General features: G+C 65.7%; 53 protein-coding genes (1 of these 53 running past the window's edge). 29 read left to right on the top strand and 24 right to left on the bottom strand.

The window, feature by feature from the left end; genetic code table 11:
• The 3 genes in view from ACOXXX_RS19460 to ACOXXX_RS19450 are tightly spaced (each overlapping or abutting the next) and all read left to right on the top strand, a layout consistent with a single transcriptional unit that may run on beyond the window.
• Positions 1-269: the 3' portion of a response regulator transcription factor gene (locus ACOXXX_RS19460; RefSeq protein WP_422828289.1), read on the top strand. It extends 100 nt beyond the left edge of the window; only the last 269 of its 369 coding nucleotides appear in the window; the start codon falls outside the window, past its left edge; its stop codon occupies positions 267-269.
• Complete coding sequence (locus ACOXXX_RS19455) at positions 266-550, top strand: hypothetical protein (protein WP_422828288.1); 285 nt, start codon at positions 266-268, stop codon at positions 548-550. The genes ACOXXX_RS19460 and ACOXXX_RS19455 overlap by 4 nt, the downstream gene beginning before the upstream one ends.
• Positions 547-3,231 (top strand): ATP-binding protein, encoded by a 2,685-nt coding sequence (locus ACOXXX_RS19450; protein ID WP_422828287.1) that lies wholly within the window; start codon positions 547-549, stop codon positions 3,229-3,231. The genes ACOXXX_RS19455 and ACOXXX_RS19450 overlap by 4 nt, the downstream gene beginning before the upstream one ends.
• Positions 3,232-3,248: 17 nt before the next feature.
• Here the strand turns inward: ACOXXX_RS19450 and ACOXXX_RS19445 are convergent, their stop codons facing one another.
• Positions 3,249-3,983 (bottom strand): glutamine amidotransferase, encoded by a 735-nt coding sequence (locus ACOXXX_RS19445; protein WP_422828286.1) that lies wholly within the window; start codon positions 3,981-3,983, stop codon positions 3,249-3,251.
• 44 nt (positions 3,984-4,027) lie between these two features.
• Positions 4,028-5,800, bottom strand: coding sequence for an SLC13 family permease (locus tag ACOXXX_RS19440; RefSeq protein WP_422828285.1), 1,773 nt, complete (start codon positions 5,798-5,800; stop codon positions 4,028-4,030).
• Positions 5,801-5,908: 108 nt separating this feature from the next.
• On the opposite strand from ACOXXX_RS19440, the gene ACOXXX_RS19435 reads away from it, so the two are divergent.
• The 5 genes from ACOXXX_RS19435 (at position 5,909) to ACOXXX_RS19415 (ending at position 11,051) form a co-directional block, all read left to right on the top strand.
• Complete coding sequence (locus ACOXXX_RS19435) at positions 5,909-6,649, top strand: YebC/PmpR family DNA-binding transcriptional regulator (protein WP_422828284.1); 741 nt, start codon at positions 5,909-5,911, stop codon at positions 6,647-6,649.
• 414 nt (positions 6,650-7,063) lie between these two features.
• Positions 7,064-9,115 carry a hypothetical protein gene (locus ACOXXX_RS19430; RefSeq protein WP_422828283.1) on the top strand — a complete coding sequence of 684 codons (2,052 nt, stop codon included), beginning with the start codon at positions 7,064-7,066 and terminating at the stop codon, positions 9,113-9,115.
• An 83-nt stretch (positions 9,116-9,198) separates the two neighbouring features.
• Entirely contained in the window at positions 9,199-9,801 is a 603-nt protein-coding gene (locus ACOXXX_RS19425) for a LysE/ArgO family amino acid transporter (protein WP_422828282.1), read from the top strand.
• A 40-nt stretch (positions 9,802-9,841) separates the two neighbouring features.
• A complete protein-coding gene (locus ACOXXX_RS19420) occupies positions 9,842-10,744 on the top strand; it encodes a DMT family transporter (protein ID WP_422828281.1) in 903 nt (300 codons plus the stop codon).
• Positions 10,745-10,853: 109 nt separating this feature from the next.
• Positions 10,854-11,051, top strand: a complete 198-nt coding sequence (locus tag ACOXXX_RS19415) for a hypothetical protein (protein ID WP_422828280.1) — start codon at positions 10,854-10,856, stop codon at positions 11,049-11,051.
• Positions 11,052-11,099: 48 nt separating this feature from the next.
• Here ACOXXX_RS19415 and ACOXXX_RS19410 read toward each other — a convergent pair whose 3' ends face one another.
• The gene (locus tag ACOXXX_RS19410) at positions 11,100-11,876 is read right to left on the bottom strand and encodes a methyltransferase domain-containing protein (RefSeq protein ID WP_422828279.1); all 777 of its coding nucleotides are present in this window, start codon (positions 11,874-11,876) and stop codon (positions 11,100-11,102) included.
• Positions 11,877-11,999: 123 nt separating this feature from the next.
• Here ACOXXX_RS19410 and betI point away from each other — a divergent pair, with 123 nt between their 5' ends.
• From betI to ACOXXX_RS19380, 6 genes are all read left to right on the top strand, one after another.
• Entirely contained in the window at positions 12,000-12,575 is a 576-nt protein-coding gene (gene betI / locus ACOXXX_RS19405; RefSeq protein ID WP_422828278.1) for a choline-binding transcriptional repressor BetI, read from the top strand.
• Positions 12,572-14,077, top strand: a complete 1,506-nt coding sequence (gene betC / locus ACOXXX_RS19400) for a choline-sulfatase (RefSeq protein WP_422828277.1) — start codon at positions 12,572-12,574, stop codon at positions 14,075-14,077. Before betI ends, betC begins: the two co-directional genes overlap by 4 nt.
• A gap of 118 nt (positions 14,078-14,195) precedes the next feature.
• Positions 14,196-15,380, top strand: coding sequence for a BCCT family transporter (locus ACOXXX_RS19395; RefSeq protein WP_422828276.1), 1,185 nt, complete (start codon positions 14,196-14,198; stop codon positions 15,378-15,380).
• Between the two features lie 72 nt (positions 15,381-15,452).
• On the top strand, positions 15,453-16,910 hold the full coding sequence (gene betB / locus ACOXXX_RS19390; protein ID WP_422828275.1) for a betaine-aldehyde dehydrogenase: 1,458 nt from the start codon (positions 15,453-15,455) through the stop codon (positions 16,908-16,910).
• A gap of 198 nt (positions 16,911-17,108) precedes the next feature.
• Positions 17,109-18,749, top strand: coding sequence for a choline dehydrogenase (gene betA, locus ACOXXX_RS19385; RefSeq protein WP_422828274.1), 1,641 nt, complete (start codon positions 17,109-17,111; stop codon positions 18,747-18,749).
• A gap of 54 nt (positions 18,750-18,803) precedes the next feature.
• Positions 18,804-19,460 (top strand): thermonuclease family protein, encoded by a 657-nt coding sequence (locus ACOXXX_RS19380; RefSeq protein ID WP_422828273.1) that lies wholly within the window; start codon positions 18,804-18,806, stop codon positions 19,458-19,460.
• Here ACOXXX_RS19380 and ACOXXX_RS19375 read toward each other — a convergent pair.
• Positions 19,457-19,987, bottom strand: a complete 531-nt coding sequence (locus ACOXXX_RS19375) for a glutathione peroxidase (protein WP_422828272.1) — start codon at positions 19,985-19,987, stop codon at positions 19,457-19,459. The two genes, ACOXXX_RS19380 and ACOXXX_RS19375, sit on opposite strands and share 4 nt — an antisense overlap.
• 112 nt (positions 19,988-20,099) lie before the next feature.
• Here ACOXXX_RS19375 and ACOXXX_RS19370 point away from each other — a divergent pair, with 112 nt between their 5' ends.
• On the top strand, positions 20,100-20,369 hold the full coding sequence (locus ACOXXX_RS19370) for a DksA/TraR family C4-type zinc finger protein (RefSeq protein WP_422828271.1): 270 nt from the start codon (positions 20,100-20,102) through the stop codon (positions 20,367-20,369).
• A 304-nt stretch (positions 20,370-20,673) separates the two neighbouring features.
• Here ACOXXX_RS19370 and ACOXXX_RS19365 read toward each other — a convergent pair whose 3' ends face one another.
• The 5 genes from ACOXXX_RS19365 to ACOXXX_RS19345 form a co-directional block, all read right to left on the bottom strand.
• A complete protein-coding gene (locus ACOXXX_RS19365) occupies positions 20,674-22,488 on the bottom strand; it encodes a M3 family oligoendopeptidase (protein ID WP_422828270.1) in 1,815 nt (604 codons plus the stop codon).
• 125 nt (positions 22,489-22,613) lie between these two features.
• Positions 22,614-24,206, bottom strand: coding sequence for an ATP-dependent DNA ligase (locus ACOXXX_RS19360; RefSeq protein WP_422828269.1), 1,593 nt, complete (start codon positions 24,204-24,206; stop codon positions 22,614-22,616).
• A complete protein-coding gene (locus tag ACOXXX_RS19355; protein WP_422828268.1) occupies positions 24,203-25,213 on the bottom strand; it encodes a ligase-associated DNA damage response exonuclease in 1,011 nt (336 codons plus the stop codon). The genes ACOXXX_RS19360 and ACOXXX_RS19355 overlap by 4 nt, the downstream gene beginning before the upstream one ends.
• A gap of 30 nt (positions 25,214-25,243) precedes the next feature.
• The gene (locus tag ACOXXX_RS19350; RefSeq protein WP_422828267.1) at positions 25,244-26,209 is read right to left on the bottom strand and encodes an alpha/beta fold hydrolase; all 966 of its coding nucleotides are present in this window, start codon (positions 26,207-26,209) and stop codon (positions 25,244-25,246) included.
• Positions 26,209-26,499: an SCP2 sterol-binding domain-containing protein gene (locus ACOXXX_RS19345; protein WP_422828265.1), complete on the bottom strand. Its 291-nt coding sequence runs from the start codon at positions 26,497-26,499 to the stop codon at positions 26,209-26,211. The genes ACOXXX_RS19350 and ACOXXX_RS19345 overlap by 1 nt, the downstream gene beginning before the upstream one ends.
• An 86-nt stretch (positions 26,500-26,585) precedes the next feature.
• Here ACOXXX_RS19345 and ACOXXX_RS19340 point away from each other — a divergent pair, with 86 nt between their 5' ends.
• From ACOXXX_RS19340 to ACOXXX_RS19320, 5 genes are all read left to right on the top strand, one after another.
• A complete protein-coding gene (locus ACOXXX_RS19340) occupies positions 26,586-27,140 on the top strand; it encodes a tetratricopeptide repeat protein (RefSeq protein ID WP_422828264.1) in 555 nt (184 codons plus the stop codon).
• Positions 27,141-27,164: 24 nt separating this feature from the next.
• A complete protein-coding gene (locus ACOXXX_RS19335) occupies positions 27,165-30,128 on the top strand; it encodes a helicase-related protein (protein ID WP_422828263.1) in 2,964 nt (987 codons plus the stop codon).
• Positions 30,129-30,518 carry an RNA-binding S4 domain-containing protein gene (locus tag ACOXXX_RS19330; protein ID WP_422828262.1) on the top strand — a complete coding sequence of 130 codons (390 nt, stop codon included), beginning with the start codon at positions 30,129-30,131 and terminating at the stop codon, positions 30,516-30,518.
• 52 nt (positions 30,519-30,570) lie between these two features.
• Entirely contained in the window at positions 30,571-30,909 is a 339-nt protein-coding gene (gene fdxA / locus ACOXXX_RS19325; RefSeq protein WP_422828261.1) for a ferredoxin FdxA, read from the top strand.
• Between the two features lie 281 nt (positions 30,910-31,190).
• Complete coding sequence (locus tag ACOXXX_RS19320) at positions 31,191-31,700, top strand: CarD family transcriptional regulator (RefSeq protein ID WP_422828260.1); 510 nt, start codon at positions 31,191-31,193, stop codon at positions 31,698-31,700.
• A gap of 73 nt (positions 31,701-31,773) precedes the next feature.
• Here ACOXXX_RS19320 and ACOXXX_RS19315 read toward each other — a convergent pair whose 3' ends face one another.
• On the bottom strand, positions 31,774-33,651 hold the full coding sequence (locus tag ACOXXX_RS19315) for a monovalent cation:proton antiporter-2 (CPA2) family protein (RefSeq protein WP_422828259.1): 1,878 nt from the start codon (positions 33,649-33,651) through the stop codon (positions 31,774-31,776).
• Between the two features lie 122 nt (positions 33,652-33,773).
• Entirely contained in the window at positions 33,774-34,247 is a 474-nt protein-coding gene (locus ACOXXX_RS19310) for an Lrp/AsnC family transcriptional regulator (protein ID WP_422828258.1), read from the bottom strand.
• Between the two features lie 115 nt (positions 34,248-34,362).
• On the opposite strand from ACOXXX_RS19310, the gene hppD reads away from it, so the two are divergent.
• Positions 34,363-35,460, top strand: coding sequence for a 4-hydroxyphenylpyruvate dioxygenase (gene hppD, locus ACOXXX_RS19305; protein ID WP_422828257.1), 1,098 nt, complete (start codon positions 34,363-34,365; stop codon positions 35,458-35,460).
• A gap of 109 nt (positions 35,461-35,569) precedes the next feature.
• Here the strand turns inward: hppD and ACOXXX_RS19300 are convergent, their stop codons facing one another.
• On the bottom strand, positions 35,570-36,856 hold the full coding sequence (locus ACOXXX_RS19300) for a hypothetical protein (protein ID WP_422828256.1): 1,287 nt from the start codon (positions 36,854-36,856) through the stop codon (positions 35,570-35,572).
• A gap of 275 nt (positions 36,857-37,131) precedes the next feature.
• Here ACOXXX_RS19300 and ACOXXX_RS19295 point away from each other — a divergent pair, with 275 nt between their 5' ends.
• The 3 genes from ACOXXX_RS19295 to ACOXXX_RS19285 all read left to right on the top strand — a co-directional run bounded on the left by ACOXXX_RS19295 (position 37,132) and on the right by ACOXXX_RS19285 (position 39,141).
• The gene (locus ACOXXX_RS19295; RefSeq protein ID WP_422828255.1) at positions 37,132-37,887 is read left to right on the top strand and encodes a hypothetical protein; all 756 of its coding nucleotides are present in this window, start codon (positions 37,132-37,134) and stop codon (positions 37,885-37,887) included.
• Positions 37,884-38,312: a hypothetical protein gene (locus ACOXXX_RS19290; RefSeq protein ID WP_422828254.1), complete on the top strand. Its 429-nt coding sequence runs from the start codon at positions 37,884-37,886 to the stop codon at positions 38,310-38,312. The genes ACOXXX_RS19295 and ACOXXX_RS19290 overlap by 4 nt, the downstream gene beginning before the upstream one ends.
• Before the next feature lie 127 nt (positions 38,313-38,439).
• Positions 38,440-39,141, top strand: coding sequence for an SIMPL domain-containing protein (locus ACOXXX_RS19285; protein ID WP_422828253.1), 702 nt, complete (start codon positions 38,440-38,442; stop codon positions 39,139-39,141).
• Between the two features lie 5 nt (positions 39,142-39,146).
• Here ACOXXX_RS19285 and ACOXXX_RS19280 read toward each other — a convergent pair whose 3' ends face one another.
• Positions 39,147-39,767, bottom strand: coding sequence for a hypothetical protein (locus ACOXXX_RS19280; RefSeq protein ID WP_422828252.1), 621 nt, complete (start codon positions 39,765-39,767; stop codon positions 39,147-39,149).
• Positions 39,768-39,771: 4 nt separating this feature from the next.
• Complete coding sequence (locus ACOXXX_RS19275; protein WP_422828251.1) at positions 39,772-41,064, bottom strand: O-acetylhomoserine aminocarboxypropyltransferase/cysteine synthase family protein; 1,293 nt, start codon at positions 41,062-41,064, stop codon at positions 39,772-39,774.
• A 183-nt stretch (positions 41,065-41,247) separates the two neighbouring features.
• Between ACOXXX_RS19275 and ACOXXX_RS19270 the strand changes: the two genes are divergently transcribed.
• A complete protein-coding gene (locus ACOXXX_RS19270; RefSeq protein WP_422828250.1) occupies positions 41,248-41,820 on the top strand; it encodes a hypothetical protein in 573 nt (190 codons plus the stop codon).
• Positions 41,821-41,884: 64 nt separating this feature from the next.
• On the opposite strand, the gene ACOXXX_RS19265 is transcribed toward ACOXXX_RS19270, so the two are convergent.
• From ACOXXX_RS19265 to ACOXXX_RS19255, 3 genes are all read right to left on the bottom strand, one after another.
• Positions 41,885-42,403, bottom strand: coding sequence for a hypothetical protein (locus tag ACOXXX_RS19265; protein WP_422828249.1), 519 nt, complete (start codon positions 42,401-42,403; stop codon positions 41,885-41,887).
• Positions 42,404-42,428: 25 nt separating this feature from the next.
• Positions 42,429-43,148 carry a lysozyme inhibitor LprI family protein gene (locus ACOXXX_RS19260; RefSeq protein WP_422828248.1) on the bottom strand — a complete coding sequence of 240 codons (720 nt, stop codon included), beginning with the start codon at positions 43,146-43,148 and terminating at the stop codon, positions 42,429-42,431.
• Between the two features lie 86 nt (positions 43,149-43,234).
• The gene (locus ACOXXX_RS19255) at positions 43,235-44,395 is read right to left on the bottom strand and encodes an exo-alpha-sialidase (protein WP_422828247.1); all 1,161 of its coding nucleotides are present in this window, start codon (positions 44,393-44,395) and stop codon (positions 43,235-43,237) included.
• A 174-nt stretch (positions 44,396-44,569) separates the two neighbouring features.
• Between ACOXXX_RS19255 and ACOXXX_RS19250 the strand changes: the two genes are divergently transcribed.
• Complete coding sequence (locus ACOXXX_RS19250; protein ID WP_422828246.1) at positions 44,570-45,298, top strand: hypothetical protein; 729 nt, start codon at positions 44,570-44,572, stop codon at positions 45,296-45,298.
• On the opposite strand, the gene ACOXXX_RS19245 is transcribed toward ACOXXX_RS19250, so the two are convergent.
• On the bottom strand, positions 45,270-46,274 hold the full coding sequence (locus tag ACOXXX_RS19245; RefSeq protein WP_422828245.1) for a hypothetical protein: 1,005 nt from the start codon (positions 46,272-46,274) through the stop codon (positions 45,270-45,272). The genes ACOXXX_RS19250 and ACOXXX_RS19245 overlap by 29 nt on opposite strands.
• Positions 46,275-46,391: 117 nt before the next feature.
• Between ACOXXX_RS19245 and ACOXXX_RS19240 the strand changes: the two genes are divergently transcribed.
• Together ACOXXX_RS19240 and ACOXXX_RS19235 are read left to right on the top strand one after the other, a co-directional pair.
• Complete coding sequence (locus tag ACOXXX_RS19240) at positions 46,392-46,871, top strand: hypothetical protein (RefSeq protein WP_422828244.1); 480 nt, start codon at positions 46,392-46,394, stop codon at positions 46,869-46,871.
• A 149-nt stretch (positions 46,872-47,020) separates the two neighbouring features.
• Positions 47,021-47,599: a dihydrofolate reductase family protein gene (locus tag ACOXXX_RS19235; protein ID WP_422828243.1), complete on the top strand. Its 579-nt coding sequence runs from the start codon at positions 47,021-47,023 to the stop codon at positions 47,597-47,599.
• Here the strand turns inward: ACOXXX_RS19235 and ACOXXX_RS19230 are convergent.
• Together ACOXXX_RS19230 and ACOXXX_RS19225 are read right to left on the bottom strand one after the other, a co-directional pair.
• Complete coding sequence (locus tag ACOXXX_RS19230) at positions 47,572-48,264, bottom strand: metal-dependent hydrolase (protein WP_422828242.1); 693 nt, start codon at positions 48,262-48,264, stop codon at positions 47,572-47,574. The two genes, ACOXXX_RS19235 and ACOXXX_RS19230, sit on opposite strands and share 28 nt — an antisense overlap.
• Before the next feature lie 68 nt (positions 48,265-48,332).
• Positions 48,333-49,706: an FAD-binding oxidoreductase gene (locus ACOXXX_RS19225; protein WP_422828241.1), complete on the bottom strand. Its 1,374-nt coding sequence runs from the start codon at positions 49,704-49,706 to the stop codon at positions 48,333-48,335.
• Positions 49,707-49,824: 118 nt separating this feature from the next.
• Here ACOXXX_RS19225 and ACOXXX_RS19220 point away from each other — a divergent pair, with 118 nt between their 5' ends.
• Positions 49,825-51,507, top strand: coding sequence for a chloride channel protein (locus ACOXXX_RS19220; RefSeq protein ID WP_422828240.1), 1,683 nt, complete (start codon positions 49,825-49,827; stop codon positions 51,505-51,507).
• Positions 51,508-51,583: 76 nt separating this feature from the next.
• On the opposite strand, the gene ACOXXX_RS19215 is transcribed toward ACOXXX_RS19220, so the two are convergent.
• The 4 genes from ACOXXX_RS19215 to acs all read right to left on the bottom strand — a co-directional run.
• Entirely contained in the window at positions 51,584-53,365 is a 1,782-nt protein-coding gene (locus ACOXXX_RS19215) for a sodium:solute symporter family protein (RefSeq protein WP_422828239.1), read from the bottom strand.
• A 2-nt stretch (positions 53,366-53,367) separates the two neighbouring features.
• Positions 53,368-53,655, bottom strand: a complete 288-nt coding sequence (locus ACOXXX_RS19210; protein WP_422828238.1) for a DUF4212 domain-containing protein — start codon at positions 53,653-53,655, stop codon at positions 53,368-53,370.
• 35 nt (positions 53,656-53,690) lie between these two features.
• Positions 53,691-54,377, bottom strand: coding sequence for an adenylate kinase (locus ACOXXX_RS19205; RefSeq protein ID WP_422828237.1), 687 nt, complete (start codon positions 54,375-54,377; stop codon positions 53,691-53,693).
• 5 nt (positions 54,378-54,382) lie between these two features.
• On the bottom strand, positions 54,383-56,288 hold a 1,906-nt coding region (acs, locus tag ACOXXX_RS19200; RefSeq protein WP_422828086.1), incomplete at its 5' end, for an acetate--CoA ligase.

The following is a 56,288-nucleotide window of genomic DNA, read 5'->3' as shown; positions in this document are numbered from 1 at the left end:
ATGGCACAACGGCGGTCGAAACCGTGCATGCCCGCAACCCCGATGTGCTGATCCTTGACGTCATGCTGCCCGGCAAGAGCGGCTATGACATCCTGCGCGAATTGCGCGAAAGCCCCAAGACCAGGGCGCTGCCGGTGCTGATGCTGACCGCGCGCGGCCAGACCAAGGACCGCGAGATGGCGGAACGCGCCGGGGTCAACGCCTTCATGGCCAAGCCGTTCAGCAATTCCGAGATGCTGGAGGCTGTGCGCGCGCTCAGCACGCCATGATGCCGCCGCCCGAAATACCCGGGCGCAAGGCGCTTTTCGTCGAGCGGCGCACCTACCGGCGGCGGCGGCTGATGGACGCCGCACGGCTCTTGCCGCTTCTGCTCATGCTGCTCTGGGCGGTGCCGCTTCTGTGGCCCAAGGGGTCTGAGGCCGGTGTGTCCAGCAGCGGCGCGCTGACCTATCTTTTCGCGGTCTGGCTGGGCATGATCGCGCTGGCCTGCCTGATCTCCCTGGCGCTGGGCGGCCGGGACCGGGACGATCCGCCGGGGCCCGGGGCATGACCACGCTCAACGCGCTGGTCGCGGCGTGTCTGGCCTATGTGTTTTTCCTGTTCGTGGTGGCGTTCGTCGCCGAACGTTCGGCGATGCGCGGGCACGGACGCTGGCTGCGCTCACCGCTGGTCTACACGCTGTCGCTGTCGGTCTACTGCACCGCCTGGACCTTTTACGGCGCAGTTGGCTCGGCGGCGCGCACCGGGTTCGAATACCTGGCGATCTATCTTGGCCCCAGCCTGGTGATGATCGGCTGGTGGTGGATCCTGCGCAAGCTGGTGCGCATCGGCCGGTCGCAGCGGATCACCTCGGTGGCGGACCTCATCTCGTCGCGCTATGGCAAATCCAACCTGCTGGCCATCGGGGTCACGATCCTCGCCGTGGTGGGCACGACGCCCTACATCGCACTGCAGCTGCAATCCGTGACGCTGAGCTTTCAGGTCTTCGGCACGCCCGCGCCGGCGGCGGATGCGGTGCACGACTACACCGCGTTCTGGGTCGCGGTGGGGCTTGCGATCTTCACCGTGATCTTCGGCACCCGCAACCTTGATGCCAATGAACGCCATCACGGTGTCGTCATGGCCATCGCGGTTGAGGCGGTGGTCAAGCTGTTCGCGCTGCTCGCCGTGGGTATCTTCGTGGTCTGGGGCCTCTCGGGCGGAGTGACCGAGACGCTGGCCCGCATCGACGCGTCGGAACTGGGGCACTGGCAGGTGAACGGCGGGCGCTGGGCGGGGATCACGCTTCTGTCGGCGGCGGCATTCCTGTGCCTGCCACGGATGTTCCAGGTGCTGGTCGTCGAATGCGACGATGAAACCAACTTGCGCACCGCCAGCTGGGCGTTTCCGCTGTACCTGATGCTGATCAGCCTTTTCGTGGTGCCGATTGCCGTTGTCGGCCTCGACCTCATGCCGCCGGGATCGAACCCCGACCTTTTCGTGCTGACCATTCCGCTGACACAGGGACAGGAGGGGCTGGCGCTGCTGTCGTTCCTGGGCGGGTTCAGCTCGGCCACGTCGATGGTGATCGTCGCGGCGATTGCCCTGTCGACGATGGTGTCGAACCATATCGTCATGCCGATCTGGCTGCGGCTGACCGGCGGCGGTGCCAGCGTGTCGGGTGACGTGCGTCACGTGGTGCTGCTGTCGCGGCGGCTGTCGATCATCGGCGTGGTGGGGCTGGGCTATATCTATTTCAGCCTGTCGGGCGGGGGCACGGCGCTGGCGACCATCGGGCTGGTGTCCTTTACCGGGGTCGCGCAGGTTCTGCCCGCGATGCTGGGCGGGATCTTCTGGCGCGGGGCCACGCGCAACGGCGCCCTTGCCGGGCTGATTGCGGGCTTTGTCGTCTGGCTTTACACTCTTTTCCTGCCCAGCTTTGGCGCGGGGATGATCCTGCCCGACACGCTGATGCAAAACGGGCTTTGGGGGGTGGGCTGGCTGCGGCCGCAGGCGCTTTTCGGGATCGACGGGCTCGACCCGCTGATGCACACGCTGATCTGGAGCATGTCGTTCAACCTGATCGCGTTCTTCGCGTTTTCGCTGATCAGCTTTCCGTCGCCGCTCGAACGGCTGCAAGGCGCGCAGTTCGTCAATATCTTTCAGCATTCGGTGGGCGCGCGCAGCTGGTCGGGCGGCGTGGCGCAGTCCGAGGATCTGATGGTCATGGCGCAGCGCATCCTGGGCGCGCGCGACGCGCAGGCGCTGTTTTCGCGCGAGGCGCAGCGTCAGGGCCTGCGCGGCGGGCTTCCCGAAACCTCGCCCGACTTTCTGGAAACGCTGGAACGGCAGCTGGCCGGATCGGTCGGCGCGGCCACGGCGCATGCCATGGTCGGCCAGATCGTCGGCGGCATGTCGGTGTCGGTCGAGGATCTGATGGCCGTGGCCGACGAGACCGCGCAGATGATGGAATATTCCGCTCGGCTCGAGGCGCAGTCCGAAGAGCTGAGCCGCACCGCCGGGCAGCTGCGCGAAGCCAATGCCAAGCTCACCCGCCTGTCGGTGCAAAAAGATGCGTTCCTAAGCCAGATCAGCCACGAGCTGCGCACGCCCATGACCTCGATCCGGGCGTTTTCCGAAATCCTGCGCGACGGGGCTGACCTGGGCCCTGAGGAACAGGCGAAATACGCCACGATCATCCAGGACGAGGCGATCCGTCTGACGCGTCTGCTGGACGATCTGCTGGATCTGAGCGTGCTGGAGAACGGTCAGGTCAACCTGAACCTTCGGCAAGGGCTGCTGAGCACGGTTCTGGACCGCGCGGTCGCGGCGGCCGCTGCCAATGACGACGGGGCAAAATTGGTGATCAACCGCGATTCCAAGGCTGAAACGGTGGTGCTGCACACCGATCTCGACCGGCTGAGTCAGGTCTTCATCAACCTCATCACCAACGCGCGCAAATACTGCGATGCCGCCACGCCGGAGCTGACGATCCGCGTGACGCAGCAGGCCGGATCGCTGGCCATCGACTTTGTCGACAACGGATCGGGCGTCTCGGCCGAGGCGCAGGATGTGATTTTCGAGAAATTCGCCCGCGTCAGCGACGGGCAGGCGGGCGGCGCGGGGCTGGGGCTGGCGATCTGCCGCCAGATCGTAAACCGGCTGGGTGGCGGGATCAGCTATGTGACCGGTCAGGGCGGGGCGGCGTTCCGCGTTGTCCTGCCCACCGACATCGCGATGGCGGCGCAATAGGCCCGCATCGCCCGCTGTCAGCCGTAATAGGCGATGAAATTGGCCAGGATCCGCTCCGGCACCTGGACCCGGCTGGCCTGACAGGCGCGGATCAACTCATCGGCTTCGGAAGGATCGAAATACCCGTGCGAACGATAGGTGCGGATGCGCGTGGCAAAGACCTCGGCATCGGCTTCGGGGTGGAACTGCGTGGCATAGACGTTGGCGCCATGGCGGATCATCTGGAACGGGCAGGGGGCCGAGGACAGCAGATGCGTGCAGCCCTGCGGCAGGGCTTGCACCGCTTCCTTGTGGCCGACGAAGGCGTCGAATTCCAGAGGCAGATCCGCCAGCAACGGATCGTCGGCTGCGGCGGCGGTGGCGGTGCAGGTGACCGCCCCCACCGCTTCGCCGTAGCGTGCCTTGCTGACCGCGCCGCCCAGGTGATGCGCCAGGATGCCGATGCCGTAGCAGCAGCCCAGGAACGGCAGGTCATGCGCCGTGATCGTCGGCATGAGCGACAGGATCTGCGCCTCGATCCGCGCCTCGGTCGGGTCCTTGGTGGCCGGATCGTCCGACAGGCACCCCGGCCCGCCGCCGACGATCACCCCGGCAAAATCGCGCGGATCGAGCCCCTCGGGCAGCGGTTCGCGGTCCAGCCGGATGCGCCGGGTCTGTGCCGCGTCCAGCCCGCCCTTGTCCAGGAACGCGGCGTATTCGTCGTCGCTGGCCTCGTCCTCGGGGCGCAGCTGCAGGATCAGAAAGGTGCTCATGCGCGGCATTTACCTCTTGCGGGGCGGCAGGGGAAGGCCGCGCGTCATAGCGGCCAGAACACGATGATCGCCGGAATGGAAGCGGCGATCACGATAAGCTCGAGCGGCAGGCCCATGCGCCAGTAGTCGCCGAAGCGGTAGCCGCCCGGCCCCAGGATCAGCGTGTTGTTCTTGTGCCCGATCGGGGTGAGGAAGGCCGAGGATGCCGCCACCGCCACCGCCATCAGGAACGGGTCCGCCGACACGTCCAGCCGGCTGGCCATCTCGATGCCCACCGGGGCCGCGACAATCGTGGTCGCCGTGTTGTTGAGCACATCCGACAGCGTCATCGTGACCACCATCAGCGCGGTCAGGATCATCCAGGCGGGAAGCCCTTCCGTCAGGCCGATGAGCGCGCCCGCGATCAGCGCCGTGCCGCCTGCCTCGTCCAGCGCCGCGCCCAGCGGGATCATCGATCCCAGCAGCACGACGACCGGCCATTCGATGTGATCGTAGATCTCGGATATCGGCAGGATGCGGCCCAGCACATAGGCGATGACCACCAACCCCAGCGCCACCGGCAGATAAATCAGGCCAAAGCTCGCCGCCGCCACCGCGCCCCCGAAAAGGCCGATGGCCAGCCAGGTCTTGCTGTCGCGCGTCACCGCCAGCCCGCGGTCTGCCAGCGGCAGACAGCCCAGCCAGTCGGCCACCGCCGCCCCGGTGTCCTTCGGGGTGAGCAGCAGCAGGATGTCACCGGTTTCAATGACGGTCCGCCGCATCGCGCCGCGGATCGGCCGGCCTTTGCGCGAAATGCCCAAAAGCACCGTGCGCAGCCGCCAGGTCAGGCCTACCGCCGATACGGTCCGGCCGGCAATGCGCGCACCTTCGGGCACCACGACCTCGGTCAGGGTCATGCCGTCGCTGTCGGCCCTCAGCTCCTCGTCACGCTGGCCTTCGGGGAATTCGAGCCGCAGCGCGCTGCGGAATTCATCCAGCGCCTCTGGCGTCGCCTCGACCACGATGGCGTCGCCTTTCTGCAGCACCGTGTCGAGCGCCTGGCCATAGCGGCGCTTGCCGTCGCGGATCAGCCCCAGGATCGCCACGTCCGCCGCATCCGCCTCGTCCTGCAGGGCGCGCAGGCGCTGGCCCTCAAGCTCGCTGCCTTCGGGCACGGACAGTTCGGCAAGGTAGGGTTCCAGCTCAGCGACCGGGCTCGTGCGCTCGCCCCGGTCGGGGATCAGCCGCCAGCCGACAAGGGCCACAAAGCTCAGCCCGGCAATCGCCGCGATGCCGCCCACGGGCGCAAAGTCGAACATCGAGAACGGCGATCCCAGCGCGTCCTGCCGGATCGACGCGATGATGATGTTGGGCGGTGTCCCGATCAGCGTGACCATGCCGCCCAGGATGGTCGCGAAACTCAGCGGCATCAGCGATTTGCTGGCCACGCGCCCGGCCTTGCGGGCGGTCTGGATGTCCACAGGCATCAGCAGCGCCAGGGCCGCGACGTTGTTCATGAACGCCGACAGCACGCCGCCGACGCTGCCCATGATGGCGATATGCGCGCCCAGCCCGCGGCCGCTGTCGATGAGCGTGCGGGTGATCAGGAACACCGCACCCGACCGCACCAGCCCCGCCGACACCACCAGCACCAGCGCCACGATCACCGTCGCCGGGTGGCCGAAGCCGCTGAACGCCTGCTCGGTCGGCACGACGCCCAGAACCACGCCGGCCAAGAGCGCCGTGAACGCCACCAGATCATAGCGGAACCGCCCCCAGAGCAGCAGCGCGAAGACCGCGGCGAAGAGCGAAAAGAGGATGATCTGGTCGGGGGTCATGGCTGTCCTTCACACACGCGCCGGGACCCGCCTGCACGGGCTTGCCCTTGCACCGGCCTCTGGCCTATAGAGACGGGCGAATTCGGATATTTTCAAGGGGAAATGACCATGGCGGGGCATTCCAAATGGGCCAACATCCAGCACCGCAAGGGGCGTCAGGACGCCGTGCGGGCCAAGCTGTTCTCGAAGCTGTCGAAAGAGATCACGGTGGCCGCCAAGATGGGCGACCCCGATCCTGAGAAGAACCCGCGCCTGCGCCTTGCGGTGAAGGAAGCCAAGTCGAACTCGGTTCCCAAGGACGTGATCGACCGGGCCATCAAGAAGGCGATCGGCGGCGATGCCGAGAATTACGACGAAATCCGCTACGAGGGCTACGGCCCCAACGGCGTCGCGGTGATCGTCGAGGCGATGACCGACAACCGCAACCGGACCGCGTCGACCGTGCGCTCGACCTTCACCAAGAACGGCGGCAATCTGGGCGAGACGGGATCGGTCGCCTTCATGTTCGAACGCAAGGGCGAGGTGACGTATCCGGCAAGCGTGGGCGATGCCGACGACGTGATGATGGCGGCGATCGAGGCGGGGGCCGAGGATGTGGAAAGCTCCGAAGACGGCCACGTGATCTGGTGCGCCGACACGGATTTGAACGAGGTGTCCAGCGCGCTCGAAACGGCGCTGGGCGAATCGGAGTCGACCAAGCTGGTGTGGCGCCCGACCACCACGACCGAGCTTGATCTCGACGGCATGCAGACCCTGATGAAGCTCGTGGAGGCGCTGGAGGACGACGACGACGTGCAGCGCGTCACGACGAATTTCGAGGCCAGCGATGAGGTCATGGCGCAGCTCTGACCCAGAGGCTCTATCCGCACCCTAAGGCCGGTCCCGCGACCGGCCTTTTTCTTTGCCGACGGTGGGTTGCAAACCCACCCTACGCATCGCCGCAAAGATGTGGGCAGGGGCGGGGGGATGTGGTTAGATGGCCACCGGATCACGCTCGGATGAAGGTTGAACGGTTTGGGGTTGATAGACATTTTCACAGTCGAGCAGTGGAGCGTTCTAAGCAGCATCGCGACAATCTTTGGTACAGTCTTCGCTGTTGGTTGTGCCGTGATAGGTTGGCTCTGGTACGCGGGCAGATAGATATTCCGCAAGCCAGAGAAAGAGACACCGCAGCAGGTTGTGGTCGTTGATGATCCGGCCAAACCCACGCGACCGCAGGTCTCCTTCCCCAAGATCGTTCCACCCGGTCGCGAACGGCCCCTGGTGGGGCGCAGCGATGAGATGGCGCGGCTGCGCTCGATTCTGGCGTCTCGGGAAGGGGGCGAGATCACGGCCAGCAAGGGGGCCGTGCTCAAGGGTGAGGGCGGGCGCGGCAAGACCACGTTGGCGCGGGAATATGCCGATACATTCGGCCCCGGCTACGACGGAGGCGCCTGGCTGGATGCGCGCGAGCAGCTGACGTTGCTGAGCGATCTGGCCGCCCTCGGGAATGCCGCCTTCGGGATGCCGGTGCCGGAGCCTGTGACCATGGCGCATGGCAAGGCGGTGATTGCACGGATCAAGGACAGCGGCGCGCGCTGGCTGCTGGTCTATGACAACATCGACGATTTCCAGGACATCAAGGCGCTGATGGCGGATGGTGCCAGGATCGACGTGATCGTGACCACCCGGCTGGCGCTGGGCTGGCCGGGGTTCGGCAAGATCGACCTCGAGGTGCTGGGCTTTGCCGATGCCACGGGCGGCGCGGTTGACCTGCTGTTGCAAGAGGCGCGGATGCCGCGGGCCAGCGATGCAGAGCGTGCGGTCGCGCGGGATGTGGCCGAACAACTGGGCGGGCTGCCGCTGGCGCTGGTCATGGCGGGCACGCTGGTGCGCGAGGACGGGATCAGCCTGGGCGATCTGCGCGACGAGGTGGCGCAGGTTCTGACCCGCGTGCCCGAGGGGCAGGACTATCCCGATTCCGTCGCGGGGGCCGTGATGCTGAGCTATGGCCGCCTGAGTAACGGGGCCAAGGCGCTGGTGGATTGCTGCGCTTGGCTGGCGCCTGTGGGAATTACGCCTGACCTTTTCAGGGATGCAGTGGCCGACTCAAGCTGGGCGGCTTATCGCGTTCAACTGCCCGAGACCTTGCGAGCGCTGGTAGAGGATGCCACAGCGCTGCAGGCGGCGTTTGTGGAGGCGCGGCGGTGGTCGGTGCTGAGCGGCACCGGGGAATTTGAAATGCACCGGCTGACTCAGGCGGTGCTGCGGGCAGAGCAAGAGCGGCGGGGGAAGGGCTTTGCCTCTGCCCAAGGCGCGGCGGCGGTTTTGGCGGCTGTTTATCCGGGCGGCGGTGATAACAGCCCTGGGTTGGTCAAGAACTGGCCGCTCTGCCGGTCGCTGACGCCGCATGCGCAGGCGCTGTGGCAAGCGGCTGAGGCGCCTTGGCAGGGCACCTGGGGCCAGCCGGGCTGGGCGGCGATGGACTATGCGCTGAACCAGACCGCATTGTTCCTGTCCAGCCAGGAGGATCGCCCTGGGGCGGTGACGCTGTATCGTGCCTCGCTGGAATTGAGAACGGCGCGGCTGGGGGAGGAGCATCGGGACATTCCGGTTGGGCTGGGCAACCTGGCGCAGCAGCTTGCAGAAATCGGCGCCTTTGAGGAGGCGCAGGACTTGATCGCGCGGGCGGTGGCGCTGGATGAGGCGCATCGGACGGGTGCGGAACGGGCGGACCTCGCGAGAACCTACATGCAGCAGGCCGACATCAGTCTTAGTGTGATGGACGAGGCCGCAGGTGAACGGCGGGCGGAGGCCGAGGCGGTGGCGGAGGCGGCACTGGACAAGGCAGAGGCGCTGCGCACCGAGCTTTTCGGGTCTGAGAGCGCGGAGATGGCGCATGTCTGGAACCAGCGCGGCTATCTGCGGTGGTTGCAGGGGCGCAAGGATGCGCAGTGGCGCGCTTCTGGCCGCGCGCTGGACATCAGCCGGGCGGTGCCGGGCATGGACGACGGCGTGCTTGCGACCCGCGCGATGAACGTGGGAGCGACGGCGCTGGAGATCGGGCGCTGCGTCGAGGCGGAAGCGCCGTTGCGCGAGGCCTATGATATTTCAGAACGCATTTTCGCTGACAATCGAAGTCATTCTCTCTTGAAGCTCCGCGCACAATGGCTGACTGCCTGCCTCCTCGTGCTGGCGCGCAAGGGCGATGATCCGGATGCACGGCGGCGGGAGGCGCGGGAGATTTGTGCGGCGCGGGGGCTGGATTTTGAAGCCATGGGCAAGCATGCCGAAGATTTTCCGCTCGACCCTTTGCCCGGGTTCGACGACGCCTGAGCGGCGCGGTGGGTTGAAAACCCACCCTGCGGTGGCTTAGAGCGCGGGCGGGGGCACGGGCCCCGGCAGGAACGGAGCGGGACGTGGATCCAGAGGCGCTGTTGGCAGGCTTTGGCCTGGGGTTTTCGCTGATCCTCGCCATCGGGGCGCAGAACGCGTTTGTCCTTCGGCAGGGGCTGGCGCGGAGCCATGTCTTCGCCGTCTGCCTGACCTGCGCCGTGTCCGACGCCATCCTGATCGCCGCCGGGGTCGCGGGGTTCGGGGCGCTGACCCAGGCGGTGCCGGGGCTGGAATGGGGCATGCGGCTTTTCGGGGCGGCGTTCCTTATCTGGTATGGCGCGCGGTCCTTGCTGGCCGCCTGGCGCGGGGGCGAAAGCCTGCGCGCGGGGGCGGGCGCGCAAAGCCTGTCGCGGGCGCTCGCGACCTGCCTCGCGCTCACCTGGCTTAACCCGCATGTCTACCTCGACACGGTGGTGCTGCTGGGGGCGGTGTCGGCGCAATATGCCGACCGGCTGGCCTTTGCCCTGGGCGCGATGACCGCATCCTTCGTGTTCTTCTTTGGCCTGGGCTACGGCGCGCGGCTGCTGGCGCCGGTCTTTGCCCGCCCCGGCGCGTGGCGGGTGCTGGAAACCGGCGTCGGGCTGGTGATGTGGGCCATCGCCGCGTCGCTGCTGCTGGGCGGCTGAGCCGCTTGCAAACCGCGCCGCCCGGGTGTTCAAGGGTCGGATGAGCGCAGCGCAACAGCGGCCCGTCGTGGGCATCCTGTGGATGGTGGTGACGGGGCTGTGCTTTGTCGCAGTCACCGCACTTGTCAAGGTGCTGGACGGCCGGGTGCCCGCGGCCGAAGGCGCGTTCCTGCGCTACCTGCTGGGGCTGGTGTTCCTGCTGCCGGTCGCCCGGACGCTGCTGGCCACGCGGCTGAGCGCGCGGCAATGGCGGCTTTTCGGGCTGCGCGGGCTGGTGCATACGGCGGGCGTGACGCTGTGGTTCTTTGCCATGTCGCGCATCCCCATCGCCGAAGTCACGGCGATGAACTACCTCACGCCGGTCTATGTCACGATCCTTGCGGTCTTCGTGCTGGGCGAAAAGCTCGCCCTGCGGCGCATCCTGGCCATCGTGGCCGCGCTGGCCGGTGCGCTCTTGATCCTGCGGCCGGGCTTTCGCGCGCTCGACCCAGGGCATGTGGCGATGCTGGGCACGGCGCTCCTGTTCTCGGGCTCCTACCTTCTGGCCAAGATCCTGTCGGGCGAGGTCAGCGCCACTGTGGTCGTGGCGCTTTTGTCGGTGACGGTGACGATCGGGCTGGCGCCGCTGGCGGCGCTTGACTGGGTGACGCCCACGATGTTCGAACTGGCCGTCCTGTTCGGCGTCGCCTGCTTTGCCACCGCGGGACACTACACCATGACGCTGGCCTTTGCCGCCGCGCCGGTGTCGGTCACCCAGCCGGTGACGTTTCTGCAACTGGTCTGGTCGGTGCTGCTGGGCGTGGTGTTCTTTGCCGAGCCGGCGGACCCGTGGGTGATCGCGGGCGGCACGGTCATCCTGCTGGCGATCAGCTTTATCACCTGGCGCGAACAGCAGCTGAAGCGTCAGGCGATCACCCCGCCGGTTCCCGCGACAAAGACCTGATTTCGGCCCTTATTGTTGCGCTGACCGAAAAATTCCCTGCGGTCGGCATATTTCCGCCCTACTCGTAAACGCAAATGTCCTTACAGACACTATCTGTATGGAGAGTAAGATGTTTGCCGACAACACATTGACCGAGAATTTCGACGAGATCACCGCCTTCCTGCTGAGCGAGCGCAGCAAGGTGCTGTCCGAAGCGGAATGGAAGTTCCGGATGCGCGGCTACGGCTACAACCTGCGCCGGACCGACGGCGGGGTCGAAATCGCGCGCCTGCCGCAGAACCGGGTTCTGGGCACGCTGGCGGTCTGATCCGCGCGTTGCCGAAGCTGTCGCCCGCCAATCGCTGACCACCGCGTGTCAGATCTTGCGCGCAGCGATCACTACGTGCGTCAGCGAGAAAAAGAACGCGCCTGCCTGGGCCAGCGCCTTCTGTTCGGCGCTCCAGGCCCTGGCCTCGTCCTCGGGCATCAGGCCCTTGTCGAGGGCAAAGCGTTCCATCAGGATGATCATCATCCCGGCGAGACCATCCGGGCGCAGTTCGGTATCGAGGATCGTGTGGGGCGTGACCGCCTCGATCTCGAACCCCAGCGCGCGCAGGATTGGCGGCAAGAGCGCCGGAACGTTGCGGTGCACGAAATGCGCGTCCCAGGCAGCGATCATCCGCGCCATCCGGTCCGGATCGGCACTGTGCCAGGCAAGACTGTCGAAATGCATGTCCCCGACCACCAGCCGCCCGCCGGGGCGCAGCGCGCGATGTGCGGCGGCGCAGGCCTCTTTCAGGTCCTCGATGTATTCGAAAACCTGCACCGACACCGCCTTGTCGGCGCTGCCCGCGTCGACCGGCAGGTCATGGGCGACCCCTTCGCGAATGCTGACCCAAGGCAGGTCAGCGCAGCGTGCGACGGCAAGATCGCGCATCTGGTCGCTGGGGTCGATGCCGATGATACGCCCCGCGTCCCCCACCGCCAGCGCCATTTCCCGGGTCAACAGCCCGTTGCCGCAGCCGATGTCGAGGATCGTGTCGCCCCCCGCCGGGCGCAGCGCGTCAAAGCTGGCGCGGCGTCGCGCGGTCACGTCCGACCCGGCATAGGCGCGCTCAAGCAGGGCGGCGGTTTCGGCGTCGAATTGCAGCATGACTTCACCTTTCCTCGAACAATCCGCGAAAAGGTTAACACAGGAACGCCCCACCAGGATTGGTTTTTTCTTGATTGACTGATCAGTCAATTAACCGCATACTGCTGGGGACAGGAGATGCGGATGCCCAGAGTTGGAATGGAACCGGCCCGTCGCGCGGCCTTGGTCGAAGCTACGATCGGCGAAATCGGGGAGGCGGGGACGCTTGATGTGACCGTGGGCCAGATCGCGCGCCGTGCCGGCATGTCCAGCGCGCTTGCGCATCACTATTTCGGCGGAAAGTCGGACATCTTCCTGGCCGCGATGCGGCATATCCTGACGGAATATTCTGCCGAGGTGCGCGCCGCGCTCAGGCGCACCACGGTGCCCGAGGCACGGTTGCGCGCGCTGATCGCCGCGAATTTCGCACAGAGCTTTTTCGCGCCCGCGACCGTTGCGGCCTGGCTCAATTTCTACGTTCTGGCGCAGCGCGACGACCAGGCGGCGCGGCTCTTGCGGATCTACAAGAGGCGGCTGCGATCGAACCTGATCGCGGCGCTGCGGCTGCATGTGGCCGATCCCGCGCCGGTCGCGGATACGCTGGGCGCGCTGATCGACGGGATGTACCTGCGCGCGGCGCTGGACGGGCGGCCACTTGGCGCCGATGCGGTGGAACAGGTGATGGACTGCGCCGAGGCGCTGATAGGGGGGCGGGAATGAGCGGCAATATCCTGATCATCATGGTGGATCAGCTGAACGGGACCCTGTTCCCCGACGGCCCGGCGGACTGGCTGCATGCGCCCAACCTCAAGCGGCTGGCGGCGCGTTCGACGCGGTTCCGCAACGCCTATACCGCCTCGCCGCTGTGCGCGCCGGGACGGGCGGCGTTCATGTCGGGGCAGTTGCCCAGCACAACGGGCGTCTATGACAATGCCGCCGAATTCACGTCCTCCATCCCAACCTATGCGCATCATCTGCGCCGGGCGGGGTATTACACCTGCCTTTCCGGCAAGATGCATTTCGTCGGCCCCGATCAGCTCCACGGGTTCGAGGACCGGCTGACCACCGACATCTATCCGGCGGATTTCGGCTGGACGCCCGATTACCGCAAACCCGGAGAGCGCATCGACTGGTGGTATCACAACATGGGGTCGGTGACCGGCGCGGGCGTGGCCGAGACCAGCAACCAGATGGAATACGACGACGAGGTCGCGTTCCTGGCGCAGCAGAAGCTTTACGATCTGGCGCGGGGCGGCGACGACCGGCCCTGGTGCCTGACGGTCAGCTTTACCCATCCGCACGATCCTTACGTGGCGCGGCGCAAGTACTGGGATCTCTACGAGGAGTGCGAACATCTGATGCCGCAGGTCGCCGCAATGGATTACGACGACCACGACCCGCATTCCAAGCGCATCTTCGATGCCAACGATTGGCGGTCCTTCGATATCACCGAAGAGCATATCACACGCGCCCGCCGCGCCTATTTCGCCAATATTTCGTATCTCGACGACAAGGTGGGCGAGATCCTTGATGTGCTGGAGCGCACCCGGCAGGAGGCGACGATCCTGTTCGTGAGCGATCACGGCGACATGCTGGGCGAACGCGGCCTGTGGTTCAAGATGTCGTTCTTTGACGGGTCGGCCCGCGTGCCGATCATGATCAGCGCGCCGCAAATGGAACCGGGCCGGGTGGACGCGCCGGTCAGCAACATCGACATATGCCCGACCCTGTGCGACCTTGCTGGCGTCAGCATGGCCGAGGTCATGCCCTGGACCGTCGGCGAAAGCCTTGTGCCGCTTGGGCAGGGCAAGACACGCCAAAGCCCGGTCGCGATGGAATACGCGGCAGAGGCGTCCTATTCGCCGCTGATCTGCCTGCGCGAGGGGCGCTGGAAATACACTAACTGCGCGCTGGACCCCGAACAGCTGTTCGACATGCAGGCCGATCCACAGGAACTGACCGACCTCGCGGGCGACCCGGCCCATGCCGCCACGCTGGAACGGTTCCGCGTCATGGCGGCGGCGCGCTGGGACCTCGAGGCGTTCGATGCGGATGTGCGGCAAAGCCAGGCCCGCCGCTGGGTTGTCTACGAGGCGTTGCGCCAGGGCGGATACTACCCTTGGGACTACCAGCCGCTGCAAAAGGCGTCAGAGCGGTACATGCGCAACCACATGGATCTGAACGTGCTGGAAGAAAGGAAACGGTTCCCGAGAGGAGAGTGACCCGAGCGGGCGTGACGCGCCGTCCGGCAATCCGCGGCGCAAGACCGCGACGCACCGCAAAGACCAAAACCAGCCCCGCGGGGCCGGATGCAAAAACGATAAAAACGGGGAAACAAACATGACATACCTGATTTCATTCGGGATTCTGCTGGCCTTCGGGCTGGTGATCTTTGTGACGATCAAATGGTGGAACCTGCGGCTGATCGGGCCGGACCCGGTGCCGCTGTTCGTTTTTGTGGCGATCCTCTTCACGTCCGGGCTGGATGTGGGGCTGATCATGTTCCCGCTGGCCTTCGACTACCCGCTTTATGCCGATACCGAAACGAACCCGGCCTACGCCTTCACCAACCCGCTGGCTTTGGAATTCGGCTTTTGGGGGTTCCTGATCTGGGCCTTCTATTTCCTGACCGCGTTCTATTTCTGCGCGATCGAACCACGGGTGAAGTTCTTTGAAAAGCCGCTGGTGCGGCTGGTCAACAACATCGTCATCATCACCACCTGCGCCTTTACCGGTTCGCTGTTCCTGATCTATCTGCCGTATTACCTGCCCAGCATCGGCGACGGGGAAACGGTGGTTGCGACCTTCTATGTCATCGTCTTCGCGGTGATCCTCGCGGCCTCCTACAGCTCGACGGACATCAAGTTCGTCAAGGTGCTGTCGGTGGGGTCGACCGTTCTGTTCCTCGCGCTGATCGCGGGGCTCTGGATCTACGCGGGCATGTCCTTGGGGGAATTCGGCACCACAGTGAGCCATATCGGCGGCTATTTCGCCAATATCCACCGCTTCGTGCTGCCGCTGACCGACTACCACGAATTCTATCTTTTCTGGTGGTTCGCCTGGTCGGTGATGATCGGGCAATTCACCTCGCGCTTCGTGGGCGGGATGAAGACCCAGCACATGCTGGCGGCGCTGATGGTCATTCCCTCGATCCCGCTCGGGATCTGGTTCGCGGTGCTGTATTACTACTATGAAAACAGCATCTCGACCGATGGGCTGATCAACTGGGCGATGGTGATCGTCGGCACGACCTTCGTCATCAACTCGCTCGATAGCCTGATCCGGCTGTACACCGACAACCTGAACTTGACGACCGAGCGCTTTGGCAAGTGGCCCTATATCGCGGGCAACACCGCCGTTCTGTTCAGCCTGACGCTGCTGTTCAAGGGGCAGTGGCTGCAGATCGAATGGATCGGCGGTATCGTCATCGCGCTGTACGTGGGTGTGCTGGTCTGGATCGCCATGCGCCACCGCGGCGTCATGCAGGATGTCGAAGGCACGTACAAGAAGCCCGTCCTCGACTGAGAGAGGGCGGCGGCCCCGGCCCAAGGGTCGGGACGCAAAGAATGACCGAAAAGACAAAGCAAGGAGGGCCAGATGGCCTATGACACGCAACCCCAGGGTAGCCATTTCATCGACGGCACCTATGTCGAGGATGCAGAGGGCGACCTGATCGAGGTGGTCTATCCCGCCACCGATGAGGTGATCGCCAAGGTCCATGCCGCAACCCCCGCGGTGATCGAGAAAGCCATCACATCCGCACGGCGTGCGCAGGCCGGTTGGGCCGCGATGTCGGGCCGCGAACGCGGGCGTATCCTGACCCGCGCGGCGGCGATCATGCGCGAGCGCAACCACGACCTGTCGGTTCTGGAAACCTGGGACACGGGCAAGCCCTATCAGGAAACCAGCGTCGCGGATGCCACCAGCGGATCGGATGCGCTCGAGTATTTCGGCGGGCTGGCGGCGTCGCTGACCGGCGAGCATATCCAGCTGGGCGAGGACTGGGTCTATACCCGCCGCGAACCGCTGGGCCTGTGCGTGGGGATCGGGGCGTGGAACTATCCCACGCAGATCGCCTGCTGGAAGGGCGCGCCGGCGCTGGCCTGCGGCAATGCGATGATCTTCAAACCGTCCGAAACCACGCCGCTGTCGGCGCTCAAGGTGGCCGAGATCCTGCACGAGGCGGGGTTGCCCGCCGGTGTCTACAACGTGGTGCAGGGCATGGGGGCCGTGGGGGGCGCGCTGGTGAGCGATGCCCGCGTCGACAAGGTGTCGCTGACCGGATCGGTGCCCACGGGCCGCAAGGTTTACGCGACCGCCGCCGATGGCCTGAAACACGTAACCATGGAATTGGGCGGCAAGTCGCCGCTGGTCATCTTTGACGATGCCGACCTCGAGGACGCGGTGGGCGGTGCGATCATGGCAAATTTCTATTCCTCGGGCCAGGTCTGCAGCAACGGCACGCGGGTCTTCGTGCAGAACGGCATCCGCGAGGCGTTCGTCAACCGCCTGGCCGAGCGGCTGGGCAATGCGGTGATCGGTGATCCGATGGATCCCGAGACGAGCTTTGGCCCGCTGGTGTCGGCCCGGCAGATGGAGATCGTGCAGGGCTACATCGCCAAGGGGGTGGAGGAAGGCGCGCGGCTGGTCTGCGGCGGCGATCGGCTGGACAAACCCGGCTTCTGGCTGACGCCTGCGATCTTTGACGGTGTGACCGACGATATGACCATCGCCCGGGAAGAGATCTTTGGCCCGGTCCTGTCGGTGCTGGATTTCGACGACGAGGACGAGGTGATTGCCCGGGCCAACGACACGCCCTTCGGCCTGTCCGCCGGGGTGTTCACGCAGAACCTCGCGCGCGGCCACCGGGTGATTGCGCAGTTGCAGGCCGGGTCGTGTTTCATCAACTCCTACAACGACGCGCCGGTTGAAGCGCCCTTTGGCGGCATGAAGATGTCCGGCGTGGGCCGGGAGAATTCGAAAGAGGCGATCGCGCATTATTCGCAGGTCAAGAGCGTCTATGTGCGCATGGGCAAGATGGAGGCGCCGTTCTAAGGCGCATCTCCTCCGCCCTGTCGGGCGTCCTCGACACCGGGGACGTGAAGATTTTGCCGAGAAGCGGTTCAGGGAAACGTCTGCCCTGAAAGCGCCTCGGCCAGTTTGAAGAGGCCCACCGCCGGAGCCTCAGGGGCGCTTTCCGCGCCGCCTGCAGTGCTCCTTGATGTTATGGTGATGCGCCGGAAGTGAGGGAAGATGGACGCGGACTATGTGATCGTGGGTGCCGGGTCGGCGGGCTGCGCCATGGCCTACCGGCTGGCCGAGGCGGGCAAGGATGTGCTGGTGATCGAACACGGCGGCTGGGACGGCGGGCCGTTCATCCAGATGCCGGGTGCGCTCAGCTATCCGATGAACATGAAGATGTACGACTGGGGCTACGAGAGCGAGCCCGAGCCACATCTGGGCGGGCGGCGCCTGGCCTGTCCGCGTGGCAAGGTGCTGGGCGGATCGTCTTCGATCAATGGCATGGTCTATGTGCGCGGCCATGCGATGGATTTCGACCATTGGCGCGATCAGGGGGCCGATGGCTGGGGCTATGCGGATGTGCTGCCCTATTTCAAGCGCATGGAGCATTGGCACGGCGGTCGCTCAGACGTGCGCGGCACCGACGGCCCGCTGCACATCAGCCGCGGCAAGCGCGACAACCCGCTGGTTCAGGCCTTTGTGCAGGCCGGGGTGCAGGCGGGCTACGAGGCGACCGACGACTACAACGGCCTCAAGCAGGAAGGCTTCGGCCCGATGGAGGCGACGATCTGGAAGGGCCGCCGCTGGTCCGCCGCCAACGCCTATCTGCGGCCCGCGCAGAAGCTGGGCGCGCGCGTCACCCGCGCGCTGGCCCGCCGCGTGGTGATCAAGGAGGGGCGCGCCACCGGGGTCGAGGTCAGCCGGGGCGGCCGGACCGAGGTGATCGGCGCCCGCGCCGAGGTGATCCTCGCGGCCTCCTCTCTCAACTCGCCGAAACTGCTGATGCTGTCGGGGATCGGACCCGCCGCGCATCTGGCCGAACACGGCATCCCGGTGGTGGCGGACCGCCCCGGCGTCGGGCAGAACCTTCAGGACCACCTGGAGTTGTATATCCAGATGGCCGCGACCCAGCCGGTGAGCCTGTTCAAATACTGGAACCTTTTGGGCAAGGCTTACGTGGGCGCGCGCTGGCTGTTTCGCGGCGACGGGCCGGGGGCGTCGAACCAGTTCGAAAGCTGCGCCTTCATCCGCTCGCAGACCGGGGTGGAATACCCCGACATCCAGTATCATTTCCTGCCGCTCGCGGTGCGCTACGATGGCAAGGTCGCCGCCGAGGGCCACGGCTTTCAGGCCCATGTCGGCCCGATGCGCTCGCCGTCGCGGGGTGAGGTCACGCTGCGTTCGGCCCGGCCCGAGGACGATCCGCGCATCTTCTTCAACTACATGAGCACCGAGGAAGACTGGCAGGATTTTCGCCGCTGCATCCGGCTCACCCGCGAAATCTTTGGGCAGGAGGCTTTTGCGCCCTATCGCGGCCACGAGATCCAGCCGGGTCAGGACGTGCAGTCGGATGAGGCCTTGGACGACTTTATCCGCGAACACGCCGAAAGCGCCTACCATCCCTGCGGCACCTGCAAGATGGGGCGGGCCGACGATCCGATGGCTGTTGTCGATCCGGAGGCGCGGGTGATCGGGGTCGACGGGTTGCGCGTCGCGGACAGTTCGGTCTTTCCGCGCATCACCAATGGCAACCTCAACGGGCCGTCCATCATGGTGGGGGAAAAGGCCGCCGATCACGTTCTGGGCCGGTCGCTGCCGCCCGCGAATGATGCGCCCTGGATACACCCCGACTGGATGACCGCGCAGCGTTAAGCATCGGCGCAGTTGCCGGTTGAAATCACCGCTGCCCGCGGTGATGTTCGCGGCATGTTAAGGATTTGTTTACTTTTTGGTCTGCTCTGTCTGGGCACGGCCGCGGCGGCGGGCCCGGACGGCGTCTTGCGGGTGATCGACGGCGATACGTTTGATGTTGGCGGCACCCGGGTACGGTTGCACGCCATCGACGCGCCCGAGACCGACCAGCTTTGCGGCGGCCAGGGCGCGCCCGCCTGGGAATGCGGTGCCTGGGTCCGGCGCGAGGTGCGCGCGCGGTTCGACGGGCAGTTCGCCACCTGCGAGACGCGCGACATCGACCGCTATGACCGGATCGTGGCGATCTGTCATATCGCCGGGCGCGATATCGGCGAAATGCTGGTGTCGGACGGGCTGGCCTTTGCCTACCGCCAATACGGCTGGGACTATGATCTGCAGGAAAAGGCGGCGGCGGTGGCGGGTCGGGGTCTGCATGCCACCGGTGTCACCTCACCCGCGGCCTTCCGCCGGATCGGCCGCAAGGCGGCGGTGCAGGAGGCGCCCACGGGATGCACCATCAAGGGCAACATCAGCCGCGACGGCAAGCGTATCTACCACATGCCGGGGCAGAACTGGTACGACAAGACGCGCATCGATCCGACGAAGGGCGAACGCTGGTTCTGCTCTGAGGCCGATGCCCGGCAGGCCGGCTGGCGCAAGGCGCGACGCTAGCCGCGGGCGCCCAGCATTTTCTCGATCGGGCCAGTGATGGGCGGCGATTGCGGGCGGGTGGTGGAGCCGAAGGTCGCCTTCACGTTGCCATCGGGGCCGATCAGCACCTTGTTGAAATTCCAGCTTGGCGCAAAACCCGCAGTGTCCGCCACCCACCGATAGAACGGATGCGCCTCCGCTCCGCGCACATGAGTGATGTCGGTCATCGGCAAGGTCAGGCCGAAATTGACCTCGCAGAACTCCTTGACGTCCTCGGCCGACGACAGCTCCTGCCGGAAATCATCCGATGGCACGGCAAGCACGATCAGCCCCTGATCCTTGTACTGGTCATAAAGCGCCTGCAGCCCGTCGTACTGCGGTGTGAATCCGCAGCGCGAGGCGGTGTTGACCACCAGCACCGGCTTGCCAGCCCAATCGGCGCTGTCGATCGTTCCGCCGTCGATGCTGTCGAAGGTGAACCGCTCCAGCGCCTGCGCGGGCAGGGCGGCAAGGCAGGTCAGGGCAAGGGCGAACAGGGTACGGGTCATGGCGCAAATCTCCTTGGCCTGTAAGGTAGCGCGGTGCGCGGGGTTTCAAGGATATCGATGGGGCTGGATCGCGCGGCGCCGCGCGCCTATCTTTGGTGCAGGAGGAAGGCTCATGGCAGGCGGATGGTCCCGCGACGGCGCGGTGAACGAACAGATCGAGGCGTCGATTCAGGACGAACTGGCGCGGCTCAAGGCCCGGCGCACGCCACAGGGCGAAAGCGCCGAGTTCTGCGTCGATTGCGAAGAGCCGATCCCTGAAAAACGCCGCCAGGCCCTTCCGGGGGTAAAGCTCTGCATTGACTGCCAGCAGGAGCGGGACGGCACATTCAAGGCGCGCGGCGGGATCAACCGGCGCGGATCGAAGGATTCGCAGTTGAAGTGAGGGGCCGAGGCGCTTTGGCTATGTTGACCTCGCAAGTGCTGCGAGGGTCGGCTTCTCGGTCCCCCCCACCGGCGTGCCGGGGTCCCCGCGCCCCCCCGGGGGGGGGGGGCGGCGCGCCCACGGCAGCTGCCAAGGGCGGCCTTGATTCCGTGCCGGGTCCAAAGAACGAACGTTAGCTCCGTCCTCACAGGGCAACTCGGTCCCGCTTATCTAATCGCATCCGTACGATAATGGGCCTGAGTTTTCGCCAATCTCAGGCTGTCTGCCCCCCGATGACAAGCCGAAGGGCCAGGCGGCGAGTTTCTCACCCCTCCATAGCCTCCAGCTCGTCGATGAAGCCAGAGATCATCGACAACCCCTTGTCCCAGAACTTGGGGTCCGACGCGTCGAGGCCGAAGGGCGCCAGCAAAGCCTTGTGGTGCTTGGACCCACCCGCCTTCAGCATGTCGAAGTATTTCTCCTGAAAGCCTTCGGGCTGTTCCTGGTAGGCGGCGTAGAGCGCGTTGACCAACCCGTCGCCAAAGGCATAGGCGTAGACGTAGAAGGGCGAATGCACGAAGTGTGGGATATAGGCCCAGAAGGTCTCGTATCCCGGCATGAACTCAAACGCGTCGCCCAGGGATTCCGCCTGCACGGACATCCAGAGCGCGTTGATGTCGTCGGGCGTCAGTTCGCCCCCGCGGCGCGCGGCGTGTAGCTTGCATTCGAAATCGTAGAACGCGATCTGGCGCACGACGGTGTTGATCATATCCTCGACCTTGCCCGCCAGCAGCACCTTGCGCTCGGCATCGGTGGCGGCGTTGTCGAGCATCCGGCGGAAGGTCAGCATTTCACCGAAAACGGACGCAGTTTCGGCCAGCGTCAGGGGTGTCGATGACAGCATCTCGCCTTGCCCCGCCGCCAGCACCTGGTGCACGCCGTGGCCAAGTTCGTGCGCCAGCGTCATCACGTCGCGCGGTTTGCCCAGATAGTTGAGCATCACGTAAGGGTGCACGTCCGTCACCGTCGGGTGCGCGAAGGCCCCCGGCGCCTTGCCGGGCTTCACCGCCGCATCGATCCAGCCGCGGTCAAAGAACGGCTCTGCGATCTCGGCCATGCGGGGGTCGAATTCGGCATAGGCATTCATCACCGTGGCGCGGGCATCGTCCCAGGTCACGGTCTTGGGGTCTTCCAAAGGCAACGGCGCGTTGCGGTCCCAGACCTGCATGACGTCCAGCCCCAGCCACTTGCGCTTGAGGTTGTAATACCGGTGCGACAGCTTGGGGTAGGCGGCAACCACCGCGTCGCGCAGCGCCTCGACCACCTCCGGCTCCACGTCGTTGGAAAGGTGCCGCCCGGTCTGCGCGGTCGGCATGCCGCGCCAGCGGTCCATGATCTCCTTTTCCTTCGTCGCCGTGTTGTGCACACGCGCAAAGGTGCGGATGTTCTGGCCGAAGACGCGCGCCAGTTCCTCGGCGGCGGCCTGGCGTTTCGACCGGTCGGTGTCGGTCAGCAGATTCAGCGTGCCCTCGATCGTCAGCGCCTCGCCGTCGACATCGAACTCCAGGCCGGCGATGGTCTCGTCGAACAGACGTTCCCATGCGTCGCCGACAACACCCAGGTCGTGCAGGAACCGCTCAAGCTCGTCCGACAGCTGATAAGGCTTCATCGCGCGGATGCGGTCGAAGGCGGGCTTGTAGCGCGCCAGATCGTCATTCGCGGCGAAATGACCGTCCAGAACGCTGTCGTCCAGCCGGTTCAGCTCCAGCGTGAAAAACACCAGCGGTGTGGTGTAGGTGGTGATCTTTTCCTGCGTGTCCGACAGGAACTTGGTGCGCGCCGCATCGGTCGTCAGCTGGTAATAGCGCAGACCCGCGAAGGACATGATGCGCCCGGCGATATTCTCGATCTTCTCGTGCCGGTGCACGGCGTCCAGGAACCCGGCGGCATCCAGATCCCCCAGCTTGCCCTCGTAGTCGGCCGCGAACGATGCGCAGGCCTGTTCGAGCCAGTCCAGATCCCGCTTGAGCTCGGGCGCGTCGGGTGCCGCGTAAAGGTCCGACAGGTCCCATTCCGGCAAATCACCCAGGTTCTTTCCCCCGGCAGAGGCGTTGGCGTCGAAAAGCGGGCGGATGGGCATGGAACTCTCCTCAATCTGTTGCACCAGAGGTAGGATGCGGCGCGCGGCGGCTCAACCCCGAAAGCGGTCCGTCCTTCTCTGGTTCGAAAATACCTCGGGGGTCCGGGGGCAGCGCCCCCGGGGCGTCAGCCATAGGCCTCCAGCATCGCCTTGAGATCGTCCAGCGTGTTGGCCTCGGCCAGCGGCTTGTCGTGCCGCCAGCGCGACATGCGCGGAAACCGCAGGGCGACGCCGGATTTGTGCCGCGGAGAGGCATGGATGCCCTCGAACGCGATCTCGAACACATGCTCGGGCGTGACCTGCCGCACCGGGCCAAAGCGTTGCAGGGTGTTCTTGCGCACCCAGCGGGTGATTTCGTTGAATTCCTTGTCCGTCAGGCCGCTGTAGGCCTTGGTGAACGGCACCAGCGAGTCGCCGTCGCGTACCGCAAAGGTGAAGTCGGTAAAGAGGTTGGCGCGCCGCCCGTGGCCCTGCTGGGCATAGATCATCACCGCGTCGATGGTCAGCGGGTCCAGCTTCCATTTCCACCAGTCGCCTTTCTTGCGGCCCGCAAGGTAGGGGCTGGCCAGGTTCTTGAGCATCAGCCCTTCGGCCCGGTGATCGCGGGCGGTGGCGCGGACCTGGGCCAGATCGTCCCAGGTGCCAAAGTCGATGGCCTCCGACACGCGGACCGGCGCGTCGTCAGGCAGAGCGCCGACCCGTTGCCGCAGGGTCGCGCGCCGCTCGGCCAGGGGCCGGTCGCGCAGGTCGGTGCCGCCATCTTCCAGCAGGTCATAGGCCAGCAGGATGACCGGCGCGTCGCGCAGCAGCTTTTTCGGCACGGTCTTGCGCCCGATGCGCGATTGCAGCGTGTTGAAAGGCAGCGGCTGGGTGCCATCCCAGGCGACGATTTCCCCATCGAGCACGGTGCCGTCGGGCAGGAAGTCGCGCAGCCGGGCCAGTTCGGGAAACCGGTCGGTCATCAGCTCTTCGCCCCGGGACCAGACGTGGTGTTCGCCCATGCGCAGGATCAGCTGGCCGCGGATGCCGTCCCATTTCCATTCCGCCTGCCAGTCGGCGGGTGGGCCCAGGTCGGCGGGATCGTCCTCAAGCTGGTAGGCAAGGTAGAACGGATAGGGACGCGACAGATCTGCGGCCTTGTCCTCGGCCTCGATCAGGCTGTGGTAGGTCACATCGTCCGGGGTCCAGCCGCCCATCAGGCGATGCGCCAGGCCTGCCTCGTCCTGCCCAGTGGCGCGGGCCAGCGCGCGGGTCATCAGCTTGCGGCTGACACCGATGCGAAACCCGCCGGTGATCAGCTTGTTGAACAGGAACCGTTCGGTGGCATCCAACTCGTCCCAGGCGGCCAGAATACGGGCTTTCCGGGTGTCGATATCAAGCTGAGAAAGCGCGCGTAACGTCTTGATCCAATGGGTCAGTGGATAATCCGAGGTGCGCGACGCGGGCGGCAGGATCAGCGCGATGGTCTCGGCCAGATCGCCGACGATGGGATAGGATTCCTCAAGCAGCCAAAGCGGCACATCCGCCACCTCGGCGGCCCATTCGCGCAGTTGGGTTGTGGTCACCGCGCGTTTCGGCCTGCGCCCGGAAAACAGCGCGATGGTCCAAAGCTTGTCGTCATCCGGCGCGTGGCTGAAGTAGTCCGCCAAAGCCTTTGTTTTCAGGGTGGTTTTCGTGGTCTGGTCCACGGTCGTGATCAGCTGTGCGAAATCCTTCATGCCGCCGCCTCGGCCTCATCCTCATCCCCGCCGAATTCGGTCGGCAGGACTTTGGCATTCCAGCCGCGATCATTCAGCCAACGCGCAAAGATATCGGTGTATCCATGTGTCACATATATGTTTTCCGCGCCGGTCGCGCGGATCGCCTGATGCAGTTCATCCCAGTCGGCATGGTCTGACATCACAAAGCCACGGTCCGCCGCGCGCCGCCTGCGCACCCCGCGCAGCCGCATCCAGCCCGAGGCAAAACCGGTCGAGGCGGGCCCCAGTTTGCGCGCCCAGGCCGACCCCAACGCGGCAGGCGGCGCGATGACCAGGGCGCCGGGATGGTCCTTGATCCGGGTTTCCGCGGTCACCTGCGTTGTGTCCGGCAGGGTCAGCCCCTGCGCCCGCAGCACGCCGTTCGTGCCCTCGACGGCGCCATGGGTGAGGATCGGGCCGATGCCGGAATCGACCAGCGACAAGAGCCGCTGCGCCTTGCCCAGCGAATAGGCCCCCAGGATCGTGGTCAGACCGGCGGCGGCATTGGTCGTCCACCAGTCATTGATCTCTGCCGCGACATCGCGCTGGTCGGCCCATTTGAAGACCGGCAGGCCGAATGTGCATTCCGAGATGAAGGTGTGGCAGGGCACCGGCTCGAACGGTTCGGATAGCCCGTCGGGGCGCACCTTGTAGTCGCCCGACACCACCCAGACCTCGCCTCCGACCGCGACGCGGATCTGCGCCGATCCGGGAATGTGACCCGCGGGGTGGAACGACACCTCGGCCCCGCCGATCTGTCGGACCTCGCCAAAGTCGATACCGTCCAGCGTGATCGCGCCCAGCCGGTGCCGCATGACCGGCCCTGCGGCATGGGTGGCCAGATAGGCGCCATGCCCGGCGCGGGCGTGATCGGCATGGCCATGGGTGATCAGCGCCCGATCGACGGGGCGCCACGGGTCGATGTAGAAATCGCCCGCGGGGCAGTAGATGCCCCTGTCTGTAAAGCTGAGAACCGGATCGCCCATGCGGCAGACATAGGCCGCGCCGCGGTCCTGTCAGGCGGATCTGGCGGGTTTTCCGGCGCTGGCCGCATCGAAAAGCGCCAGGGTCTGCGCGGTGATGCGGTTGCGCGTCTCCGGCGACTCCATCAGGACCTCGTGTTCGCCGCCTTCCACCCAATGCAGGGTGCTGCCGGGCCAATTGTCCATCCGCTGGCGGATTCGCGCCGTGTCGACGATGCGTTCATTGGTGCCGCAGAACGTGAGGCACGGCAGATCGGGCGAAGGTCGTCGCGCCAGCAGGCGGCATTCGGCCAGCGCCTGATAAAGCCAGCGCAGCGACGGGCCGCCCAGGTGAAACCGCGGCTCGGCCGCCAGGTGCCCGCGCAGATAGTCGAACATGTCCGCGTCGGTGGTCAGCTGGTTATCCTCGAACGGCTGCCAGGTGACATAGCTTTCGGACTTCGTGCCGGGGGCGATGCGGTGGCCGTGGCCCAGCCGGTCGATGCCCCAGCTCAGCGCCCAGGCGGCGGGGCGCATCGCCGGGGCGATGCGAATGCCCCACATCGGCCCGCTAAAGACGCAAGAGGCGACGGGCAGATCCTCGGTCACCGCGCGCAGGCCGATGCAGCCGCCCATGGAATGCGCGATCAGGTGATAGGGACGCGGCAGATCGAGCGCCCGCGCGGCGTCGAGCATGGCGGCGACATCTTTCTGATAATCCTCGAAAACATCGACGTGACCGGTGCGCGTATCGTCAAGCAGCCGGTCGGCCATGCCCTGGCCGCGCCAGTCGATGACCAGCGTGTGATACCCGCCCTTGGCCAGATCGGCCGCCGTGCGGCCATATTTTTCGATGTATTCCGTGCGCCCGGGAAACAGCAGGACCGTGCCGCGCCCCTCGGCCGCGGGGAAATGCCCCAGCCGGATTCGCACGCCGTCAGACGCGGTCGCCCAAAACGCCCGCCCCCCCGCAGGCCCCTGGGCCAGATCGTCGCGAAAGGGGGCGGGCGTCAGTGTCATCAGCTCAGGACCTGGGCCAGCTGCATAGCCTTGCCCATGTCGCCGTCCACGGCGAGCTTGCCGGACATGAAGGCCGACGTCGGGTCCTGATCGCCGTTCAGAATCGCCTCGAAGGTCTCGGCATCGGCGGTGAGGGTCACATCTGCCTCTTCATCGCCCGCGCGGGCCCCGTCGCCGTCGATCATCAGACTGCCTTCGCCGGTGATATGAAATTTGGCGGTGCCGTCAAAACCCTGGCCGTCCATCTTGTCATTGAGCGCCTTGACCGCGCCGTTCACAACTTCACTCATTCGTGCTCTCCCTCGGTTGCCGTGCATGGTGTCTGGCAATTCCCGGCACAGACGCTACACTCAGAGTCGTTATGAGCATGGCACCGATGAAATTCAAATCTCACGTCACGGCATTTGCCGTTCTGGCCTGTTTTTCGCTGCCCCAGCCCGGGTTTGCGCAGGATGCCGACCGCACGGCGGCGCTTTTGGCCGACCTTGCCCAGGCGGACGAGGCCGATGCGCGGCGGCTGGAAAAGGAAATCCGGCTGGAATGGTCGAAATCCGGATCCGCCGCGATGGACCTGCTGCTCAAGCGCGGGCGCGACGCGCTGGAGGTCAACAAGGTCGAGGCGGCGATCGAGCATTTCACCGCGCTCACCGATCATGCTCCGGATTTCGCCGAAGGCTGGCACGGGCTGGCGCAGGCCTATTTCCACGCCGACATGTACGGGCCGACAGCGGATGCGCTGGAACGCACGCTGGCGCTGAACCCGCATCATTTCGGTGCGATGCGCGGCCTTGGCGCGATATTCGAGGCGCTGGACAAGCCCGCGCTGGCCTATGATGCCTACAGCCGCGTGCTGGAACTGCGCCCGCATGATCCGGACGTGACCGAGGCGCTGGACCGGCTGGACTTGGCGGTCAAAGGAACAACCCTCTAATCTGGCCGAGCAAAGGCGCCCCTCATGCTGACACGCGGGCGGATCGCGGCCATCCTTGGCCCGACAAACACCGGCAAGACTCACTACGCGATCGAGCGGATGCTGGGCCACCGGACCGGCATGATCGGCCTGCCGCTGCGTCTGCTGGCGCGCGAGGTTTACGACAAGATCGTCGCGGTGCGCGGGCCCAGCGTTGTCGCGCTCGTCACCGGGGAAGAGCGGATCGTGCCGCCACGCGCCACCTACTGGGTCTGCACGGTCGAGGCGATGCCCGAGGGGATGGGGACCGATTTCGTCGCGGTCGACGAAATCCAGCTGTGCGCCGATCCCGAGCGGGGGCATGTCTTCACCGACCGGCTCTTGCGGATGCGCGGGCTGAACGAGACGCTGTTCCTGGGCTCTGACACCATGCGCGGGCCGATTGCCGAACTGGTGCCGGGGGTGGAATTCGTCCGGCGCGAGCGAATGAGCCAGCTATCCTACTCTGGTTCGAAAAAGATAAGCAGACTGCAAGCGCGAAGCGCAATTGTGGGGTTTTCGGTTGAAAATGTCTATGCGATTGCCGAGCTTTTGCGTCGCCAGAAGGGCGGTGCGGCGGTCGTCATGGGCGCCTTGTCCCCGCGCACACGCAACGCGCAGGTCGATCTATATCAGAACGGCGATGTCGATTTCCTGGTGGCCACCGATGCCATCGGCATGGGCCTCAACCTCGACATCAACCACGTGGCGTTTTCGTCCCTGACCAAGTTCGACGGTCGCCGGATGCGCCCCCTGCAACCCAACGAGCTGGCGCAGATCGCCGGGCGGGCCGGACGCGGAATGAGCCACGGCACCTTCGGCGTCACGGGCGAGGCGGGGCCGATCCCCGACGACTGGGCCGAGGCGATCTGCAACCATCGTTTCACGCCGCTGCGCAAGCTGAACTGGCGCAACGCCGATCTCAACTTTGCCAGCATCGATGCGCTTGTCGCCTCGCTCGAGGTGGCGCCGAGCGATGAGCGGCTCGTCAAGGCGCGCGAGGCTGACGACCTGCAGGCGCTCAAGGCGTTGAGCGAGGGAGCAGAGGTGGCGGCGCGGGCGTCCGATCCGGTGTCGGTACGGCTTTTGTGGGATGTCTGCCGGATCCCGGATTTTCGCGGCATCAGCCACGCGGAACATGCGGACCTTCTGGGCGTTATCTTCGGGCACTTGCACGAACGGGGGGCGATCCCGGATGACTTCATGGCGCGGCAGATCAAGCGCATCGACCGGACCGACGGCGACATCGACACGTTGTCGAAGCGGCTGGCGTTTATCCGCACATGGACCTATGTGGCGCAGCGCAAGGGCTGGGTGCACGACGAAAGCCATTGGCGCGACCGCAGCCGCGCTGTAGAAGACAGCTTGTCGGATGCGCTGCATGACCGTCTGACGCAAAGATTTGTTGACCGGCGCACCAGCGTGTTGCTGCGGCGGTTGAAGCAGAAGGAGGCCCTTTTGGCCGAAGTGAATGACAAGGGTGAGGTGACCGTCGAAGGCGAATTCGTCGGTAAACTCGAAGGGTTCCGGTTCCGTCAGGACAAGGATGCGACAGGTCAGGAGGCCAAGACGCTGAAAACCGCGTCGTTGCAGGCCCTTGCGCCGCATTTCCATCTGCGCGCCGACCGGTTCTACAACGCCCCCGATACCGAGATCGACTTTACCGAACAGGGCGGTCTGATGTGGGGGACCGAGGCGATCGGCAAGCTTGAGGCGGGCGATGATCCGCTCAAGCCCCGGGTCAAGGCCTTTGTCGATGACGAGGCGGGGCCGGATGTGCTGCAGAAGGTGCAGCGCCGGTTGCAGCATTTCATCGACCGCAAGATCGCAGCCCTGTTCGAGCCGCTTTTGAACGTCCAGCATGATGAGGCGCTGACAGGAATTGCGCGGGGCTTTGGTTTCCGCATGGTCGAGGCGATGGGCATCATCGCCCGCGCGGACGTCGCGGACGAGGTCAAGGGCCTGGATCAGGAGGCGCGGTCCGCGCTGCGCAAACACGGCATCCGGTTTGGCCAGTACACGATCTTCATGCCGCTGCTGCTGAAGCCCGCGCCGACCAGGCTGCGGCTGGTTTTGTGGAGCCTCGCCAAAGGTTTGGACACGTTTCCCGAAGCGCCGCCGCCGGGCCTGGTGACCGTGCCCAACATCGATGCCGTGCCTGCGGAACACTATTTGATTGCGGGCTACCGCAAATCCGGTGAGCGGGCGATCCGCATCGACATGCTGGAACGGCTTGCCGACCTGCTGCGCGCCGAGGACAGCCGCGCGGGGTTCGAGGCCAAGGCCGACATGCTGTCGATCACCGGTCTGACCTTGCAGCAGTTTGCCGATCTCATGCAGGGCCTAGGCTACAAGGCCGAAGCCGGTGAGCGGGTCAAGGTCAAGGCGGTCGACGCTGTTGTGCCCAAGGATGCCGAGGCTGAGGTCGCGCGACCGGTCGAGGAAGATCCGGCGACGGAAAATACCGATACGCCGGTGTTCGATGCGGGGCAATCCGAGGCGGGGGCCGTGACCGAACAGGCGCATGTGTCCGATGCCGTGCCCGAAGCGCCCGAAAAGGTGACGGATATTCCCGACGCAGGCGAGGCGCCGATTGCGGAAGAGCCGGCAGAGCCTGCGCCCGAAGCCCCGGTGCCGGACGTCGCTGCCGAAGATGTGCCCGTCGGCACCGCAGCCGACGCCGCCATTTCCGAACCCGAGATGGAGGCGTTCTTTACCTTCACATGGGGTGGAAATCGTGGTCAGAACCGCGGCCCCCGCCGCGAAGGCAGCGGCGGCGGTCGGCGCGCGGCCCAGGGCGATAAGCCCCGCGGCAAGGGCGGCCCCCGTGGCAAGGGCAAGCCGCGCGGCAAGGACAAGCCCACGCATGGCGGCAAATCCTTCGAGGCGCGCCCGCCCCGCAAGGAAAAGCAGATCGACCCCGACAACCCCTTCGCTGCCGCGTTGATGGGGCTGAAGGACAAATCGTAAGTGGCAGAACCGACGGGGAAAATCCGTCTGGACAAATGGCTCTGGCACGCCCGTTTCTTCAAGACCCGCAGCCTGGCCGCCAAGGTCGTGGCGGCGGGCATCCGGGTCAACGCGCAGCGGGTCGCCAAACCCGCCTGCGCTGTCGGGCCGGGGGATGTGCTGACCTTTTCCAAGGAAAAAGATGTTCGGGTGATCCGGATCGAGGCCTTGGGCGAACGTCGCGGCCCCGCGCCCGAAGCGCAGGCGCTTTACACCGATCTTGCCCCGCCCGAACCCCGTACCAGACCGGCTGAAATGCAGGCATCCGGACCGCGTTTTGACGGCAAAGGCCGCCCAACGAAACGTGATCGCCGTTTGATGGATCAAACCCGGGGTCAGGCGCTTGAATGATGCCGCGCACTGTTCTAGCTAGGCTCGCAAACGACTGACGGAACGCGCTCCCATGACTTATATTGTCAATGATGCTTGCATCGCCTGCAAATACACAGACTGCGTCGAGGTCTGCCCGGTGGATTGCTTCTACGAGGGCGAGAACATGCTGGTGATTCATCCCGACGAATGCATCGACTGCGGCGTTTGCGAACCCGAATGCCCCGCCGATGCGATCCGCCCCGATACTGAACCGGACGCGGAAAAATGGGTGGAGTTCAACCGTAAGTATTCCGAACTTTGGCCGGTCATCATCACCAAGAAAGACCCGCTGCCCGATGCCGAAGAACGTGACGGCGAAACCGGCAAGCTGGAAAAATACTTCTCCGAAGCGCCGGGCGAAGGCGGCTGAGCCCGATTCGAGGAAAGGGCGCAATCACTGCCCTTTTTGCGTGAACTTTCCGATCCATCCCTTTGGCTTGCAAGGGAAAAGCGGCTGTTTCGCGTGCCGCTAGGAAGTATGCGTATTTTGTGGTATGATCATATTGCAAATGACAACACCACGCGCACACAACCGGGCCCGTCTGCACCCGGGGGCATAAACCAAAAACCTTGATAAGGTGACCGGAGATAGATTTATCCCCGTCACCTTTGGTGTCGCCTGCGCTAGGGTGAGCTGTGAGGAACCACTGTATGACCAAGACGAAAAAATCCGAATTCCGCCCGAACGATTACGTGGTCTATCCCGCCCATGGCGTGGGTCAGATCGTGTCGATCGAGGAGCAGGATATCGCCGGCATCTCGCTGGAGCTTTTCGTGATTTCGTTCGAGAAAGACAAGATGACCCTGCGTGTGCCCACGCACAAGGCGACGGAAATCGGCATGCGGTCGCTGTCGTCGCCCGACGTGGTGAGCCAGGCGATGAAGACGCTCAAGGGCAAGGCCAAGGTCAAGCGGGCCATGTGGTCGCGCCGCGCGCAGGAATATGAGCAAAAGATCAACTCGGGCGACCTGATCGCCATTGCCGAGGTCGTGCGTGATCTGCACCGCGGTGACGACCAGCGCGAGCAGAGCTATTCCGAGCGTCAGCTTTACGAAGCCGCGCTGGAGCGGTTGACCCGCGAAGTCGCCGCCGTGTCGGGCGGGGACGAACTGTCTGCCGCCAAGCAGGTGGACGAGGTTCTGGTCGGCCGCGCCGCCTGAACGCCCCCCGGCAACCCAATGATCTAAAAGCCGCGCCCGAGGGCGCGGCTTTTTTGTGCCGGAGCGATATAGGTCAGGCGGCGTTGGACTTGGTATCGATGGCCGTCAGAAGCGCCGTTTCGAGGTCTTTCTCAAGCTCCCTGGCGCGGGCGATATAGGCCTCGTTCTGGGCCGTGGGTATCTTCGGATCCCACAGGGCAGCAAGTTCGCGCACCGTGTGGCGGTCGTGATGGAAGAACGTTTCCTGCGCGACCGCGGCTTCGTATTCCGACAACCCGATGTTTTCCAGCACGTAGCGTCCGGCCCGCAGAGAACTGTCAAAAAGTTCGCGCACGATATCGTCCGCCCCTGCCTGATAGAGCGCGTAGACATGGGTGCGGTCGCGCGCCCGGGCCACCACGTGCAGTTCAGGACGCAGCTGCTTAGCCAGCGCCACCAGCGTGGTGGTCGACTTGGGGTCGTCAAGCGCCACGACCAGCACCTTGGCCTCGTCGATGCCGGCCGCATGCAGCAGTTCCGGCCGCGTCGGATCGCCGAAGAAGCCCTTGAAACCGAATTGCCGCATCAGTTGGATGGTCTTGAGGTCGTTGTCGATCACCACGGTTTTGAAGCCCGCCGACTGAACCATGCGGTTGACGATCTGGCCAAAGCGCCCGATCCCGGCAATCAGCACCGTGCCCTGTTCGTCGATCTCGTCCTCTTCGGGCTCGTCCTCGACATCCGCCGCCATGCGCCCCGACAGCCATTCGTAAAGGATAAACAGCAGCGGCGTGACCAGCATCGACAGCGCCACGACCAGCAGCAGCCGCTCGCCCATGGCAGAGGTCAGCACCGCCTGCTGGAGTGAGAAGGAGATGAGCACAAAGCCGAATTCCCCCGCCTGCGCGAGGCTGAGCGTAAAGAGCCACTGATCACGCCCCTTGAGGCCGAAAAGGCGCCCCAGAAGGAAAAGCACGCCCCCTTTGATCAGGATCACCCCTAGCGTCAGCCCAAGGATGACGAAGGGCGCGGCCAGGAAGGTGGCAAAGTTGATCCCGGCCCCCACGGTGATGAAAAAGAGCCCCAGAAGCAGGCCCTTGAACGGCTCCACATCCGATTCAAGCTGATGCCGGAATTCCGAGTTTGCCAGCACCACGCCCGCCAGAAACGTGCCAAGCGCGGGCGACAGGCCCACCATCAGCATCAGAAAGCCGATGCCCACGACGATCAGCAGCGCGACGGCGGTGAACATCTCGGGCAGGCGCGAGGCGTTGATGAACTTGAAAAGCGGCCGCGCGCCGTAGACACCGCCCAGAATGATCAGCGCGACCGCGCCCAGCGTCACCAGCGTGACGCCCCAGCCGGGCAATCCTTCGACCAGCGACATGGTGCCGTGGTGGTCATCGGCATGCTCTACGCCCGGGCGCAGGATCGAACCGTCCAGCCCCAGCGACGGCTCTGCCCCGTGGGCCAGCAGCGGCAGCAGGATCAGCATCGGGATGACCGCGATGTCCTGCGTCAGCAGCACCGAAAAGGCGGATCTGCCGCCGCCGGTCTGCATCAGGTTCTTTTCGCTCAGCGTCTGCAACACGATCGCGGTTGACGACAGCGCAAAGATCAGCCCGACCGCCAGCGCCGTCGTCCAGTCGAGCCCCAGAACCATGCCCGCCGCCATGATCGTCAGCGTGGTCAGGGTGATCTGCAATCCCCCCAGCCCGATCAGCCGGTGCCGCATGTCCCAGAGCGCGCGCGGCTCAAGCTCGAGCCCGATGAGGAACAGCATCATCACGACGCCGAATTCGGCGAAATGCTGCAAATCCTCGGTCGCGGCCACAAGGCCGAGCACCGGGCCGATGACGATGCCCGCCACCAGGTAGCCCAGTACCGACCCCAGCCCAAGCCGCGCCGCGACCGGGACGGCGATCACCGCCGCGAGCAGATAGATGGACGCCTGAAACAGGAAGGATTCCATGGATAACGCTCCCTTGGTGCTGCATAGATGATGCGCCGGGACCTCAGGTCAACACAACCGCAATAGCCGCGCCTGCGCTGATATTTCCGCGACCGATGGGGCCGCTGCGCGCCTCGGCCGCGTCAGAGCGGGAAGGGCGCGTCGGCCTTGGTCTGATCCATGACGATCTGGCTTTGCACCCGCGCGACGGCGCTGTGGGCCAGCAGGACTTCGTGGATCAGCATGTTTAGCGCGGGCAGGTCGGGGCAGTAGACCCGCAGCAGATAATCCGCCTCGCCGGTCATGGTCCAGGCGCTGACCACCTCGGCCCGTGTGCGCAGAAGCCGGGCAAAGGCGCGGCCTTCCTCGGCCCCGTGGCGGGCCAGCTGCACCTGCACGAAGGCCTGTACCGCAAGGCCCAGCCGCAGCGGATCCAGCCGTGCGGCATACCCCAGGATATACCCCTCTGCCTCGAGCCGCTGGCGCCGCCGCCCGGCCTGGCTGGCCGAGAGGTTGAGCGCCGCGCCAAGCTCCTGCGCGGTAAGCTGCGCATCCTTCTGGACGGCGGCCAGAAGACGGTGATCGGTTGGATCGAGCGGGGTGCGGGGTTGCTGCATGAAAAGCAGTTTATTTGCGTGATCCTTGCATTGCAATCGCCAACGCTGCCCAAGAACGCGCAGAACCCGCCTTGTGATTGGCGTACCTTGATCCTCAACACAGGAGGACACGCACATGGGACCTTTCCCGCACGACGCCCCGCAATCCAAAATCACCGCAGACAATCCCGCCGGCACCGACGGGTTCGAATTTGTCGAATTCGCCCATCCGGACCCGCAAGAGCTGCGCGATCTTTTCGCACGCATGGGCTATGCCCACGTGGCCAACCACAAGAGCAAGGCGATCGAGCTTTGGCAGCAGGGCGACATCACCTACGTGCTGAATGCCGAGCCCGACAGCTTTGCCGCCCGCTTTGTCGCCGAACACGGGCCCTGCGCGCCGTCGATGGCGTGGCGCGTGGTGGATGCACAGCAGGCCTATGAACATGCGGTGAAGAAGGGCGCGGAACCCTATGAGGGCACAGACAAAACCGTCGACTGGCCCGCGATCAAGGGGATCGGCGGATCGCTAATTTACTTCACCGACCAGTATTACGACACCTCGCCCTACAATGCGGAGTTCGACTGGATCGAACAATCCAAGCCGCGCGGCGTGGGGTTCTATTACCTCGACCATCTGACGCACAACGTCTTCAAGGGAAACATGGACACCTGGTTCCGGTTCTACGGCGACCTGTTCAATTTCCGCGAAATCCGGTTCTTCGATATCGAGGGCAAGTTCACCGGTCTGTTTTCCCGCGCCCTGACCTCGCCCTGCGGCCGTATCCGCATTCCGATCAATGAGGATCGGGGCGACACCGGGCAGATCGTTGCCTACCTCAAGAAGTACAAGGGCGAGGGCATCCAGCACATCGCCGTCGGCGCGCGCGACCTTTACGACGCCACGGATGCGATTGCCGAGAAGGGCGTGAAGTTCATGCCGGGGCCGCCCGAGACCTATTATGCGCTCAGCAAGGACCGGGTGCAGGGGCACGAGGAACCGCTGGACCGGATGCAGAAGCACGGCATCCTGATCGACGGCGAAGGCGTGGTGGATGGCGGCGAGACGCGCATTCTGCTGCAAATCTTCTCGAAAACCGTGATCGGGCCGATCTTTTTCGAGTTCATCCAGCGCAAGGGCGACGACGGCTTTGGCGAGGGCAATTTCAAGGCGCTGTTCGAATCGATCGAGCAGGAGCAGATCGACAGCGGCGAGTTGACCACCGACGCCTGACCATGCGGCGGCGCGGCAAGGCTGACAGGGTCAATCTCTTCGGGCAGAGGCGCGTTTTTCTTGAGAAAAACGGACCGGAAATCTCAAGATTTCCGGGGGCCGAAGGGCTCTAGCCGCGGGGCATCTTCAGCACGATGCTGCGCCCGCCCTTGGTATAGCGCAGTTCGCTTTCCCCGATGGCGGCGACGCGACCGCCATCGACGCGATCACCGACCTTGACCTTTTGATAGCGGCCGTTTGAAAGCCGCACCAGCGCGCGGCGGCTGGACGGTTTGCCGTATACCCCGATCAGGTTGACCTTGCGCAGGTTGAGCGCGTTCTTGACGGTGGCCTGCTGCGCCACGGTCGTCTTGGACGGAATCTTGGGCGCGACGGTGCGCGGCGCCACGGCGGCGACCTGCACCGCCTCGGCCGGGGCGGAGGCCGCTTTCGCGCGGGCGGCTTCCACGATGCGGGCAATGTCGCGCGGGCGCGGCAGCGGCTTGCGCGAGGTGTCGACGGCCTGCGCGGTGGCGGTCACGTCGGCCTCGGCCTCGAGCTTTTCCACGTCGGGGCGCGCGGTGGGGCGCAAAGCGGCGAGCTCTGCCATCGACCGGCCCTGCAGCGTCGCGCGTTCGTTCCGTTCGACGATATCGTCGGGCCGGGCTTGCGGGCGCAGGCCCTGCAGGCGGCTGCGGGTCGCGTCGTCCTCGGCTTCGGTCTGCGGCAGGGCCACATCGGGGCGCGCGTCGCCCAGGATGCGGCGCGGTGGCACCACGGGCGGCAGACCGGCGTAGATCAGCACGCCATCGGCGTTCATCGCCCCCTCGGGCCGGGCGCGCACAAGGCCGCGGTCGTCGATGTCAAAGATCACATCCGCCGGGGCCGGCACGGGCGGAGAGACAAACGCCGGATCGCCCGCCGACAGCGCGGAGGGCAGGGCGATGGCGTCGAACTGCTGCACGCCCGGATCGATCGAGGCGACGTAGAGCCCGTCTAGATCGCCGGGCGGCGGTTCCGACGGCGCGGCGGGCGCGCGCTGCCAGATGCCGGTGGCGGCATAGGTGGCATCCGCCTCGTCCTGGGTCAGCGCGCGCGGGCGCGCGGGCTGGGTCAGCGCCTCGGGCGCGTCCGCCAGGTCGCTTTCGGGCGGCAGGTCGGTCGAGAGCGCGGCCAGTTCCACCGGTTCCTCCGCAGCCTCGGGTTCGGGCGTGGGGCGTGGCAGGTCCTCTTGCGCCACGGCGACATCGGGGCTGGTGTCGGGGCGGAAAAAGCGCGCAAGCCCGTCGTCGAGGAACACCGACGCCCAGGCCGCGACGCCGACGAGGAACACCAGGAGCGCGGTGGTCAGCATCAGGCCAAGGAACCGCGGCTTGCCGCCGATCCGCGTGTCCTGGCGGGCGCCGAAGACGGTCATGCGCTGAAGCTCGGCCTCTTGCGGGGTTGGATCGGGCGGGGGGGCGGCGGTGTCGCGCCGTGCGGCCAGCCGCGCCAGCGCCGAGGTCTTGACCGACTTGGGGGGGGGTTTGGGGGGGGGGGGGGGCCGCGGGGGCCGCCGCTACGACGGCGGCTTCGGGCTTGGCGTTGGCGGGGCGGCGGCTGAAGAACCCGCTGATTCCGCCCGGTTTTGCGGCCTCGGCCGCAGGCTGATCCGGCGCCGGTCGGTGGAACGTTGCGGCGGCTTCGACGCCTGTGGCTGTCAGCGCGGGGCTGCTGGCCGGACCGGCCGCGCCCTTGCCCGCGGGCACCGGCGTGATGCGCGAGGCCACGAGCGGCGCCACGTCCTTGCGCGGTTTCGCAGGCGCGGGCGGCTCGGCCGGGTTGCGGCTGGCGCGGATGCTGGAAAAGGCGGGCGGGGGCGTGTCGGCCTCAGTGTGCGGGGCGATGCTGGGCGCGGCGACGCCGGTGTCGTCCTTGGGTGTCGGCACCTTGAGACTGGCAGGCGGCGGTGGTGCCGGGGCATCTGCGACGGGCATGCCCGGCTCTGCCGCGTCCGCGGCATTGGCCGCCGGTTCGGGGGTCGGTATCCCGGCCTTGCCAACGTCCTTTGGCGCGGCGCGTTCCGGCGGTGCCGCCGCTGCCGCAGGCGCGGGCTTTTCCGGCGCAGGCACGGGGGCGGCTTCGGTCTTTGGCTCTGGCGCGGCTTTCGCTTTCGGCGTGGGTGCTGGCTCCGGCTTGGGGGCAGGTGTCGCCTCAGCCGGCTTCGGCGCGGGCACCGGCTCTGCTACGGCCTCCGGCTCTGCCTCGGGCGCGGGCTCTGCCTTTGGGGCCGGCGCGGCTTTGGGCGCGGGCGGCGCTTGCGGCACCGGGGCGGCCTCCGTGACCACGACCGGGGCGCTGTCACGCTCGGGCGTTGCACCGTCCCACTGGCTGGCGGCGCCAAAGAACACTTCGCCCTCGAACTGGCCATCGGGGGCGACCGCGACATGTGCCACGGGCACGAAATGATGCCCGGCGGCGAATCCCTCCGCCTCGTCCAGGGTCTCGCGCGCCACGGCGGCAACCTGCACCATGTCACCGGACTGTGCCCAGTCATAGACGAGGTCGCTGACCGCATAGGGCGTGGCCCCTTCCAGCGCCGCCTCGATCGCGGCGCGCATGCCCGACGGGTCCGACGGGGCGGGCAGGCCGAGATAGCGGATCTGTTCGTTGGGAATGACCAGCTTGACCTGGCCGCCACGGGGCGACAGCGCATCGGCCTTGGCGCGCAGATCGCGCAGGGCGGCGTCAAGATCGCCGTTGTCCAGCGCCACCTCGTCGACGGTGGCCCATCCCTGCGGGACGCGTTGCAACAGGGTGATGCCGCTGAACGAAAGCGAAAGTGCGAAATCCGGGGTCATGCGACGTCGTTTACCATCCATACCGAGGACTGAGGAGTCTGTTGCGGCTCACGAAACCATTTTACAGCAGGAGTTTGCCGAGGGAAAGGAAAGACCGGTTGCAGGATGCCTGGCGCGGCGCAACACTGCGTGAAGGTTGCCCCGGCTAAAGGAGGTTCCGATGCGCCTTTCCCTGATATTGCCCGTTCTTCTGGCGCTGGCGCCCCCGGTCTTGGCGCAGGACGCCGCCGCCCCGCGCCCCCAGATCGCGGTGACCGGGCAGGGCAGCGCCTCTGCCGTGCCGGATATGGCGACGATCACCTTGGGCGTCACCGCGCAGGCCGCCGACGCGGCCGATGCGATGGCGCAGACTTCCGAGATCACCGACACGATCCTGGCGCGACTCGAAAGCTTCGATATCGCGGCGCGCGACATCCAGACCTCGGACCTGTCGCTCAATCCGCTTTGGTCCAACCGCAGCAGCCCGTCCCCGGACGGGCCGCAGATCGACGGTTTCGAGGCGTCGAACCGCGTGACGGTGCGGGTGCGCGCGCTGGACCGGCTGGGCGAGGTGCTGGGCGCGGTGCTGGAGGACGGGGCGAACCGGCTGGGCGGGCTTGAATTCGGCCTGCAATACCCCGAGCCCCTGATCGATCAGGCCCGCAAGGCTGCGGTCGCGGACGCGATGGCCCGCGCCAAGACCTATGCCGAGGCGGCGGGCCTGAAGCGCGGCGCGGTGCTGAGCATGTCCGAAGGCGGCAGCGTGACGCCGCGCCCGGAAATGGCGATGTCGATGCGGGATGCCGCGGTCTCCGTCCCGACCGCGCAGGGCGAAACCAGCATGACGGCGAGCGTGAACATGATCTTCGCGCTCGAAGACTAAAGCGGTCAGGCGGGCGGGGTGCGCCGGTTCAGCCGATCCCCCAGCCCCTTGATCCGGCGGGCGAAGGCCGTGGCGATTTCGGTTTGCCGCGCGCCGCTGCGTGCCGCGTCGCTGCCGACCCAGTTCGCGCTCGACACGCCGATGATCAGACCGATGGGAAACCACAGCAGGGACAGCAGGGTCTGAAGCAGCCAAAGCGGGGCCATGGCGTACCGCTTCGCGCCCGACCAGGTCTCCAGGTCCCGATAGAGAGGGGCGAAACACGCGCTGACCGGATCGCTCCAGCTCTCCCACGGGGACAGGGCGACGGGTGCGACGGCATCCGGCCCATTGTCGAGCTTCATGAGGTCCTGCACGTCGCTCTCCGACGGCTGTCGCGGTCCGGCACGATGCAGGCGCAGCCGGGGGTCGCGGCTGCGCCCGGTTTCGAGGCAAAGCCGCCAAGGCCCGTCGGCTTGGCGGAAATACCAGCTGTATCCCTCGCCATCCCAGCCCGCGGCATGGCGCAGGCTCTCGTCCGGCGCGAAGCCTTCGGCCGCAAGCGCAGGCAGGACATGCCGCTCCACCTCTGCTTTCAGAAGCTGGAGCGGCCCCTTGCCCTTGCGCGGCATCGGTCCGGGCGCCATGGGGTCAGGCGTTGGCCTTGGTCAGCGCCTGGTCGAGATCGGCGATCAGGTCGTCCGCATCCTCGATCCCGATGGAAATCCGCACCACGTTCGGCGCGGCCCCCGCGGCAACCTGCTGTTCCTGCGTCAACTGCCGGTGGGTGGTGGAGGCCGAGTGGATCACCAGCGACCGGGTGTCGCCCAGGTTCGCCACGTGGCTGAAGATCTCGAGTGAATCCACCAGCTTCACGCAGCCTTCGTACCCGGCCTTGAGCGCAATGGTGAAAAGGCCACCGGCCCCCCGCGGGCAAATCTTGGCGACACGGTCGTGGTAGGGCGAGGATTTCAGCCCCGCATAGGTGACTTGTTCCACCGCCGGATGCTTTTCCAGCCAGCTTGCGATCTGCGTGGCGTTTTCCACATGGCGCTGCATCCGCAGCGAAAGGGTTTCGATTCCCATCAGCGTGTAATGGGCCGCCTGCGGGTTCAGCGTCATGCCCAGATCCCGCAGGCCGATCGCGATGCCGTGGAAGGTAAAGGCCAGCGGGCCAAAGGTTTCGGCGAACTTGAGGCCGTGATAGGCGGGCTCGGGCTCGGCCAGCGACGGGAACTTGTCCGATGCGGACCAGTCGAACCGGCCCGAATCCACCACCACGCCGCCTGTGACCGTGCCGTTGCCGGTCATGTACTTGGTCAGCGAATGCACCACCAGCGTGGCACCGTGTTCGATGGGGCGGCACAGGTACGGCGTGGCGCTGGTGTTATCGACGATGAGCGGCAGGCCCGCCTTGTCCGAAATGGCCGAAATGGCATCCAAATCGGTGATATAACCGCCGGGGTTGGCGATGGATTCGCAGAACACCGCGCGGGTGTCGTCGTCGATGGCGGCCTCGACCGCCTCCAGATCGTCGAAATCGACGAACTTGGCCGACCAGCCAAAGCGCTTGATGGTTTGGCTGAACTGCGTGACCGTGCCACCGTAAAGCCGGGTCGACACGACGACGTTCTTGCCCGGGCTCATCAGCGGGAACAGCGCCATGATCTGCGCCGCGTGCCCAGAGGAGCAGCAGACCGCGCCGACGCCGCCTTCGAGCGTGGCGACGCGTTCCTGCAGAACCGCGACGGTGGGATTGGTCAGGCGCGAATAGATGAACCCGACCTCTTGAAGGTTGAAGAGCGCCGCGGCGTGTTCGGCATCGCGAAAGACATAGGCGGTGGTCTGGTAGATCGGCGTCTGCCGCGCGCCGGTGGCGGGGTCGGGCCGGGCGCCTGCGTGAATCTGCAAGGTGTCGAAGCCGTAGCTGGGTCCGTCGGTCATCGTCTGTGTCTCCCTCCTGGATGTTGCGCACAGAACTAGGCGATTGCGCGAGCCGGGGCAACGGGCTCTGGCGGGGCGCTGTTGTGGCGATGCCACGCATTGCACGCATAGTATACGAGTATGTTGACAGGTGGCGCCTCTCCACCATAGAGTCAAAGTATGTTGAGGCAAGGAGACCAGAAAATGGCAACCAAGGCAAAAACGCAAGATACTGAGAACACGGCAGAAACCCCGAACAAGAAACAGCGCCGCGCGGTTCGGCTGGCCAAGGCGACCAACGTCGCCTTCAGCCTGGAACCCGCCGTGCGCGCCCGTTTCGCCGAAGAGGCGAAGGCCGAAGGCATGGAACTTGGCCACTTTCTGCAGAAGGTGCTGGAAAACCACCTGCTCGAGACCGCGGAAAAGGACGATCCGCTGGCCGAGCGCATCCGCGCCAAGCGCGCCGTCATCGACCACACCGTTGAACTGGCGCAGAAGCTGGATGCCGAGGGCAAGTTCGACGAGAATTTCGTCCTGACGGTGATGAAGGCCGCCGCCAAGGAAGAAGAGTTCATGCTGATCTACAACACCGCCATTGGCTGGAACGAGGAAACCAAGAAAGCCCACGGGCAAAAGGCGCTGAACCAGCAGTTGGGCCGCCTGATCCGCAAATCGGTGGGGGCCAAGGGCCTCAAGACCGATGCGGGCCGCGTCGCGCGCGCGCAGGTTTCGGGCGAGGTGATTTCGTCTTATACGCTGCTGACCAAGCAAGGCTGAACAGGTCGTCAGACCGGGCAGGGGGCGTCGCGCGTGCGGCGCCCCTTTGCGTTGGTGGGGCGGGTCAGAACGAATCCGTCACCGGGTAGACGTAGATCAGGTACAGGTAGAAGAACGCCAGCGACAGCACGAGGATGATCACCCCCAGCACCGGCGAGGTCACCTTGAACCCGCCGTCGGACGCCTCGAGCGATGTCACGCCAAGCTTGGTGCCCTGTTCCGCCGCGCGGAACTGCATCCACGAGAAATAGAGCCCCGCCAGCACGATCAGCACCACGATGCCAAAGATGATCTGGCTCGACACATGCTGCCAGCGGAAGATGTCCAGCCGGTGCTGATATTGCCGGGTGCGGTAATCGTAATAGCCCTGCACCGATGCCTGGATCTTGTTGAGGGTCGCGTCATCGGCGACGAAGTTTTCCGGCAAGGTCGGGAACAGCACCTCGGGCTGCGGGCCGCCGCTCTCTGCATTCGCCTGGGCCAGTTGTTCGGCCAGCCCCGGCAGCCGTGACTGGCCGTCGTCGTCCTGTGCCCGCAGCGGCGTGATCGCCAGCGCCAGAAGCGTCGCGATCAACAGGACCATGCGAAATAGCCGTGTCCGCATCGGATCACTCGTCCATCAGGAATCCGACCGCCTGCACGTGGCGCAGGATGCGGTCGGAATAGGGAAAGGCGTTCTGCATGTCGCGGTAGGGGGCCTGATCCGCTGAGGGCAGCAGGCTGTCCACAAGCTCCAGCAGGCGCAGTTCCAGCGCGAGGCCCCAGCCGGAATAGGCGTCGGGCAGGGACGGGAAACTGGGTGGTGCCGATTGCGATTTCAGCGACATGGTACCGTCGCCGTTGGGAAAATCCGTGCCAAACGCGCTGCCGTTGACAGCCTCCCATTCGATACGGCCATCGGGATAGATCCGTTCATACCGCCCCGCGCGCAGGCGACGCTTTGGCGCGGCGGCCGGCGGGGTCGCGAGGGTCGCGGTCAGGCCCAGGTCGACAATACCCGATGACGGACCGCGCCCCCCGGTCAGGTCGATGATCCGCTGTTCGTAGCGGCGGCGCAGGCAGGCACTATCGGTGCCGCAGGTGTTGCGCCAGCCCAGCCACAGGCGCTGGTCACTGACCAGCTTGCGCCCGGCGTCCCCGCCCGACCGTTCGCGGCGCGCCCCGTAGGCCTGCACCATGCGCCGGTCGAGATCCCCCAGCAGCGCGTCGCGGCAGATCGTGCGTTCGGTGGGGTTGAGCGATCCGGTGCAGGGAAAGCTGGGCTTGGCCCGTGCGGGAAGCACGGCAAGAATGGCGATGCAAAGGACGGCAAGGAACAGGCGCGGCATGGCGGCATTCCCAAATTGATTGAACCAATGGCCGCAGCATATCACAAAACCCGCCTTGGTTGAACCATTGCGATTGATGTCGTGTGTCAGGGATGTGTCACGGTTTCCACGCACAGCACTGTGGGCAGGTGGCGCGCGATTTCGTCCCAGCTGTCGCCGCCGTCGGTGCTGGCAAAGATCGACCCCGAGTTGGTGCCGAAATAGACCCCCGGTTTGGGCAGCCTGTCCACCGCCATCGCCTGACGCAGCACGGTGAAATAGCACCCCGCCTGCGGCAGACCGGTCCGGCAGGCCTGCCAGCTGTCGCCGCCGGTGTCAGAGCGCCAGATCGCCGCCGCGGCGTCGGGCGGATAGCGGCCCTGCGCATCGCCGTTCAGCGGCAGCACCCAGATCCGGTTGGCGTTGTGCGGATCGACCGCTATGGGAAAGCCGAAGGTCGAGGGCAGACCGTCGGTGATATCGTCCCAGCTGCGCCCGCCGTCGCGGCTGCGGAACACGCCGTGGTGATTCTGCTGATAAAGCACGTCCGCCGCTCCTGGCGCGCGCACCATGTTATGCACGCAATGCCCGGTCTGCCCGTCGCGCGGCGCGGCCGGATGCGGGTGATCGCAGGCGGCCCCGGCATTCGACAGCCGGTTGCGCCGGTCCCAGCTTTGCCCGCCATCCTCGGTGGCAAAAACCCCGGCGGCGGAAATGCCCAGCCACATGCGGCCCGCGTCCTCGGGATGGGCCACGATGGTGTGCAGCGTCAGCCCCGCCGCGCCCGGCTGCCAGTCGGCCGCCGACGGATGGTTGCTGAGCGCCTCGACCGCCGTCCAGGTCTGCCCGCCGTTGTCGCTGGACAGCAGCGTCGCGGGCTTGGCCCCGGCAAAAAGCCGCCCGCCCGATTGTCCAAGTGACCAGATCGCGTTGATCTGGCCCGAGAACGGCGCCGGATCGGCGGGGGTGACACCCAGCATTCTGGCGGTGTCAGGATCGTCGCGCGCCCAGGTATCCATCTGGCCGTCCGCGAGTTTGGACAGCGTCCAGGTTGCACCGCCGTCCTCGGACCGCCAGACCCCCGCGCCGGACCATTCACCGCCTCCACCGGCCCAAAGCCTGCCGGTTTCGGCATCGCCTATGGCGTGGTTGACCGACCAGCCGTCGCAGTGCGGCCCGCTGAGCGTCCACCTTTGCCGCGCCGGGTCGGCGCGCAACAGGAAAAGGCCCTTGGTCGTTCCGGCAAGCAGGGTCACGGCATCCGGCATGGCGGGTCTCCTTGACGAGATCGCCGAGAGTTTACCACGCCACCCACGCGCCGCCTATGTCCAACGCGCCGCCACGCCCCATGTAACAGTTTCATGTCGATTGCATGATGATATGATGACGATGATGTAACAGCGGGTGCGACGCGACAGCAGGGTGCGGAAAGGACGGCAGCGATGGAAATGCTCAAGCGGGTTCAGCGTGCGCTGCGCAACGATGTACCGCTCAAGGCGCTGCGCGATCTGACGAACCGGTTCCGCTATGGCCCGGATGCACCGCTGAGCGATGAAACCGTCTGGCTGCCGCTGGACCGGATCACCCATCTTTACCGGCCCAATCCCGCACGTGGGGCACCCACCCTGCGGCGCCGTCACAGCGGTCTGGTGCTGGACGGCGACTGGCATCTGTCGCGCAAGCCGCTGACCGTGTCCGAGAAAGAGATCAGTTGCCGCATGCGCCTGATCGACGGTGCGCCGTGGGAAGAGACGCCGATCTGGGCGCGCCACACCCGCGAGATCGCCGAAGGCCACCGCCCCGACGGCTGCCGCACAATTGACGATCTGCGCGCCTGGTACGCGCGCCGCGATGCCGCCTTTGCCGAAATCCGCGCGGCGGGGCAGCTGACGCCGATGGCCGCCTTGCCCGAGGCCAGCCGCCGCGAACACGGTGGCATTCTGGTGCACATCGGCCCCGACGACACGTATCTGCGGTCGGGCGGCGGGGCGCATCGGTTCGCGGTCGCACGGATCTTCGGCTTTGAGTTCATCCCCGTGCAGGTGGGTGCGGTGCACCGCGATGCGGTGCTGTCGGGGGCCTACGCGCGTCTGCACCGCGGGATCACGCCGCCGGGACAGGCCGCCGGGCGCGACCTGGCGGCTAGCGCATCCAAAAGCCTTCCCGTTTGATCTGGTTGCGGATCGCCTGTTCGCGCAGCGGCAGGTCGTCCTGATCAAAGAGGGCGCGGACCTTGTGACCGCGGCCCTGATAGATCATCCGCTTGAACGGCTCGTAAAGCTTGAGCAGTTTCTTGATCTTGTTGGGCTGGCTCACCGCTTCGAGCATGTCGATCACGCGCTGGTCTTCGCGCGCATACAGCAGCGGCAACAGCCGGTAGTGACAGCTTACCGATCCGTCGAGATACCCGGGCGGCAGGGCATCGCGGCCGCCGCCAAAGCTGTGGATGACCAACGGCAGCGCCACCTGGTCGAGCCAGGGATCAAGGCTTTGGCACACCAGTTCGGGCGGGGCGTCATCGCGGATCGCGAGCGCATAGTCCAGAAAGCGCCGTCCGAATTCCTGCGGGCAGCGGTAATAGAAATAGCCCGCGTTGAAATACAGATAGCGCCGCCAGTATTCGTCGGGCTGGCTGAGGTCGAGAGAGCTTTCGAAATCCAGCCCGAACTTGTCGTAAAGCGATTTCCAGGTCTGCGTGTAGCCGGGGCCGTAAAGTTCCAGCTTGGGCCATGTGCCTTCGCGGCGCAGCGATGCCGAGGGGCGGTCAAAGTCGAACGGCACCTGCGCCAGATCGCCGACCATCAGCGTATCGGTGTCGAAAAACACGAACGGCTCGCCCTTGGGCAGGGCCAGCAGCGCCTCGATCTTGTTGCCATAGGGATAGGCCTGCCCGAAATGCGCCGAGGCGAAGGGCAGGAAGGTCGCGCCAAGCCCCGTCAGTGCGGCGCGAATATCCGCATCCTGAATGCGCGGATCGATCTGCCAGAGCGGGCCGGGCTGCGGTTCGGCGATGTAGAGGCGAAAGCGGTCGCCGGTCAGCGTCTCGCGCAGCGACGCGGCGAACAGCAGCGCCTCGTATTGCAGCCGCCCGGCCTGTCCGACGATCAGGATGTTCACCTGCGGTGCGGCGGCCTTTTTGCGTGCCATTGTGATGCGGGCCTGTCTGCTCTTATTCTATCGCACGGATTATAGGTCAGATGCGCCGCCAGAAAAAGCGTTGAAACCGGCGGGACGCGGCGCGGGATTTGAGAAAGGAGTTTTGAGATGCTGGATTTCGTCCTGATCGCCATTGCGGCGGCCTTTGGCGGCGCAGGAGAGGGGGCGCCGAGTGTCGCGGCTGCGCCGGCCGCCGCGCCTGCCGGGCTGGTGGCCGAAGCGCAGCAGCCCACGGGCCAGTTCACCACCGCGACCGAGGTGCGCCCGATCCTGGACATGACCAAGGGCAACTGGGTGGCGCTGCGCGATTATGGCGGGCAGGATCTGCTTTATGTCACGCATCTGCTGGCCTGGCGCTGCGGTCTGGCGCAGATGCGCTATGCGGTGAACGGTGGCGCGCTGCAGGTTTGGGACCTGCCGCCCTGTCACGAAGGCACGACCAGCCCCAACGCGCTGACGCCCGACGATGGCCTGCCCTATATCGGGTTTCCCGCCGGATCGGTCGCGCAGGTGCAGATCGAGCTGACCTACGACGACCTGACCGTGGACAGCGCGACCTTTGCCCGGGACGATGTGCTGATGCCGTGAGACGCGGCCCGTTCCGGCCGCGGATTGCGCGCGCCGGGGCAAGCGGGTAGTATCATGCCATATCCAGAGGAGTGCCCCGCCAGTGATCAAGAAAGCCTGACCCTCATCGACGCCTTCGGGCTGGTTGGACTTTGATCGCGGAGCATCTCATGCATCCTGTCATCTATGACGTGGCCGTTTCGATCGACGGCTATATCTCGGGTCCCGGCGGGGACATCTCGGGCTTTGCGCAGGACGGGGCGGTGGTCGACGACTACCGCGACCGCCTGTCGCGCTATGCCACGGCCATCATGGGCCGGGCGACCTATGAATTCGGCTATCGCTTCGGCATGGCGCCGGGCCAGAACCCCTATGGTCACATGCGGACCTTCGTCTTTTCAGCCACCATCGACCTGCCCGCAAAACGCGATGTCACGGTGATGCGCGGCGATCTTGCAGAGACGCTGGCCAGGATTGTCGCGCAGTCGCGAGGGCCGGTCTATCTTTGCGGCGGCGGGGCCTTTGCCGGTTCGCTGCTGGCCCTTGGCCTGATCGACATCCTGCGGCTGAAGCGCGCGCCCGTGGTGCTTGGCGGTGGCGTGCCGCTGTTCGGTCCGGGGCGGATCGCACCGCGCCTGACCCTTCTGACGTCGCATCCCTACGCCGATGGCGGCCTGTTTCAGGAATACGCCATCGGCCCGGCCCAGGATGCCGGACGGCGTCAGAGCGCGATCGGTTCCAGCACCTGAGGTTCGATCACGTCGACGCCGGGCAGGGCGGCGGCGAGGACCTCGGCCGTTTGTTCGAGGATCGGGAAGGTGCGGTAGTGGCAGGGGATCACGGTCTTGAAATCGAAGAACCGTTTTGCGGCATAGGCGGCGCGGGTCATGTCCATGGTGAAATGGCCGCCCGCGCACAGGATCCCGATATCGGGTTCATGCAGGTCGTGGAAGAGGCCCATGTCCGCCATCACGTCGGTGTCGCCCGAAAGGTAGATCGTGTGCCCCTCGCCCGCGATCATGTAGCCGCATTCGGTGCCGGCCACCTTGGGGCCGTCGGGGGTCGCGAAGGTCGAGGAATGCACCGCGTGTACCATCGTGACCTTGACCTCGCCAAGCGTCACGGTGCCGCCCTTGTTGAAGCCGACGGTTTCGATCCCCTCGCTCGTGGCCCAGTGGTTCATCAGGTCGTATTGCCCGACCACGGGGATGCCCAGTTTCCTGGCCAACGGCAGCACGTCGGTGACGTGATCGCCATGCGCATGGGTCAGCAGGATATGCGTTCCGCCATCGGTGGCGGGTGCATGCTGATCCTCGGTCAGCATCGGATTGCCGCTTAGCCAGGGGTCGACCAGCAGGACCTGTCCCGCAATCTCGATCCGGAAACTGCCGTGCCCGAGCCAGATGATGTTCATGCGTTCCTCCTGTCGCCGATGACCTTTCGAGCCAGTCTAGAGGCTTTGCAGGCAACATCAAATCGCGTTCAGGCCTGCCGCACCAGCTTTCCGGGGTTCATGATGTTCAGCGGATCAAGCGCGCGTTTGATGTCGCCCATCACCTCCCATCCTGCGCCGTGTTCGCGGGCCATGTAGCCCAGCTTGCCCATGCCGATGCCGTGCTCTCCGGTCGCCGTGCCGCCCAGGTCGAGCGCGCGTTCGACCATGCGGTGCGACAGGGCCATGGCGGTGTCCTGGTCCGAGGGGCTGTCTGGATCGATCAGCAGGATGGCATGGAAATTGCCGTCGCCCACATGCCCGAGGATCGGCCCGGCCAGCCCTGTCTCGTCGATATCCGCGCGGGTCGCCACGATTGCCTCGGCCAGTCTGGACACCGGCACGCAGATATCCGTGACCAGCGCCCGGTGGCCGGGATGTTGGGCCAGCACCGCGTAATGGGCGTTGTGCCGCATGGTCCAGAGCGCGCGCCGGTCCTCTTCCAGCGCGGACCAGTCGAAACCGGTCGCGCCGTGATCGGCGGCTATCTCGCCAAAGCGTTCCGCATCCTCGGCCACACTGGCCGGGGAGCCGTGGAATTCCAGCATCAGATGCGGCGCTTCGGGAAAGCTGGTGTCGGCATAGCCGTTGAAAACCCGCGCCGTGGCCGCATCGACCAGTTCGATCCGCGCCACCTGCAGGCCCATCTGCACCGTGTCGATCACCGCGTTCACCGCATCCTCGACCGATCCGAAGGCGCAGACGCCCGCCGATGTCGCTTCGGGGATGCCGTGCAGGCGCAGGGTCAACTCTGTCATCAGCCCCAGTGTCCCTTCGGATCCGACGATAAGCCCCGTGAGGTCGAAGCCGGCCGAGGATTTGCGCGCCCGGCTGCCGGTGCGGATCACCCGACCGTCGGCCAGCACCACCTCGAGCCCGAGCACGTTGTCGCGCATCGTGCCGTAGCGCACCGCCGTCGTGCCGCTGGCCCGGGTCGCCGCCATGCCCCCCAGCGAGGCGTTGGCGCCGGGATCGACCGGGAACATCAGCCCCGTCGCGCGCAGTTCGGTGTTGAGCTGCTCGCGCGTGACGCCGGGCTGCACGGTCACGTCCATGTCGCCGGGGCGGATCGACAGCACCCGGTTCATGCGGCTGAAATCGACGCTGATGCCGCCCTGTGGGGCCTGCGCATGGCCTTCAAGCGACGTGCCGGTGCCCCAGCCGATCACCGGTACGGCGTCGCGCGCACAGATTTCAACGATGCGCTGCACCTCTTGGGTCGTCTCGGGATAGGCCACCGCATCGGGGGGCATCAGCGGGAAATAGGATTCCGAGCGGCCGTGCAGATCCAGATCGGACTTGGACCTCGACAGCCGTTGGCCTAGGAAAGAGGAAAGCGCATCAAGCGTTTGGATCGCGGTCATGGGCAGCCTTTCGTCCGGAACGGGCCGATCCTAGCGATACGGCGGGCGCGGTAAAGGGTTGGTAAAATCGCCCGCGCGCCGGTCGGTGCGGGCGGCACGGGGGGCTAGGACAGCCGGTATGGCGGCACCATCGCGGATAGGGGCGCATCTGAACGGTGTGACGCAGGGTCTGGCCCGGGGCTGGGCGGTGCTGCGCCACCGCGGCCCGGGGCAGGTGCAGTTCTGGTTCATCGCGCTGGCGGTGGGCACCGCCGCGGGCCTCGCCGCGCTGATTTTCCGCACCGCGATCGAAGCCCTGCAAACCTGGGTCTACGGCACCGAGGATGTCAACCTTCTGGCCACCTTCGCCACCACGCTGCCGTGGTATTCGGTCATGCTGATCCCGATCCTGGGCGGGCTGGCGGTGGGGGCGATCCTGCATTTCATGACACCCGATGGCCGCGTCCGATCTGTCGCGGATGTGATCGAGGGTGCGGCGCTCAACAACGGGCGGGTGGAAAAACGGGCGGGAATCGCATCGATGCTGGCGTCGTGGATTACGCTGTCGACCGGCGGGTCGTCGGGCCGCGAAGGGCCGGTGGTGCACATCGCCGCGATGATATCGAGCTGGGTCAGCAACCTCATCCGGGCCGATGGCATCACCGGGCGCGACCTGCTGGGCTGTGCCGTTGCCGCGGCCGTGTCGGCCAGTTTCAACGCGCCCATCGCCGGGGCGCTTTTCGCGCTCGAGGTGGTGCTGCGCCATTTCGCCGTGCATGCCTTTGCGCCCATCGTCATCGCCTCGGCGGCGGGCACGGTGATCAACCGTCTGGCCTTTGGCGATGTGACGGAATTTCGCCTGCCCGGTACGACGGTGGTCGAATTCTACCTCGAGCTGCCCGCCTTCCTGCTGCTGGGGCTGGTCTGCGGCCTTGTCGCGGTGGTGACGATGAAATGCATCTTCTGGTCTGACGATCTGGGCACGCGGTTGCAAACCCGGCTGAACCTGCCGCTCTGGCTGCGCCCGGCCGCCGCCGGGGTCCTGCTGGGGGCGCTGGCCATCGAATTTCCGCATATCATCGGCGTCGGATACGAGACGACCTCGCTCGCCCTGACCGGCAACCTGCTGCTATGGGAGGCGGTGGTCTTTGTCGTACTGAAGGTGACGGCGCTGTCGATCACCATGGCGGGCCGCATGGGCGGCGGGGTGTTTTCGCCATCGCTGATGATCGGGGCGCTGACCGGCATGGCCTTCGGGCTGATCGCCACGGGGCTGTTCCCCGAACAATCCGGCGCCTATACGCTCTATGCGCTGGCGGGGATGGGGGCGGTCGCCGCGGCGGTGCTGGGCGCGCCGATTTCCACGACGCTTATCGTGTTCGAACTGACGGGCGACTGGCAGACCGGGCTTGCGGTCATGGTGTCGGTGTCGCTGTCCACGGCGCTGGCGTCAAAGCTGGTGCACCGGTCGTATTTCCTGACCCAGCTCGAGCGGCGCAACGTGCATCTGGCGGCCGGCCCGCAGGCCTACCTGCTGGCGATGTTCCGGGTGCAGGGCGTGATGCGCCCCGTTGCCGACCTGTCCGAGGAAAGGATCGCGTCCTGCGAGAGGCTGATCGAGCAGGGGCTTTTCGTCAACGCCACCTCGACGCTGGAAACGGTGCTGCCGGTCTTTGACAAATCCGGCGTCAGCTATCTGCCTGTGGTGACGCGGACCGGAGAGGACAAGACGCCCGTACTGCAGGGCGCTCTTTACCATGTCGATGCGCTCAAGGCCTATAACCGCGCGCTTGCGGCGACGGCGGCCGAGGAACACGGCTGAGAAACGAAGCCACCTGACGGACAAAAGAAACGGGCCGCCCGGAAGAGCGGCCCGCTTTTGCGTTTTGGATCGGGGCTTAGTGGTCCTGCGCCGCCCCGGCACCGCGGGGGATGCGCACGCTTTCCACCAGCTCTTCGATCTCTGCCGGAATGTCATCGGTCATCTTCGACACGGTGAAGGCCACCACGAAGTTGATCAATGCACCCACCGCGCCGAACGAGGTCGACTTGATCGTGCCAAGCAGCGGATCGGCATCGGTAAAGCTGTTGGTGTCGGGGATGAAGAACCAGCCCTTGTGCAGGAAGATGTAGACCAGCGTCACGATTAGACCTGCCAGCATCCCGGCCACGGCGCCCTTGTTGTTCACCTTGGTGAAGATGCCCATCATCAACGCCGGGAAGATCGACGCCGCCGCGAGGCCGAAGGCCAGCGCCACCGTTTGCGCCGCAAAGCCCGGAGGGTTGAGGCCCAGGTAGGTCGCGACCGCGATGGCCACGGCCATGGCGATACGGGCCGACAAAAGCTCGCCCTTTTCCGAGATGCGCGGGTTGATCGACCCCTTGATCAGGTCATGCGACACTGCCGAGGAGATCGCCAGCAGAAGGCCCGCCGCCGTCGACAGCGCCGCGGCCAGACCGCCCGCCGCCACAAGGCCGATGACCCAGCCCGGCAGGTTGGCGATTTCCGGATTGGCCAGAACCAGGATGTCCCGGTTGAAGTTGGTCAGCTCGTTCTCGGCGCCCCAACCGGCGGCCTCCATCATCGCCACGGTTTCGGGGTTGCCGTCGTTGAAGTACGCGATACGCCCGTCGCCGTTCTTGTCTTCCCAGCCCAGAAGGCCGGTCTGCTGCCAGGTCGCCATCCAGTCATAGGCCGGATCGTTCTGGATCGTCTCGGTCGACACCGGTTCGCCGCTGGCGCCGTTGGGCCAGAACTGATCGGTGATGTTGAAACGGGCCATGGCGCCCACGGCCGGGGCCGTCAGGTACAGCAAGGCGATGAACACCAGCGCCCAGCCTGCCGACCAGCGGGCGTCGGCCACGCGCGGCACGGTGAAAAAGCGCATGATCACGTGCGGCAGACCGGCGGTGCCGATCATCAGGCTCAGCGTGAAGAGCACCATGTTGAACGTGTCGCCGTGGTGCGTCGTGTACGCGTTGAAGCCCAGTTCGGTCACGATCTGGTCGAGCTTGGCCAGCAGCGGTTCGCCGCTTTCCACGGATCCGAAAAGCCCCAGGCCCGGGATCGGGTTGCCGGTCAGCTGCAGCGAGATGAAGATCGCCGGGATGGTATAGGCCAGGATCAGCACGCAGTACTGCGCCACCTGGGTATAGGTCACCCCCTTCATGCCGCCGAAGACCGCATAGGCAAAGACCACGCAGGCGCCGATCAGCAGACCTGCGGTGTTGGACACTTCGAGGAACCGGCCAAAGGCCACGCCCACGCCGGTCATCTGGCCGATGACGTAGGTGGTCGATGCGACGATCAGGCAGATCACCGCGACGATCCGCGCCGTGGGGCTGTAGAACCGGTCGCCGATGAACTCGGACACGGTGTATTTGCCGAACTTGCGCAGGTAGGGCGCCAGCAAAAGTGCCAGCAGCACATAGCCGCCGGTCCAGCCCATGAGGTAGGTCGAGTTGTCATAGCCGGTAAAGGCGATGAGCCCGGCCATAGAGATGAACGACGCCGCCGACATCCAGTCCGCCGCGGTGGCCATGCCGTTGGTGACCGGATGAATGCCGCGGCCAGCGGCGTAGAATTCCGATGTGGACCCGGCGCGGGCCCAGATCGCGATGCCGATGTAAAGCGCGAAACTCGCGCCCACGAACAGCAGGTTGATGGTAAATTGATCCATGATCACTCCTCCTCGGTGCCGAATTCACGGTCGAGCTTGTTCATCCGCCAGGCGTAGAAAAAGATCAGCCCCAGGAAGACGAGGATCGATCCCTGCTGCGCGAACCAGAAACCCAGATCGGTGCCGCCGACGCTGATGCCCGACAGCATCGGGCGCAGCAGGATGCCAAAGCCAAAGCTGACCAGCGCCCAGATCACGAGGCTGATGATGATGATCCGCACGTTGGCTTTCCAATAGGCCTTGTCGCCTTCGGAAATTTCCAATGCGGACCGGTTCGGTCTGTCCGTCATGAAGTGTCCTCCTCCATTTGCCCCCTTAGGGGCGGTTAGCGTGTGGTTTCGCTGACAAGCGCCTGAAGGCGCCCGGCAATATCGTCGATCGCGCCCATCGCGGGTACGCGGTGCAGCGCGCCCCGGGCGTCGTAATAGGTGATGAGCGGGGCGGTCTGGGCGTGATAAGCCGCGAGCCGGCTCGCCACGGTTTCGGCATTGTCGTCGGCGCGGCGGGTCATCTCGGTGCCGCCGCAGGCGTCGCAGATGCCTTCCGTCGCGGGCGGTTTGTAGGTATCGTGATAGCCTTCGCCGCAGGCCGCGCAGGTAAACCGACCCGAGATGCGCGTGACCATTTCGCCGTCATCGACCTCAAGGCTGATGGCCGCGTCGATCTTCTGGCCGGTCTCGGTCAGCAGGTCGTCCAGCGCGCGGGCCTGCGCTTCGGTGCGGGGAAAGCCATCGAGGATCACGCCCTCTGCGGTATCGGGCTGGGCAAGACGGTCGCGCAGGATGGCGATGACGATGTCGTCGCTGACCAGATCGCCAGCCGCCATCACCGCCTTGGCACGTTTGCCCGCGTCGGTGCCGTCCTTGACCGCGGCGCGCAGCAGATCGCCGGTGGACAGCTGCACAAAACCGAATTTCTGTTCCAGCATGCGCGCTTGCGTGCCCTTGCCGGCCCCCGGTGGGCCAAGCAGGATCAGGACCGGGGCGGGTTTCGGAGTGCGGGACATGTCCATATCCCTCACGCCTTGTTTTTGCGGTTATCGATGAGGTTTTGGACGACGTCCGGGTCGGCGAGAGTTGAGGTGTCGCCGAGGGATCCGTAGTCGTTTTCGGCGATCTTGCGCAGGATGCGGCGCATGATCTTGCCGGATCGGGTTTTGGGCAGGCCGGGGGCCCACTGGATGAGGTCCGGGGACGCGATGGGGCCGATTTCCTGGCGGACCCAGGTGCGCAGCTCTTTCGTCAGCTCGTCCGAAGGTTCCACCCCGTTCATCAGGGTGACGTAGCAATAGATGCCCTGGCCCTTGACCTCGTGCGGGTAGCCGACGACTGCGGCTTCGGCGACCTTGGCGTGGGCCACCAGTGCCGATTCCACCTCGGCCGTGCCCATGCGGTGGCCGCTGACGTTGATCACGTCGTCGACCCGGCCGGTGATCCAGTAATCCCCGTCCGCGTCGCGCCTGCAGCCATCGCCCGAGAAGTAATAGCCCTTGTAGTCCGAGAAATAGGTCTTCTCGAACCGCTCGTGATCGCCCCAGACCGTGCGCATCTGCCCGGGCCAGCTGTCGGCGATGACCAGCACGCCCTCGGTCGGGTTCTGTTCCTGCACCTCGGCGGTCTGCGGGTCCAGCACCAGCGGCTTGATGCCGAAGAACGGCTTCATCGCGGCGCCGGGTTTGGTCGCATGCGCGCCGGGCAGCGGGGTCAGCAGGTGCCCGCCGGTTTCGGTCTGCCACCAGGTGTCGACGATGGGACAGCGGCCGCCGCCCACCACCTCGTTGTACCAGTTCCAGGCCTCGGGGTTGATCGGTTCGCCCACGGTGCCCAGCAGTTTCAGCGAGGATAGATCGCATTTGGTTACGAAATCATTACCCTGGCCCATCAGCGCGCGAATCGCCGTGGGCGCGGTGTAGAACTGCGCGACTTTGTGCTTTTCGCAGACCTGCCAGAAGCGGCTGGCGTCCGGATAGGTCGGCACGCCTTCGAACATCACGGTGGTGGCGCCGTTCGCTAAGGGCCCGTAAACAATGTAGGAATGCCCGGTCACCCAGCCCACGTCGGCGGTGCACCAGTAGACGTCGCCGTCGTGGTAATCAAACGTGATCTCGTGCGTTAACGCGGCATAAACCAGATAGCCGCCAGATGTATGCACGACGCCCTTTGGCTGCCCGGTGGAGCCCGAGGTGTAGAGGATGAAGAGAGGGTCCTCCGCGTTCATCTCGGCAGGCTGGCTCACGTCCGAGGCTTCGGCGGCCATCTCGTTGTAATCATAGTCGCGGTCCTGGACCCAGGTGGTCTGGCCGCCGGTGCGCTTGACCACCAGGCATTTGACGCTGTCCTTGCAGTTGCGCAGGGCCTGGTCGGCGTTTGTCTTGAGCGCGGTCTTCCTGCCGCCGCGGGGCGCCTCGTCGGCGGTGATCAGTACCTTGGCGTCGGATCCGTTGATCCGCGCGGCCAGCGCGTCGGGCGAAAAGCCCGCGAAGACGATGGAGTGGATGGCGCCGATGCGCGCGCAGGCAAGCATGGCATAGGCGGCCTCGGGGATCATCGGCAGGTAGATCACGACGCGGTCGCCGCGGCGCACGCCCAGCTCTTCGAGGATGTTGGCCATCTTGCAGACGCTGCGGTGCAGCTCGCGGTAGGTGATGTGCTTGGCCGCGTCCTCGGGGTCGTCGGGCTCCCAGATGATCGCGGTCTGGTCGCCGCGGGTCTCGAGATGCCGGTCGATGCAGTTGGCCGCGACGTTGAGCGTGCCATCCTCGAACCACTTGATGCCGACATTGCCGAGCGTGAAGTCGACGTTCTTGACGGTCGAATAAGGCTTGATCCAGTCGATCCGCTTGCCATGCTCCGCCCAGAACCCCTCAGGATCCGACACCGACGCCGCATACATCTCCTCATACCGCGACGCGTCAACGTGGGCG

This window comes from Thalassococcus sp. BH17M4-6 (assembly GCF_049323015.1).
Classification (GTDB): Bacteria; Pseudomonadota; Alphaproteobacteria; order Rhodobacterales; family Rhodobacteraceae; genus Puniceibacterium.
This window is presented reverse-complemented; position numbering and strand designations above follow the sequence as displayed.

Coding starts and splice junctions, on each gene's coding strand:
- ACOXXX_RS19420 (WP_422828281.1), top strand. CDS start 9,842: ATGAGCGCAGCGCAACAGCGGCCCGTCGTGGGCATCCTGTGGATGGTG.
- ACOXXX_RS19225 (WP_422828241.1), bottom strand. CDS start 49,706: ATGACCGCGATCCAAACGCTTGATGCGCTTTCCTCTTTCCTAGGCCAA.
- ACOXXX_RS19315 (WP_422828259.1), bottom strand. CDS start 33,651: ATGGAATCCTTCCTGTTTCAGGCGTCCATCTATCTGCTCGCGGCGGTG.
- ACOXXX_RS19365 (WP_422828270.1), bottom strand. CDS start 22,488: ATGCCCATCCGCCCGCTTTTCGACGCCAACGCCTCTGCCGGGGGAAAG.
- ACOXXX_RS19220 (WP_422828240.1), top strand. CDS start 49,825: ATGGCGGCACCATCGCGGATAGGGGCGCATCTGAACGGTGTGACGCAG.
- ACOXXX_RS19435 (WP_422828284.1), top strand. CDS start 5,909: ATGGCGGGGCATTCCAAATGGGCCAACATCCAGCACCGCAAGGGGCGT.
- ACOXXX_RS19230 (WP_422828242.1), bottom strand. CDS start 48,264: ATGAACATCATCTGGCTCGGGCACGGCAGTTTCCGGATCGAGATTGCG.
- ACOXXX_RS19455 (WP_422828288.1), top strand. CDS start 266: ATGATGCCGCCGCCCGAAATACCCGGGCGCAAGGCGCTTTTCGTCGAG.
- ACOXXX_RS19240 (WP_422828244.1), top strand. CDS start 46,392: ATGCTGGATTTCGTCCTGATCGCCATTGCGGCGGCCTTTGGCGGCGCA.
- ACOXXX_RS19350 (WP_422828267.1), bottom strand. CDS start 26,209: ATGACACTGACGCCCGCCCCCTTTCGCGACGATCTGGCCCAGGGGCCT.
- ACOXXX_RS19450 (WP_422828287.1), top strand. CDS start 547: ATGACCACGCTCAACGCGCTGGTCGCGGCGTGTCTGGCCTATGTGTTT.
- ACOXXX_RS19375 (WP_422828272.1), bottom strand. CDS start 19,987: ATGACCCGTACCCTGTTCGCCCTTGCCCTGACCTGCCTTGCCGCCCTG.
- ACOXXX_RS19440 (WP_422828285.1), bottom strand. CDS start 5,800: ATGACCCCCGACCAGATCATCCTCTTTTCGCTCTTCGCCGCGGTCTTC.
- ACOXXX_RS19255 (WP_422828247.1), bottom strand. CDS start 44,395: ATGCCGGATGCCGTGACCCTGCTTGCCGGAACGACCAAGGGCCTTTTC.
- ACOXXX_RS19335 (WP_422828263.1), top strand. CDS start 27,165: ATGCTGACACGCGGGCGGATCGCGGCCATCCTTGGCCCGACAAACACC.
- ACOXXX_RS19415 (WP_422828280.1), top strand. CDS start 10,854: ATGTTTGCCGACAACACATTGACCGAGAATTTCGACGAGATCACCGCC.
- ACOXXX_RS19235 (WP_422828243.1), top strand. CDS start 47,021: ATGCATCCTGTCATCTATGACGTGGCCGTTTCGATCGACGGCTATATC.
- ACOXXX_RS19285 (WP_422828253.1), top strand. CDS start 38,440: ATGCGCCTTTCCCTGATATTGCCCGTTCTTCTGGCGCTGGCGCCCCCG.
- ACOXXX_RS19395 (WP_422828276.1), top strand. CDS start 14,196: ATGACATACCTGATTTCATTCGGGATTCTGCTGGCCTTCGGGCTGGTG.
- ACOXXX_RS19245 (WP_422828245.1), bottom strand. CDS start 46,274: ATGGCACGCAAAAAGGCCGCCGCACCGCAGGTGAACATCCTGATCGTC.
- ACOXXX_RS19360 (WP_422828269.1), bottom strand. CDS start 24,206: ATGAAGGATTTCGCACAGCTGATCACGACCGTGGACCAGACCACGAAA.
- fdxA (WP_422828261.1), top strand. CDS start 30,571: ATGACTTATATTGTCAATGATGCTTGCATCGCCTGCAAATACACAGAC.
- ACOXXX_RS19265 (WP_422828249.1), bottom strand. CDS start 42,403: ATGGTCCTGTTGATCGCGACGCTTCTGGCGCTGGCGATCACGCCGCTG.
- ACOXXX_RS19260 (WP_422828248.1), bottom strand. CDS start 43,148: ATGCCGCGCCTGTTCCTTGCCGTCCTTTGCATCGCCATTCTTGCCGTG.
- ACOXXX_RS19290 (WP_422828254.1), top strand. CDS start 37,884: ATGATGCCCGGCGGCGAATCCCTCCGCCTCGTCCAGGGTCTCGCGCGC.
- ACOXXX_RS19215 (WP_422828239.1), bottom strand. CDS start 53,365: ATGGATCAATTTACCATCAACCTGCTGTTCGTGGGCGCGAGTTTCGCG.
- ACOXXX_RS19410 (WP_422828279.1), bottom strand. CDS start 11,876: ATGCTGCAATTCGACGCCGAAACCGCCGCCCTGCTTGAGCGCGCCTAT.
- ACOXXX_RS19250 (WP_422828246.1), top strand. CDS start 44,570: ATGGAAATGCTCAAGCGGGTTCAGCGTGCGCTGCGCAACGATGTACCG.
- ACOXXX_RS19355 (WP_422828268.1), bottom strand. CDS start 25,213: ATGGGCGATCCGGTTCTCAGCTTTACAGACAGGGGCATCTACTGCCCC.
- ACOXXX_RS19320 (WP_422828260.1), top strand. CDS start 31,191: ATGACCAAGACGAAAAAATCCGAATTCCGCCCGAACGATTACGTGGTC.
- ACOXXX_RS19310 (WP_422828258.1), bottom strand. CDS start 34,247: ATGCAGCAACCCCGCACCCCGCTCGATCCAACCGATCACCGTCTTCTG.
- ACOXXX_RS19270 (WP_422828250.1), top strand. CDS start 41,248: ATGGCAACCAAGGCAAAAACGCAAGATACTGAGAACACGGCAGAAACC.
- betA (WP_422828274.1), top strand. CDS start 17,109: ATGGACGCGGACTATGTGATCGTGGGTGCCGGGTCGGCGGGCTGCGCC.
- ACOXXX_RS19280 (WP_422828252.1), bottom strand. CDS start 39,767: ATGGCGCCCGGACCGATGCCGCGCAAGGGCAAGGGGCCGCTCCAGCTT.
- ACOXXX_RS19210 (WP_422828238.1), bottom strand. CDS start 53,655: ATGACGGACAGACCGAACCGGTCCGCATTGGAAATTTCCGAAGGCGAC.
- ACOXXX_RS19275 (WP_422828251.1), bottom strand. CDS start 41,064: ATGACCGACGGACCCAGCTACGGCTTCGACACCTTGCAGATTCACGCA.
- betI (WP_422828278.1), top strand. CDS start 12,000: ATGCCCAGAGTTGGAATGGAACCGGCCCGTCGCGCGGCCTTGGTCGAA.
- ACOXXX_RS19445 (WP_422828286.1), bottom strand. CDS start 3,983: ATGAGCACCTTTCTGATCCTGCAGCTGCGCCCCGAGGACGAGGCCAGC.
- ACOXXX_RS19205 (WP_422828237.1), bottom strand. CDS start 54,377: ATGGACATGTCCCGCACTCCGAAACCCGCCCCGGTCCTGATCCTGCTT.
- ACOXXX_RS19345 (WP_422828265.1), bottom strand. CDS start 26,499: ATGAGTGAAGTTGTGAACGGCGCGGTCAAGGCGCTCAATGACAAGATG.
- ACOXXX_RS19300 (WP_422828256.1), bottom strand. CDS start 36,856: ATGACCGTCTTCGGCGCCCGCCAGGACACGCGGATCGGCGGCAAGCCG.
- ACOXXX_RS19380 (WP_422828273.1), top strand. CDS start 18,804: ATGTTAAGGATTTGTTTACTTTTTGGTCTGCTCTGTCTGGGCACGGCC.
- hppD (WP_422828257.1), top strand. CDS start 34,363: ATGGGACCTTTCCCGCACGACGCCCCGCAATCCAAAATCACCGCAGAC.
- ACOXXX_RS19370 (WP_422828271.1), top strand. CDS start 20,100: ATGGCAGGCGGATGGTCCCGCGACGGCGCGGTGAACGAACAGATCGAG.
- ACOXXX_RS19340 (WP_422828264.1), top strand. CDS start 26,586: ATGAAATTCAAATCTCACGTCACGGCATTTGCCGTTCTGGCCTGTTTT.
- betC (WP_422828277.1), top strand. CDS start 12,572: ATGAGCGGCAATATCCTGATCATCATGGTGGATCAGCTGAACGGGACC.
- betB (WP_422828275.1), top strand. CDS start 15,453: ATGGCCTATGACACGCAACCCCAGGGTAGCCATTTCATCGACGGCACC.